Raw genomic sequence first — 48,315 nt, 5'->3', positions numbered from 1 at the left:
TCTGGCCACCGAAATTGCCCGAAACGTGGACGCCCGGCGTAATGCGGCCAATGTCGATGCTGCTCGTCACGCCAAGCCGGGCCAGCTGCTCACTCCCCAGGGCGGTGATCGAGATGCCGACATCCTGGAGACGCTGCTCACGATGCTGCGCCGTCACGACAATCTCGCCGTTGTCCATGCCGCCTTCAGAGGCTTTCGACTGCGGGGCGCGATTTTTCTCTGCTTGTGCAACAGCAGGCAAGAGCACGAATATGGTTACAATTGACGCAGCATCCCTTAGTATGCTCTTCAATTTCAGAGACATATTACCCCCCCGATTTTGTGACAAGCACCCGACTTTTCAAGATCTCCGCTGCCTTGTCTTCAATCCATCTTCTTCATATAATTTTACATGGACTGAAAATGGCTCCCTTTGGGTGCAGAAAATTGATCGCACTCTCAGAATTTATGTAGTTATCTCGTGAGATCGGGTCGGGAAGCTATGGGTGAGTCAAAATTCGGTCAAGTGAGCAAGTTGGACATCTTTGTTTCGCTGGTGGTGCAATCCGATCAGGGCCGCCGCCTTTCCGAACGGTTTGCAGATAAGCTGTGGCCGGGTTAGGCGGGGGTGATTTGTTCGACGCGCGGATCGTTGCAAAGCGCGCCGACAGGCGGCCCTTGCCGCTTCCTTCGAGCCTCAGTTGCCGGATGCGGTGTCGCTGGATGCGACTTCCTCCTGAAGCCACCTGCGGAAGCGAAGCACGCTGGGAGAATTCCAGCGATCTTCTCGCGCAAGGATCGTGTATGCGCCGAAACGGATCGGACGAAAGCTGCCATTGGCGGGGATGATTTCCACCAGCCGTCCCGCTTCAATATCGTCGCGCAGCAGCCAGCGGTTCGCCAATGCCACGCCATGGCCCTGGCGTGCTGCCGCCAGCGTAAGGTGAGCGTGCCAGAGGCGCGACCCCCCGATCCGATCCGGCACTCTGACGTCATGACTCAGCAGCCAGTGCCGCCATTCCAAGTCGCTTTCCTCATGCAGGAGCGGCAGGGAAAGGAAATCCTCGGCACTGTCGATCGGCTTCAAGTTTGCGGCGCACGCGGGGCTTGCCACGGGGAAAACCGTGGGACGAACGAATTCGAAGCGCCGTACGGACTTGGGCAGTGCCGCTTCTTCCCATTCGCGCAAATAGCGGATGTCCGTATCGACCAGATTTCCCCGGAAATCGGGGCTATGGTCGGAGGGGCGGAAGTCGACGTCTATGTCGCTATTCTTGCTGATGAAATCGCCCAGGTGATCGCTCAGCCACAGGGACGCGAAGCCCGGAATGCACTCGATGCTGAGTTAAGGTCGCCGCCCCTGCTCATCAACATGCTCGTCGCGCTGGCGATGGCTCCCAGGGCAGAGGAAATCTGCTCGTGATACGTGCTGCCCAGCTCGGTCAGCGAATAGCCCTTCGCATTTCTCGTCAAGAGTTGTGCGCCGACCCACGCATCCAGTGATCGTATGTGGCGGCTGACGACAGCATGGTCCACCGTCAGTTCTTTCGCGGCGCGGCGGATGCCATGTAGCCGGCCAACGGCTTCGAAGGCTCGCAGCGCCGCCAGTGGCGGGTAGTCTTTCGGGTTGGCCACCAAACCTCCTTAATCCACCAGAACGACCTTTCGATTTCACGGCCCACCCCGGTTATAATGGAGAAGTCACCAATGTGCCCGCGGCGTCTTTGCGCTGACCCCCTACCCAAACTCGGCTGAGAGAGGATCGGCGGCAAAGCGCCGGCCGGTCCGAACATCGTTGATGATATGGCTACGATGCAGCCAGCCGCTGACGGTCAGCGGGGCTTTATGTTGAAGACGGTCTCCGCGTTTGTCTGGAAAAACTGGCGCTTTTCCTCAAAACCGATCGGCAAATTGTCCTGGACGCGCACCTCGTCCGCCACATACTGATATGGGTAGTCCATCGCGTACATGACGCGATCCGTACCCATGACCTTCTGGCAGTAGAGGATCGTGTCGGTCCACGGCATGCCACTGGTCGTCAACCAGAAATTCTCCTTGAGTACCTGGAGCGGGGAGCGGTCCAGCTTGATCGTGCCCTTGCGACCGGCCGGCACCGAGGCCGTGTGCCAGAAGTCCATGCGGCGGATCCAGAAAGGCAGAGCCTCGCCAAGATGCCCCGCCACGACCCGCAGCCGGGGGAACCGATCGAACACGCCGGCAGTGATCAGTCGCGTCAGGTGCAGTCCGGTTTCGACGCCGAAGCCGAAGATCGCCGCTTCGAGCGCCCGGTCCAGAAAAGGCTGGATGAGCTGCTTCGAAGGCGTATTGGGATGGATGTACAGCGGCGCGTCCATCGCCTCGATCACCTCGAGGATCGGCCAGAAGTCGACCTCGTCCAGATAGCGGCCCTGAACGTGCGAATTCACGATCACACCCTTGAACCCGTGCTTCGTGACGGCGCGCTCGACCTCCCGCACGGACTCGTGGACGGCTTGCGGCGCGATGGCAGCCAAGCCGACGTAACGGTCCGGATGCGCGGCTACAGCCTCCCCCAACTGGTCATTGACATCGATCGCCATGGCCGCACCCTCGGCCGGCTCGAAGATCTGGACGCCGGGACATGTGATGCCGAGGATCTGCATATCGATGCCGGTAGCATCCATGTCGGCGATGCGGCGGTCGCCCAGATCCTGGATACGCTCCCGGAGCAGTCGCGCTCGCTCGCTGGGGCCACCGTAGAAACCCCAGAGGCTGTAAAAGCCCGGATCGTCGATCGACCGATCCTCCATGATCTCCATGAAGCGGTCCATCAGCTCGGGCGGACAGAATGCTTCCTCGGTCGCGATGCGGAGGTAGCCGCGATCGCCGCCGGTGCGGAGCGGATAGTCTGTGTTTGTCATGCTGATCCTTCCTTTGCTGCCGTTCGATCGGCCAATGGGTTTAGGTTAACCCGTAATGTGCGGGGCGAATGGCGTGGCTACCGTTGCTCGCGCGCCGATCGGGTGCGTCGGAAGGGTTCCGCCCGGTCCCCTCATTGCAATGTCGCCCCCGGCGCCCCGGTGATCAGGTACGCGCCCATTCTGTACGTATCAGAAGCATGTATATTGAGTAATCAACAATCTCAAGCTGAATTGAAATTGCGTTCGAACAGTCCTCCACGTGTGGAACTCAGCGGGCTCGCATCATGCGCTCGACCACCTCCCTGGGTGCGGGGACACCACGGATGCGCTGCGTCTCCGGATCGCGCGCCGCCCAGACCCGCTTCTCGTAGCCCGCAACGGCCAGCACGCTACCGTGCAGCAGATCATGACGGATCTCGAAGCTCGATCTGCCCCACCCCGCCACGAAGCTCCTGATCGTGACGGTGTCACCGAATGTTGAGGGCAAATGGAAAGAAGCGTTGGTCGCGATCATCGGATAGCCGATCATGTCGAAACGCTCGAGCATTTCATGCTTCGGATAACCAGCCGCGGCGAAGAGATGGATCGTCGACTCGTTGAACATGTCGAAATACCGTGGATAGTATACGATCCCGGCGGGATCGCACTGTCCCCACTCGATGATGAACGAACGCTCAGCGAAGAATCCGACCTTTTCCGAGTCGAACTCCTTCATCTCCTGCCCAATCATCGATTCTCTTCCTCTCCACCCCGTCGGCGACGCAGCCGTGCCCCGACTTCCCTGGCAGTCTAGTCATTTCCATTGATCCGTCAATAAATTATGGTGGCCGCATTTAGTGTCGACACATGCTGGGTCTCCAAGCCTCCGGGAGCCGCGCTGTCCTTGGCCCTTCATAATGCAAGCGTGAGGATTGACAGTGCCTGACCAGCAAGAATAATGCTAAATCAATGAAATTTTGCAACACACCGGGTTCGCGGATAGCCCCTATACTCCGGCCGATCGCTGCATGGAGGATAGCAGCTCTGGTCCACCTGCCCGATCAAAGAAGGGTCTCTTGAGCATGTCGTCGGACAGAATCATGCACCGTCGAGCGGGACTGGCGGCCCTGCTGATCGGCGCGCTTGTCGCTCCGGCCAGCGCGGAGCAGCCGCATGGTGCGCGGACACAGGCCGCAGCGCCGCCTCTCGCAGAGCGGCTTCCCCCCGCCAGCCAGATGTTCGTCTTCTGGCCCGACGATGTCCGCTCGGCAGGGTTTCGAAACATGGCGAAGCTCTACGTCGCCGCGCCCGTTGCACGCGGTCCGCGCATCACCCCCCTGCCCGCGTCCAAACTGACGCTGAAGGCCAGCTATCGCGAAAAGGGTCGGATTCGCACTATCGCAGACTATATGGCGGACAATCACACCGCCGGGCTGCTCGTGCTCCATAGAGGCAGGATCGTGCTTGAACGCTACGGCCTGGGCCTCGGAAAGGACAAGGTCTGGGTCTCGAACTCAGCCGCCAAGTCTTTCACCTCGACCCTGGTGGGTGCTGCGATCAAGGACGGCAAGATCGGCAGTGTGGACGATCCGGTCACGAAATATGTTCCGGAGCTGCGCGGCAGCGCCTGGGACGACGTGACCATCCGTCATGCTCTGACGATGAGCACGGGCATCGAATATAAGGAGATCTACGGCCAAGGCGGCGATGGTGGGCGGATCACCGGGCTCGCGGTACCGGACGGCAGGCCCGTGCCGGAAGGTGTCGACCTCCTCACCTTCCTCGCGAAATCGAAGCGCCTCGCCCCGGCGGGCACCACGTTCAACTACGCGTCGAGCGTCTCCCGGCTGCTCGGCGTCATCGTCGCCAACGCCACCGGCAAGCCGCTCAACGCGTATCTGTCTGAAAAGGTCTGGGTGCCGGCCGGCATGGAGCATGACGCAAGCTGGATCGTCGACGGCGCGGGCCGGATCATGAGCAGCGGCTTCCTCAACGCCACGCTGCGCGACTATGCGCGATTCGGCCGGTTCTTCATGCTCGGCGGAAAAGATGAAAACGGCAGATCCGTACTGCCCGATGGCTGGGTGGCAGAGGCCACATATCCGACGCAGGTCGCCGACGCGGACGGCACGGGTTACGGTTACCAGTGGTGGGTCACCGAACTGGTGGAGCTGATGGCCGGCTGGAACGATCTCTTCACGGATGCCGACGGGGATGGCCGTTACGACGATCCCGGTCTGGTGGCGTTCGAGGCCTGGCTGCCGATCGCGCAACAAGCATTGGTGGGCTCCGTCATCGGCGACTGGTGGCACCGGATCGACGACTACAAGCACATAAAGTACCGCACGAGCCTCCTTCTGCGGGTGATAGAGGGCAAGGATGCCGCCACGCCCGCGAAGTTCGACTTCCTGCAGGGACGGGATCGTGACGCGGTGTTGCGCTCGACGCTGACGACCACCTTGGCCAAGCTCCGCGCGGACTTCGGTCAAGGGCCCCTGCGCGGGCTTCGCCAGCCCGTCTACTACCGCTATTTCGACCCCTCGAAGAAGGAGTCAAGCCGGCCCACCGCGCCAGTTGACGGCTTTTTCGATCATGGTGACGTCGAGCTGCCCGCCGCGATGCGCGGACTCGCCCCGCTTTCGTGCGGGACAATGGCGGCGACGAGTGGGTAGCCTTCATGGAGCTGGCCAAGGATCGGCGCGAGATGCTGAGCGTCGTGGACGCTGGCGGCCAAAACCTCTTCATCGATCCGCAAGGACGCGGCAATTCTCACCTCACCGATCAGATCCAGCGGCACGTCGATCTCGACCTGAAGGTAATCCCGCTCGATCAAGACAGCGTGCGCGCCGCGACCGAGGCCACGCAAACGCTCAACGTGCCTTCCCTCCCGATTGAGGCCGTGTCCCGGCCGCGCTCTCCCGCCCCAACCGGGGAACGCTGAAGTGGCCGCATCTCCTGCCGGTGGCGCGGCGGGAGAGCGCGGTCGAGTGCGGTATTCGCTTGTGAGGGATGTGGATTTCCGCGCGAGCGCGCGGTGAGCGACCTTCTTGGGCGCGTGATCGGCAGGATGCGCGATCGTCTCTACTTGTCGAGAGCCGTTCGCGTCACCGCCGCCTACTTGATCGCGTAGTAGCGGAATAGCGAGTGGTCGGGCTCGTCGTCCGGAGTGATCCGCGGCCGGCGCTGTCCCACGCCCACGATCACGGTGCGGTTCAGCCACTCGTGCGGACCATCGGGCGCACGGAAATAAGGCGTGCAGCGGAAATAGCGTGGGAGGGGCGGCCGTCCAGGCCGCTCCAACGGACCGTGTACGTAGCCAAGATTGCGTATGTAGATGCGCGCGCCGTCATCCGCCTCAATCATGTAGTGGGCGTTGAGCTCCACGACGCCATCGCTGCGGATCATCGGCCAGTCGGCGCCGCTATAGTCGACCAGACGCCCGTTCAGTAGGGGACCAAACACGATCCCGCCCTCGCCCACCGACGTGTAGCCGCAGTCGGGACCGCCAGGATGGATGGGACCCGTCGTCCATCGTCGATCGAAGTTGACGCGGATGTCGAACGCATGCTCGTACTGCAGCGCCAGATCGGGACCATCTAACATTCTCGTCTCCTCAGCATCCTGGCGCAACTTCTGTCGTCTCAGGGCCGGATCTGCGACCGAGCGACGCATCCGCAGGTCGTTCCAGGCTCAAGCGATACCGATGCAAAGATATTTGATCTCCAAATAATCGTCGATGCCGTGACGGGATCCCTCCCGTCCGAGGCCAGAGGCCTTCACGCCGCCGAACGGCGCCACTTCGGTGGATATGAGGCCCGTGTTGATGCCGACTATGCCGCTCTCCAGCGCCTCCGCCACGCGCCACGCACGGCCCATGTCGCGCGCATAGAAGTAGGCGGCAAGGCCGAACTCGGTCGCATTGGCTTTGGCGATGGCGTCGGACTCGTCCTCGAACCGGATAATAGGTGCGACGGGGCCGAAAGTCTCCTCGTTCAGGACGAGCATGCCGGCCTTGACGCCCTCGATTATGGTCGGCTGGAAATAGCGACCGCCCAAGGGATGAGCCTTGCCGCCGGTGACGATGCGAGCGCCCTTGGCGACGGCGTCATCGACATGCTGCTGGGCCTTGGCGACAGCAGCCTCGTCGATCAGCGGGCCAATCGTGGTCGCCTGATCCAGTCCATTTCCAACGACCAGTCCGTTCACCGCCTTCGCAAGCGCCTCTACGAAACGGTCATGGATGCCCGCTTGCACATAGAGGCGGTTGGCGCATACGCATGTCTGTCCGGCGTTGCGGTACTTCGACGCGATCGCTCCCGCGACGGCGGCGTCCAGATCGGCATCGTCGAACACGATGAACGGCGCGTTCCCGCCGAGTTCCAGCGACAATTTCTTGATCGTCGGCGCGCTCTGTTCGTAGAGCTTGGCGCCGATCTCGGTAGATCCCGTGAACGTCAGCTTCCGAACCACCGGGCTCGCGGTCAGCGCTCCGCCAATCGCGGCCGCACCGCCGGTGACCACGTTGATCACGCCGGCGGGCACGCCTGCCTCCTCGGCCAAAACGGCGAGCGCGAGGGCGGTGAAGGGCGTCTGGCTCGCCGGCTTCAGCACCGTCGTGCAACCCGCCGCCAGTGCCGGCGCCAACTTGCGGGTGATCATCGCGGCCGGGAAGTTCCACGGCGTGATCGCCGCGACGACGCCGATCGGCTGCTTTAGCACGACGATGCGCTTGTCAGGCATATGTCCAGGCACGACTTCGCCATAGATCCGCTTCGCCTCCTCGGCGAACCACTCGATGAAGCTGGCGGCATAGGCAATCTCGCCCTTCGCCTCCGCGAGCGGTTTGCCCTGTTCGCGCGTGAGGATGCGCGCGAGCACGTCCTGGTGCGCCATGATGAGGTCGAACCATGCACGCAGAACCTGCGCCCGATCCTTGGCGGTGCGCGCTGCCCACGCCGGCATGGCCCGGTCGGCCGCGGCGATCGCCGCCTCGGTCTCCGCCGCGCCGAGCTTCGGCACACGGCCGACGATCTCGCCCGTCGCGGGGTCGTCGACGGCGATCCCGTCGCCTCCGGCCTCAATCCAAGTCCCGTCGATCAGGCAGGCCTCGCGGAGCAGATCATTTTCGCTGAAGCTTTTCATCACGTCCTCGGTTCAACGGTTGTTCGGTACGATCAGGCTGCGCCTGGGGTCTGACCCGGCACCCAGTTGCCGTGCAGACCCTGACGCAGGCGGAACGGCAGGGCGATCGAAGCGACCGGACCTTGCGACAGGTTGAGCGCATCGAGCAGCAGCAGGCGCGATCCGTTCTCCGCCATCCGGTTCTCGATGCAGATGAGATAACCGTCCCCCTCCTCGGTCGATCCCGGACGCGGGACGAAGGCGGGCTCCTGGAGGGACGAGGTCGGGCCGACCCAGAATGTGTCCGTCTCGCCCGTCTCCAGGTCGATCCGGCCAAGCGTGTTCATCATGAAGCCGGCCGCGCTCCGACCGCCCGGCAGATCGATCGGCTTCGACAAATCCTGCGCGAGTTGCCAGCCGTAGCGGTTCTTCAATCCCGCGAAGCGATCGTCGATGCGGGGGAACTCCCCCGTCAGCTCCGCCAGGGGAGTCATCTGGATGTCTTCGCTGTTGGAACGCAGATCAACGGTCCAGCGGGTCATCCGCGCCGCCGCGGCGACCGGGTCGAACGGCTCGCCGTCGGTGTCCGGAAAGAACGGGAACATATTGCCGCTCGCCATCGGCACGTCGAAATGCACCGTGGTGCCTTCATTGTGCGCGTTCATGACGTGGCTGGCGAAGCAGGTTGGCGCCGAGAACCAGCGGATGTCCTCGGCGCCACCGTTCCGTGGCAGGACGCCGAGGTGAACGGGGCGGCCGCGATCGAAGCCGAAATGCGGCAGGCCCGCCTCAAGCCGTTCCCAGGAGCCAACGATCGGCACGACGTGGAAAACAACATAATCCTCGGTGATGCCGAAGTCGTGCATCATGCAGTAATAGGGTATCTCGAACCAAACTTCGCGCGTGATCTCCCCTTCCGGGCTGATCACGTAGAATACCATGTCGCGTGTGCACAGCCCCTTCGCGGCGTAACCGAAGGCAAGCATCTCGCCGGTGCGCGCATCGATCTTCGGATGCGCGGTGAAGGTCTCCGACGTCATCCGGCCCCCGAAGGTGTATTTGGGGTCGATCGTGTCCAGCGTCTCCGGGTCCATCCACACCGGCGGACTGTCCTCCTTGAGCGCGAGCAGCTTGCCGGCATGGACGACCACATTGGTATTCGCCGTCCCGCGCACCTGGCCCTTCACACTCCCGTCGTCGGTCAGTGGATTGCGATAGGCGCCGAAAAGCGCGTGCCCGGCTTCGCGTTCCAGTCGGAACTTGTCGGTGCGCGCCCAGCGTTGCTGCAGGGAGACCTCGCCATCCTTGAAGCGGAACCGCGTGACCATGCCGTCGCCGTTGAACCAGATGTCGTTTCCGGCGAGTGGCGGGTACTGCGGATCGGGCGCGACGCGGTAGAAGCTGCCGTCGAGGTCCGCCGGAATGACACCCGCGACCACCGGGAGGTTGCGCACTTCGGCCTCGACGCCGGAAGGGGCGAAGAAGCCGGTGAAATTGGGCGTGTCCGGGAATTTCATACCGTGCCTCGTCGAGATGATGATGATATATTCGGCGGCACCGCAGGGCCGCCAAATGTGGCGACGCGATTCAGCGCGACATCATTGTTTAGTCAACGACATTACACTTCGAGGATCGCGGGTCAAGCGCTCTCGGATCGGCAGGCGACTTGCCGATCCGCCGCGCCAGGTCAGAGCCCGAAACCAGCCACCGCTCTCAGCGCGCGCTCGATGATATCGAGCCCTTCCCCAATTATCGCGTCCGAAGCGGTGAGCGGCACCAGGATCCGGATCGTCTCCCCCTTCGCTCCGCAAGACAGGACGATCAAGCTCTCCTCAAGCGCCGCCGCGCAGACCGCCTTGGCAGCGGTGCCGTCGGGCACGCCGTCTGTTCCCAGCACGTCGAAGCCGATCATCGCGCCAAGGCCACGGAGGTTCGCGACCGGCAGCCCGGCGTCGCGATATCCCTCGATGCGCTTCCGCAGTGCCGCTCCGATGATCTCCGCACGGGCGTTGAGCCCTTCCTCCTCGATTACGTCAAGCACGGCGAGCGCCGCCGCGCAGCTCACCGGCGACCCGCCATAGGTCCCGCCGAGTCCGCCCGGATCCAGCGCGTCCATGATCTCGGCGCGACCGATCACCCCCGCCAGCGGGAAACCGCCGGCGAGCGACTTGGCCACGCAGACGAGGTCGGGTTCGACGTGGCTGTGCTCGATGCCGAACATCCTGCCCGTACGGGCGAAACCCGACTGGACCTCGTCGGAGATGAGGAGGATACCGTGCTCGTCGCAGATCCGGCGCAGGGCCTGGAGCAGTTCGGTTGGAGCGACATGGAAGCCGCCCTCGCCCTGCGCGGCGTGCAAAGTGCCTACTGAAGAATCCTGCGTTTTTCTGAACGTCGAACGATTCTCAATTGGCCAATCATTGATTTAGCCCGTGCGCCGGACTACTCCTCGTGGATGGCCTTCGTGACGAGGCAGGCGTCAACGCCTTCCAGGCCGTCCTCATGGCCGTGGCCCGACCATTTGACGCCGCCAAACGGGGCATCCGCCCCGCCGATCTTGCTGGTGTTGATGCCCAGCATGCCGGTCTCAATCTCACGCGACAGCCGGCGCTGCCGATTGGCGTCGTCGGTCCACAGATAGGCGGCCAGCCCATAGGGTAGCCGATTGGCCTCCGCGACCATCTCGTCCTCCGACCCGTAGGCGTTGCAGATGGCTACAGGTCCGAAGGGCTCCGTGTTCATGATGTCGGCGTCCAGCGGAACATCCGTGATGACGGTCGGTTGGAAGAAGAAGCCCCGATTTCCGATCCGCTCCCCGCCGGCCCGAACCTGGGCGCCACGCGCCTTGGCGTCACCGATCAACTGGTCCATGGCGTCCAGCCGGCGCGCGTTCGCCATCGGACCCATCTGGCTGTCGGAATCGGCGCCGTTGCCGACCTTCAGTGCGGCGGCGCGACCGGCGAAGCCGTCGACGAACTCGTCGTAAATGGCGTCCTCGATAATGAAGCGCGTCGGTGCGACGCACACCTGGCCGGCGTTGCGGAACTTGTGGGCGACCACCGTGTCCAGCACCTTCTCCACCTTCGCGTCCTTGAACACGAGCACCGCGCCGTGGCCGCCGAGTTCCATGGTGGTCCGCTTGAAATCATCAGCCGCAAGCTTGAGGAGATGCTTTCCAACCTGAGTTGATCCGGTGAAGGAGAGCTTGCGCACAATAGGCGATGCCAGAAGATGGCGTGACACCTCGTCCGGGATGCCGAATACTGCCTGCGCAACGTCCTTTGGCAGTCCGGCTTCGAGCAGCGACTCCAGCACGAGGATTGCCGACGCCGGCGCCTCCTCCGCCGACTTGAGGATCACCGAGCAGCCCGCAGCAATAGGCGCGCCCAGCTTGCGCCCCGGATTGTTGATGGGAAAATTCCATGGGCTAAACGCGACTACGGGGCCAATGGGCTCCTTCGTCACGATCGAACGTGAGCCCGCTGGCCGCACGAGCGAACGCCCGTAAAGCCGGTGACACTCGCCCGCGTAAAACCGGAACAGGTTCACGTTCATCGCTACTTCGGTTCTGGCTTCGGCCAGAGTCTTGCCCTGCTCGGCCGTCGCGACCCGCGCGATGTCTTCGGCCCGCGCGGCCATGATCGAAGCGGCGCCCAGCAGAACCGCGGCGCGCTGCTCCGGCGTCGACTTCCGCCATGTCGCGAAGCCACGCGCCGCAGCGTCAAGTGCCCGGTCCAGGTCGGCGGCGTCCGCCAGGGGCAGTTCGCCCAGTCGCTCCAGCGTCGCGGGATTGATGACAGTGTGCGTGCGACGATGGCCGACGGGAATCCGCTCGCCGTCGATGATCATGCAAAGTTCAGGATAGGCCATTATCGTCCCTTGTTGCTGAAATGATGGACCGCCGCTCGCTCGCTCAATGCAGACCTGCTGGCCGTGCGACGTCAGCTACAGCCTGCGGCGTGCCGCGCATGAACAGGAACAGCATCGCGACGATGAGCGGGGGTATGGAAATCGTGGTCATGGTCATCGGGAGCGACCAGTTGTAGGTGAGCGCGGCGCCGCCCAGCAGGGGCGCGACAATGCCGCCGATCCGTCCGACCCCTCCGGCCCAGCCGATCCCGGTGCTCTTCATCTCGGGCGGATATATCTGGGCCATGAGCATGTTCAGTCCGGACTGTCCCCCGGCGGAGAAGAAGCTCCAGACAACCAGCACGAGCACGAAAAACGGGCTGTCGAATGGCACCTGTCCGATGGCGAAAATCGACACCGCCAGAGCACCGTAGAATAGCGGTATGAGGCGGCCCGCACCGAACCAGTCCATGAGGCGGCCGACGCTCAGCGTGCCCATGACGCCTCCGAAGAAGCCGATAGCAGCCACAACTGCGAAACGCTGCAGCGACACCCCCGCCATCTCGCGGAAAAAGGACGGCAGCCAAGCGTAGAGCAGGGCGATGTTGCCCATGCTGAAGAAGCAGCAGATCCAGATGATCGTGGTCGCACGTGCCCGGCCGCCCCGGAAGATTTCGAAGACGCCGGACCTCTCGCGGGGCAGCCGTTCCGGCAGCACGAACCGCTCGTCACCGCTCAGATCCAGTCTGGGATCGATGCGCCGCACCAACCGTTTCAGATCACTTCCCGCGCCTGTTCGACGAGGCTGGGCGACGGCGGAGTCAACCAGGAAAACAGCCATCAGCGGAGTGAGCAGGAGCGGAAGCGCTCCGCCCACCCAGAAGGCAGCCTGCCAACCGTAGACCGGAATCAGGAACGCCGCTCCGGCGCCGGCCGCGTTGCCAGCCGAGTAGCCCACCATCGCGACCCCAATCACTGTGCTCCGCAGCCGTCGAGGCGCGAACTCGGAAATGAGGGCAGCCCCCATCGGCACGGTACCGGCGAGAGAAATGCCGGCCAGGCCCCTGAGCACGGCGATCTGCATAATGTTGTGCGCCAGGGACGTCGCAAGCGTGATGAGGCCAAAGACGAGCAGCGACCAGACGAGAGCACGCTTCCTTCCGAAGCGATCAGCCAGCGGGCTGACAACGAAAGAGCCGACCGTGAGTCCGATTTGCTGCAGGAGGAAGACGATCGTCATGGCAGCGGGTTTCACACCTACACCCTCTGCGACGGCCGGAGCTATCTTCCCGAGCATGAAGATGTCGTATCCATCGACGAACATCGCCGCGACGACGAGGATAAGGACGGAAATCTGTGTCCGGCCGAAGGGCTGGTTGTCCAGCACCGCGGCGAGATTCACCTCCCGGCGCCCACTACCTTCCATGCCCTGCCCCCTTTCAAGCGGTCAATCAGCACGCCGCCACGAGCAGCGCCCGACAGTCGACAACGGCATCGCGCAGCAAGTGAGATCGGCCTTGCCTCTCCTTGCCAAATAGTTGATAGATCAATGATACGAGCAGTGCAACGACTTTTGCACTCGCCTAGTTTATAGCTGCCCTTCCAACTGTGGCCCAGAGCATATAGAGGACAGGTTCCCGCAACGCTCGCCAGTCCATCGGAGCGCCGGTTCGGAACGCTCCAGCACAGAAATCCATGATGAGTCATGAAGTATCTTGAGTTCCTGGCGTCCTGATCATATACCGCATCCTTCTGCCCTGAGGCTCCGGCGGCATCGACATTGCGGTTCCACTTCAGGTCGCATTTAGCGGGAAGGGCGCCTCTTGGAGGCGAATAGCCAAGGATGTGCCCACAGCATCCTGGCTGGAGAACTTAGGAGCGATACTATGGTGCAGCAGAGTGGTCATGGACGGCTGTTGGGCGGTGCGACAATGATCATCGCAGCTGCGGCATCCGTGGCGCTCCTGGCGGGGGCGGGCTTCGCGTGGGCGCAGCAGCCGATAGCAGCGGCGGCGCCTCAGGTCTCAGGCTCGATGGCCCCACAGCTCGTCGCCGGCGCCGCATCCTACAGCCAAAACTGTGCAAGCTGCCACGGCGAACAGTTGGTCGGCCCCGGTGCCCCTTAGCACATCGGCGCTCATCTTCGGGTGCAGGGACAGCCCGTTCCCGGCACCGCACCGCCTTGAACAGGCATGAACCCCCAGCCTCTTCACCGCGATGTTCGATCTGCTTGCACGAGTCCTTTCTGAACGCTATCGTTGATTCATCAATGTGTTTGAAGACTGGGCGCACGGACCGGGCCGTTGCAGGAAGCGGTCGCCAGCCGGCGGGCAGCTTCCCGAAAGCTGTGGGCACGTCGCAAAGGCCCAGCCAGTGTCATGCTTGATCGTTGAATCGGAAGGATATCGAATGGCCAGCTCGAAGTTGATTGTCACCGTGGCACCGACGGGTGGCATGGCTTCCAAAGCACAGAACCCCAATCTGCCAACGCAGCCGGCCGAGATCGCCGATTCGGTCTACAAGTCTTACAAGGAAGGCGCGACGATCGCGGCGCTCCACGCGCGGCGGCCGGACGATGGGGCCACCTGCAATGCAGACATCTACCGCGACATCAACGAACGGATTCGCGCCAAATGCGACATCATCATCAATAACTCGACGGGTGGCGGCTCCAGCGGCGACATGCTCGTCGCCCGCGAGGACGGCCTGTTCGAATCGAACTTCGAGGAACGGCTGAAAGGCTGCGAGGCGGGCGCCGAGATGGCGACCTTCGACGGAATGACGTTCGTGGACGTCCACGGCGGCAGGGAAATTCTCGTCGTCACGCCGCCATCGCGGTGCGAAACCCTCGTCAAGCGGATGGTGGAGCGTGGCATCAAGCCCGAATGGGAGGTGTTCGGTCCGAGCCACATTCTGCAGGATGTCACCCGCCTGATCCAGAAGGGGTATGACAAACCCCCTTATTACATCAACATGGTCCTGGGAGCGGACCACGGCTTCCAGGGCGCGATGCCCTATAGTCACGACATTCTTACGGTGATGGTGAGCATGCTGCCGCCGCAATCGATCTTCTGCGTGTCGGCGATCGGACCAGCGCAGCTTCCCGCAACCACTCAGGCGATGCTCCTGGGCGGACACGTCCGGGTCGGTCTGGAGGACAATAATTACTACAGCCGCGGTCGCCTAGCCCGCAACGAGGAGCTGGTAGCCCGCACGGTGAGGATCGCCAACGAACTCCAACGGGAGATAGCCTCCCCCGAAGAGGCGCGGGAGATACTCGGGTTAGCGAAGATATCGCAGTAAGCTGGGGGGGGTCGCTCCCCTTCCGAGCTGAGCGCATTTCAGTGAGGCTGGCGGCGACCCACGCGTCTCATGTGGACAATGGAAGAGGCGCGACGACGCGCAGGGATTGTCGAACATGATGACGACGGTCCGCCAGATGGCCGAACCAAGGGTGCGAGACCTGATCGCGTCAAGTCACACGCTTTAGAGGATAGATCATGGAGACCCAACCGTCAGCACCGCGCGACGCGGTGTTCGAACGCCGCAACCCCCTCACCGGCGAGGTGGCGACGACCGTCAAGGCCGCGAGTGTCGAGGACGCCCAAGCCGCCGTAGCAGCAGCGGCAGCGGCATTCCCCGCATGGTCGGCCCTGGGACCGAACGCCCGACGCGCAGCGCTGATGAAGGCGGCGATCGCGCTGGAGGCGCGGACCGACCAGTTCATCGACGCGATGATGGGCGAGATCGGCGCGACCGAAGGCTGGGCGCGCTTCAACCTGATGCTTTCCGCCAGCATGATCCGGGAGGCCGCCGCGCTCACCACGCAGGTCGCGGGCGAGGTGATCCCTTCCGACAGGCCGGGCTGCATCGCAATGGCGCTGCGCGAGCCGGTGGGCGTGCTGCTCGGCATCGCGCCGTGGAACGCGCCGATCATCCTTGGCGTGCGCGCCGTCGCGACGCCGCTGGCATGTGGCAACACGGTGGTGTTGAAGGCCAGCGAGCAGTGCCCGCGCACGCACGCGCTGATCGGCGAGGCGTTCAACGAGGCGTTGCCCGAGGGAGCGATTTCCATTGTCACCAACGCCCCTGCCGACGCCGCGGAAATCGTAGGCGCGCTGATCGATCATCCGGAGGTGAAGCGCATCAACTTCACCGGCTCGACCCCACGTTGGCAAAATCATCGCCAGGCGCGCGGCCGAGCATCTGAAGCCCGCATTGCTGGAGTTGGGCGGCAAGGCGCCGCTGATCGTTCTGGACGATGCCGACCTTGACGAGGCGGTGAAGGCTGCCGCGTTCGGCGCGTTCATGAACCAGGGCCAGATCTGCATGTCGACCGAGCGCATCATCGTCCTGGACGCCGTGGCCGACGAGTTCAACCGCCGATTCAAGGAAAAGGTGGAGAGCATGCCGGTCGGAGACCCGCGCGGGGGGAAGACCCCGCTTGGCGCCGTGGTGGACCAGAAGACGGTCGATTGGGTACGCGAGCTCGTCAACGACGCGATTGCGAACGGCGCAGAGCAGCTCGTCGGCGGCGAGGCGAACGGGGTGCTGATGCCGGCGCACGTCATCGACAGAGTGACGCCCGAAATGAGGCTGTTCCGAGAGGAGAGCTTCGGACCCGTGGTGGGAGTGATCCGCGCACGCGACGAGGCACATGCAGTCGAGCTCGCAAACGATACCGAATATGGGCTGTCGGCGGCGGTGTTCACGCGGGACACGGCGCGCGGACTTCGCGTCGCCAAGCTGATCAAGTCGGGCATCTGCCACATCAATGGACCTACCGTGCACGACGAGGCGCAGATGCCGTTCGGCGGGGTCAAGGCCTCGGGCTACGGCCACTTCGGCGGTCGCGCCGGCATCGACGCCTTCACCGAATTGCGGTGGATCACGATCGAAACCCAGCCCGGCCACTACCCGATCTGAAATGCCGCTCGCACATGTGCGCGAACGGCGAGCATGACCGATGCTGGGAAAACGATCGATCGTGGAACGAGGTGGCGGAAAGTTACGCCGGTAGGTTCGGCAACGAGGGCCGGCGCTTCTCCCTCGCTGCACCTCCCGGCTTTTAGCCGAAGATCATTTCATCGATTCCAACCGGAGCGCGATCTTGCCGAGAATGCGGTCCAGGGTAACTCGCTCGTTGTCAGTCAGATCACTCATCAACGCCTCGTGGAACGCGGTACGCTCACCGACCAGCGCCTCATACTTGCGGCGACCCGCCTTGGTCAGCGACAGGATCGGCATGCGGCGATCCTCAGGATTGTCGCGGCGCTCGACGAGGCTTCGTCCCTCGAGCTGACTGGCGGCCCGGCTTACTTCCGCGCGGTCGGCCCACGACATATCCGCGAGCTGTCGTATCGTCGCCCCGCCGGTAGTCGTCGCCAATCGGCTCAACACGCGCCATTCGGCATAGGTCAGATCGTTGGCCGCCGAGAGCTTGCGGACCGTGATGCGGTTCATCGCCTTGCCGACAAGCGAGAGACGATAAGTTGGGTAATCCATTCCCGGCAGCACCCAGCCTGACAGCTTGATCGGATCGGATACCCCGGATTCCGGCGACGGGTTCGTTCCGCGTACCTTAGCGGTATTGATTTTGGTCACGCTTCCACTTCCATGTTCGGCCTTGATCGACAAGGGCCTGTCGAGAGCATCCTAGTGGCAGACGTTTGACTTGTCATCAAAATCACGGCGTCGATATCATTGTCCTGCCTCGCGGCGGGGTAGGAAGGTTTCCCTGAGCGGATGTACACCGTTGATCTTCCCGCAGGATTCGGATGCGAATTCGACCCTGGAGAATGAGAAATACGGGCCAGACGGTGCGCACGACGATTGGCGACAAGGCGGCGCCGGTCACCATCATACGATGCCGGTCGAAGGGAGGGTTCACATCGCTGCCGCGCCGTGGGAACCCAGTCGCTGGAGAGGCGGCGAAGTTTCGAGGTTTGAAATTATGTGAGAAGATTGGATCGCCGTGCCGCCCACCCGATCAGTACGATAGCGACCGCTGCGGAGCTGGCCTGGAACTGGCTTTGGAGGTCCGGATCGATCGCCATCGTGATCAGAACAGCGGCGATCGCGCCAATCGTCGCGATGCTGCCCCACGGATGGAGCCACATGCTTAAGACGGGGCGCCGGGCTTCCCGTTCCATCTTCATGCGCAGGCGCAATTGCGCAGAGGCGATCAGCAGATACAGGACCAGCATGATCGCCCCGGACGCGTTGACCAGAAATGCGAAAGCCGTGTCGGGGGAGACGATGGCAACCGCCAGCGCGGCAAGGCTGAAGATCGTGCCGAATATGATTGCGCGACGCGGCACGCCAGGACCACTGACCACCCGAAGCGCCGCCGGTGCATCGCCGCGCAGAGCGAGGGAATGGAGGACCCGAGAGGTTACATACAGACCGGAATTGAGGCACGACAGTACGGCGATGAGCACGACCGCCTGCATGATCATGGCGCCCCCGGGAATCCCCATCCTGGCTATGGCGGCGGCAAAGGGCGATTGGCCGGGCAGGATCTCGTTCCAGGGAACCACAGCGACGATCAACGCGATCGAAACCACGTAAAACAGCAGGATTCGGATCGCGACCGTGAAGGTCATCCGGGCGATAACGCGTGGGCCTGCGTCCGATTCTGCCGCCGCAATGGTTGCGATCTCCGCCCCGACCAAGGCGAAGATCACGCTGGTGACCCCGGCGAGCGGAGCGAAAGGCCCTTTGGGGGAAAAGCCGCCATGCGCCGTCCAGTTGCCAAGGCCGGCATTGGTCCCGAACACACCAGTCACATAGGCAAGTCCGACAAGGATGAAGACGAGGATCGCCGCGATCTTCAGCCCCGACAGCCAGAATTCGAACTCGCCATAGGATCGTGCGGAAAGAAGATTGGTGCCCGCCAGCGCAATGGTGAGCAACGCCGCGATTTGCCAGATCGAGAGGCCAGGCCACCATTGCGCCAGGATCGTCGCGCCCGCGATCGCCTCGATCGCCACCACAACCACCCAGAAATACCAGTAGAGCCAACCGCTCATGAAACCAGCCCAGTCGCCCAGGCCAAGCCGCGCGAACTCGGGGAAGGATTGAACGCCCGGTTCCGCAGTGGCCATCTCGGCCAACATGCGCATGACCAGCATGACGATGCCGCCCGCGACTATATAGCTCACAATCGCGGCCGGGCCGATGCCAGCGATGGCGGTGCTGCTGCCCACGAAAAGGCCCGCCCCGATGATGCCGCCAATAGCGATCATCTCGACATGGCGGGGTCGCAGACTTCGGGAAAGGCGGCCGTTCTCGCCGTCGAGTGCTAAAGCTTCGGGCGTCGCTTCGGCTTTAGCGATTGTCGTCATTCGACCTCTTCCAAGATGTGCGCGATCGTTTCAACGATGTGGTCGATCTGTCCTTCGCTGATGATCAAGGGGGGTGAAAGCGCGATGATATCGGCGGTCACGCGGATGAGGACGCCTCTGTCGAAGGCGGCGTGGAATGCCTCCATCGCGCGCGCGCCCACTGCGTCCTTTCGCGGTGAAAGTTCGATGCCGGCCATAAGCCCAAGATTGCGAACGTCGATGACATGCCGCGCCTCTTGAAGGCGATGGATTGCCGCTTCCCAATAGGGAGCGAGTCTGGCCGCGCGTTCAAACAGGCGAGATTCGGCATAGGTTTCCAGAGAGGCGAGGCCGGCCGCGGCTGCAAGCGGATGGCCCGAATAGGTATAGCCGTGAAAGAATTCTATCCCGTCGGGCGCATTGTCGACAATGGTGTCATGGACGTCCCGGCTCGCGGCCACCGCCCCCATGGGCACGGCGCCGTTCGTCAAACCCTTCGCCATGGTAAGGATGTCGGGTGTCACACCGAAATATTCAGCGGCCGTCGCGGTGCCGAGACGACCAAAGGCCGTGATAACCTCGTCGAAAATCAGCAGGATACCATGACGGCGTGTGATCTCTCGCAGTCGTTCAAGATAGCCGCGAGGGGGGATCAATACACCCGTGGAGCCCGCGACGGGCTCCACGATGACCGCTGCGATCGTTTCCGCTCCATGCAGGGCGACGACGTCCTCCAGTTCGCTCGCGAGATCGACGTTCGATTCCGGGAGCCCCCTGGAGAAGCGCGGCACCACGCCATGGGTATGGCTGAGATGGTCGACTCCGGCGACCTGTGTGACGAAGGCACGGCGATTGCCGCCGATGCCACCGACCGACATACCGCCGAAATTGGTGCCATGATAGCCGCGTTGACGGCCGATCAGCCGTACACGCGATCCGTCGCCACGCGATCGGTGATAGGCGATCGCCATCTTGAGCGCGGTATCCGCGGATTCGCTTCCGGAACCGGTAAAGAAGATGCGGTCGAGTCCGGCGGGCATCAGCGCGGCAAGGCGGGTGGCGAGCGCGAAGGGAAGCGGATGGCCCAGCTGGAAAGTCGGTGCGAAATCCAGCTTCGCCGCTTGATCCTGGATGGCGCGGGTAACGCTGGGCGCATTATGGCCCGCGTTGACGCACCATAAGCCAGCGGTGCCGTCGAGCACGGTCCGTCCCTCCGACGTTTGATAGAACATGCCGTCCGCCGAAGAGAGCATTCGCGGACGTGCCTTGTAGGCCCGGTTGGCGGTGAAAGGCATCCAGAAGGCCGACATGTCCTCAGCGGAGGGTTCGACGACGGAGGGTTGTTGAGGGGAGTGTTGCATCGATTCTCGTGATTTGCGCCATGGCTGATGGCTGGCCGATGCTTCAATTTCTATTGAGCCCTGATAGGCGGGGGAGATGCATATTCGATGACAGGCGGTGTTCTTTGGGCACCAGGATACACTGGGGCATTCCTTGGCTCGAGAGCGGGCTCGACCGGAGTCAAAGCGGAAAATCGATTCGGACAGCGGAGCGGTCAACCAAGCCCAGCGAGATCTGTTCGCCAAACATCGCTAATTTGTCCACGCCGCCTAGCATAGAGCCGCCCTTACACTTAAGTGGAGCGACCAGAGTATATTGGGCTCTAAAAGGGTGCGAATCGAATGGACGGTTGGGAAGGGATAGAGGAATTCGTGGCCGTGGCCCGGACTGGCTCCTTCATCGCCGGAGCCGCTTCGCTCGGCGTGTCGCGCACGCATATGAGCCGCGCCCTCGCCCGGCTGGAGGATCGGCTGGGGGCCCAGCTGCTGCACCGCACCACCCGTAGGGTGCTCTTGTCTCCTACCGGGCAAACTTTCCTCGACCACTGCATTCGGCTGGTACAGGAAAGAGACGAGGCCGTTGCGCTCATCCGTGATCAGGGCGAGCCGCGCGGCGATCTGAGGATCACCTGCTGCGTTGCGCTGGGCGAGCGTTTCATCGCTCCGGTTGCGCGACAATTTGCCAAGCAGCACCGCCAGCTGACCGTTTATCTGGATGTGACGGACCGCACGATCGACCTGGTGGCCGAGGGTTATGACCTTGGCGTTCGCACGGGCAATCTTCCATCCTCCGACCTGATTGCTGCAAAGATTGCTTCGCGACGGTCCCGTACTTGTGCCGCCCCGGCCTATCTGGAACGCATGGGGACACCTGAGAAGATCGCTGACCTGAACGAGCACGATTGCCTGACAGGCATCACATTGCAGTGGCACTTTTCCGAAAAGGGCGATGAAATACTATACCGCCCGCGTCCCGTCTGGAGCTGCAACAATGGCTACGCCGTCCTGGAAGCAGCCCGGGACGGCATGGGCATCTGCCAATTGCCCAATTTCTATCTCAATGACGCAGTTCAATCGGGCCAGTTGGTGCCCATTCTCGAAGAGTTCGCTCCTCCCGAGGAGCCGATCTGGTCGGTCTATCCTGACAAACGTCACCTTTCTCCGAAGGTGCAACGTTTTGTCGCCGCCTTGAAAGGCACATTACCCAAAGCCATGGCACGTCCAGACTGACTATCTGATTTCCTGATCTGAAGGTTCGGCAATCGTCCCTTCAACATGGCCGGCAGAATTGTTCCTGGTAGATTGGCCGCCGCGCAATGCTCTCGATCGATTTTGGATCTGATCGATCCCTTTAGTATCGAGTTTCTTGGCTGTCAGATGATGACATCGGACTGGCAATCGCCCGACCAGCGATATGTTGCGGAGCATTTGCAGGCACAGGTCACCCCGAAGGGGAAAGTCTTGCAACAGGAGGAAAAGTGGCGGAGAGGGGAGGGATTCATCAAAATCTACGCAATATCTTGAAATTTCGTAATATTTATTACGCCTTTGGCAATCAATGCCCCCTAAGGATGCCCCCAATCTCAACGGTCATTGGTACCTCCTGCAAGGCAGTTGGCAATCCACGTTTCGACGTCGGATTCAAGCCATCCAACGGCCCGCTGGCTCAACTGATGCGGCCGTGGGAACTCTGAGTTCTGGATCTTGCGGTATATGGTCGCTCGGCTCAGCCCCGTCCTCGCCTTGACCGCAGGCAGCCGGAGGATCGCCATGGGGGCACCCCATCGAAAACGTACATCTCGCGTGTGGGCTGTTGTTCATCTGCTTGTATGATATGGGGGTTCTTAGCCATATGTTCCTCCAGGATCGATCGTGGTGAGGGTCGGGACGATGTTGGAGCATCCCCCGGCCCGCTTCGTTTATGGTATCTGCTAACGCATCCAGATCGGCCTGATGATGCGCGACAGATTGATCATGATGTAGCTCCGCATATGCTCCGGCCGAATGGATGCCAGCCTCAGATCTTCAGGAACCGCGATCAGTTCGTTACCCGCATGGGTAAAGAGCCATCGCGTGTCGGGAAATCGGACTCGTAAAAGAAATACATTTGTTGCCCCGGTTCGAGCCGGTAGCGCTGTGTGGAGAGTTCGAAGTTCACAAATTGCGGCTGACTGCTGCTGTTTTTAATGGTGTGTTTCAGTCGCGCCACTTGCATCTCCATCACACTGTCGCGTCCTATGTAATGTCAGCTTTCAGGGTCGTCTTGCCCAAAACCGGACCTTCTGCAAACCACCCATCGTTGACCATCGGCGGCGCTGGTACGCGAGCGGCCCGCACAATTGGCGACCCTCCCGGTTTGAGACGGGCAAGCTGCCGAGCAGCACGCGCCAACAGAGCAGTCGCTCCCAGGGCCAAATTCATCCGTCGTAACCAGCCATACATTCATGCACTCGAGCCGACCGTCCAAATGACCGGTATGGAGAATGCGCTGGGTAGCCCTGCGGTCGGAATGGGTGGATTCGAGACTGACCGACGGATGATGAGCTCAACGAGGACATCGATCTTAAAATCCGTAGCTTAACGTCATGCGAAAGTTGCGAGGCTCACCGTAGATATATCCACCAAACCAAGAATTGGTGTTGTAGTAGGTCTTGTCGAAAATGTTGTTGACGTTGGCCTGGAGCGAAACCCGATCGCTCAAATCATAAGCTGCCATCAGGTTCACGAGCCAATAGGCTTTCTGCCCCACCCGCTCGGTTTCGCCGGTCGCGGGATTTGCCGCCGTTTGGGGCGGGCGGCTTTCCCAGCGAGCCGAGCCGCCAACGCTGAAGCCGTCGAGCGCGCCGCTGAATTCATATTTCGTTGCCATACGGAATACCTTTCGCGGCTGATGCGCTTGGACATCAATGCCGTCAGCATCCTTCGCCTTGAAATGGCTCCACCCCATGCTCAGGTCCCATCCGGGCAGCAATTCGCCTTGGGTTTCGAGTTCATAGCCTTTTGAGACCGTGCCATCGGCAGGGCGAAAAGCGATATCTGTTGTGCCGGGCACGACGTAGGGAAGCCCTGTATCAGGGTCGATCTCAGTATCAGGAACCCCGAAATTATTTTGCTCGATGCGGAAGATAGCGGCCGACGCGCGCAGCTTACCGCCCATCAGGTCCGCCTTCAGGCCCGCTTCGTAATTATTGCCTTCCAGCGGATCCAGATAGCGCCCGTTGCGATCCCGCGCGGTCTGTGGATTGAAGATGCTGGTATAGCTTGCATAAGCGGATAGGCTATCGTTGAAATCGAATATCAGGCCCGCATAAGGCGTGAACACCTTCTTTTTCTTAATTTTGTACGCTTCGGGCGTATAGAGCGCCAGTTCCTCGTCCCGGATCCAGTTGCTCAGGCGTCCGCCGACGATCAGTTTGAGACTGTCCAGCAATTGGAATCGCGTCACGCCGTAAATCGCACTCTGCTTCGTCGTGCCGAAGTCGCTCATGCGATAGCGCTCACCCCAAACGGGTTCGGGATAGCTGCCGTCCCAGTCGTTGAAGTTGCCCACTGGCGCGACCGACGCGGGATCAGGATCGCGATTGGTCCAACCATTCTTCAGGTGATTATACATCGCGCCAACGACAAGTTCATGCTGGCGACCGAAGAGGCTGTAACTTCCCTTGAGCTGGAGATTGAGGTTCCATTGTTTAGGCTTGGCCAAATACCAATAGGGCCAGACATCCATGCCGAGGCCTGTGGCCTGATCCGGGTTCCCCCATAGCCAGATCAGCTTGGAATCCTCGTTCTGCGTGAAATAGGAGACGTCCCCCTTCAACTGCCAGCTTTCCCCCAGGTCCTGTTCGATCGTCAGAAAGGCGGACTTTTCGACCGTGTCCCATTCGTTCCACTTGGCGCCCGTCGTCCTTGATCGCGACCAGTTCGCGACCGAGCCGTCGGCATACCAATAAGGCAGCTGCGCCCACATCACGCCTTTGCGCTCATCCCGCTGATAGCTCGCGCCCGCACGAAGCCGCGTCCCCGGCCCCAGGTCGGCCCCGATCACGCCATAAAGCGTAAAGCCCTTGCTGCTCTCCAGATCGACAAAGGCATCCTGACGATAGACTTCGGCGGCAAAACGCGCTCGTATCGACCCGTCGCTTGTCAATGGCGTGCTGATGTCAGCGGTGGCAGAGAAATGATCCCAGGATCCGGCTTCGAGGGTCATCGTGCCGGTCAATTCGCGGGCGTTGGCCTGTCGGCGCACCATGTTGATTGATGCCGAAGGCTCACCCGCGCCCTGTAGCAGACCGACCGAGCCGCGAACGACTTCGACTCGATCGTAGATGACCGTGCTGCTTTCCTCCAGGCCGATATTGCCGGTAGCAAAGGGCAGGCCGTCGAGCTGGAAATTGGTGATGTCGAAGCCGCGAGCGGACAGGAGGTTGCGGCCACGATCCACCCGCTTCACGGACAAGCCGGTGGTATATTCAAGCACATCGGCGATTGTAGACGCAGCCTGATCGTCGATCTGCTCCCGGGTGATGATGGTGAGCGACTGCGGTGTCTCGCGCGGCGTCAGGTCAAGCCCGGTGGCAGCGTTGTTCCGGTCAATGCCGCTGCCATAGACGACGATGGTGTCGTCCTTCGCTTCGCTTCCCGCCTCCTGCTTCGAAGCGTCTTCGCCGTCCTGCGCGAAGGCGGGGGCGGAGAGGAAAGTCGCTGCCAAGAGTGCGAACCTGAAGGCCGGAAGGAAAGAACGAACCATTGATGATCCCCCAAATGTGCCTCGATCAAGACCGAGCCAGTCCCGTATCTCAAATTGCTAATGATATGCAATAGTAATTGTTATCATTCGCAATTGCTGGGGTTACGTTTCACATGACGCGCATGCGTCCCTTCAGCACCGGATCGGCGGGAAGGCTGAGGGGGAGTTCGGCTGGGTCACACTTTCTGGCCGGGCTGTGCGCCCGGCCACATCCAGTCGATCAGAAGCGATAGCTAACGGTGCCCATCACATTGCGGGGTGCGCCCATGAAGCAGTCGCCGCGCGCAAGGCAGGATGCGTAGAATTTATTGTTCAGCAGGTTCGTCGCATTGAGTGCGAAGCGCCAGCTCTGCCAGTTGATCTCCGCCAGGGCGTCGACGGTGGTGCGGGACGGGGTGACCACCGTATAGAGGGTCCCGGCCGGGATGGCGGGATTGAGGCCATAGGGGTCAAGGGCGCCGGTCGACTTGCTCTTGCCGCTATAGACGACGCCGGCGCCAAGACGCAGCTGCGCGCCGTCCGTCATGCCGAAGCTCTTGGTCGACCAGATCGACGCGATGTGGCGCGGCATATATTCAAGGCTGCTGTTCACCTCCGACTTCAGCTGGTTATAGCCGTAATTGACCAGCAATTCGAAGTCGCCGGGCAGGCGATGGCTCGCCTCGACCTCGATGCCCTTGGTGGTCAGTTCGCCGGACTGGGTCGTGACATTGTTCGGCAGGTAAAGGACGCGGTTCTTTTCCTTGATGTGGAAAGCCGTCACCGTGACAAGCGTCGCAGGGGTCGGCTGCCACTTCACGCCTGCTTCATATTGCGTGCCCGTCTGGGGCTGGAAGGGATCGCCGACGACGCCGCCCGGACCCGTCAGGCTTCCCGCGACCGGCAGAAAGCTTTCCGTATAGCTGAAGAAGGGCGAGAAGCCCGCGCCGATTTCCCCGATGATACCGGCGCGGAAGGTCGTGGCATTGTCCTTCTGCCCGGCGGAGTTGGTGACATGGTCGCGGCGCGCGCCCAGAACGACCGAGACGCGCTCAAAGAAGCGGATCTGGTCCTGGACATACACGCCCAGCTGCTTCTGCGAGACATTGGCGTAGGGCCCGGTCGGCTCGTAGGTCAGCAGCGCGTCATAGTCGATGTTGTAAAGATCGACGGTTTCGAAGCCGAAGATACCGCGCTTGCCGACCTTGTTCCAGCTATAGTCCAGGCCGATGAGCAGCTTGTGCTCGATATCGGTGCCGGTGTTGAAGTTGAACTGGAGGTTGTTGTCGGTCGAGAAGACGTTCATCCGCGCGTCGCTGGCATCGGCATAGAGACCGATGGTGCGGCCGTCGGTGCCGTACACCAAGAAGGGATCGCTTGGGTAAGTGTAGCTATCCGCATAGTGAGTCTTATACTCAAGGTCGCTGTCGATATAGCGGGCCTTGAGGCTGAGACGGATATTGTCCGAGAATCTGTGGGTGATGGAACCGCCGCCCTGGAGTAAACGGCCGGCGTAGCGATCCCAGCCGGGCTTACCGACGAAGGTGTAGGGATCGAGCCGCTCGGAGGGATTCGCGGGATTCGGACGGAAATTGCCGACGATCGGCAGGAACTGCGCGGTCGAGCCGGTGTCGTCCTCCTGATAGAGGCCGGTCAGGACGACATCCGTGTCAGGCGTCGGCTGCCAGCGGATCGAGGGCGCGAACAGCACGCGGTCGTCCGGAACATGGTCGACATAGGTGTCGGCGTCGCGCACCCGGCCAACGGCGCGGATCGCCAGATTGTCGGCCAGCGCGATATTGACATCGCCCATCGCCTCCTTGCGGTCGTAGCTGCCATATACCAGGCTCAATTGGCCGCCCGTCTTGAACTCAGGGGTCTTGGAAACAAGGTTGACGAGGCCGCCGATCGAGCCTTGGCCGAACAGCACCGACGCGGGGCCGCGCACGATCTCCACGCGGGAGAAGTTGTAGGGGTCCGCCGTGATGCTGGCATAATAGCTGAAGATGTCGCGCATGCCGTCGCGGAACTGGAGCGCATCGATACCGCGCACGCTGAAGCCGTCGACGCGCGTATCGCGCCCATAGGGGCTGGCGAGCACACCGGCGGCATATTTGACCGTGTCGCTGATGCTGATCGCACCCTGTGAGATATATTGCTCCGAAGTGATCACGGTGATCGGCTGCGGCATTTCGACCAGCGGCGTTTCGGTCTTAGTACCGGCATTGGCAGTGACGATGATCTGATCACTGACCTCGCCTGCCTTCTCCGCTGGCGCAGCGGCCTCATCATTTGCCAAAGCCGGCTGGATCGACAGAAGACCGGCAACACCGGCGACGGCAAATTTTTTCATCATTTCATCCCTTTCCCCTGGTCGGGCGCCCATAGCGATATTGAGATAGACTCTCAATAGCATTCTTCTTGCCTGCTTCGAGGGTCATTGCTAACGGTCTTTCCGGCCCAGTTGGATCGGGCGCCGGAGAATTCAGTGTCGCAAAGCTGGCGAAAATGGACGCGCATCTTGTTGGCCGGGCCGGGGGCGGTGCTGGTGGCGCTCGTCGTCATGGCCGGAATGCCGCTGTGGCTTCCGGGCGGGGCGGCCGGTGTCGACAATCTGGTGCTACCGCTGGTTTTTGTGCCGCTAATCTGGGCTGCGCTCTTCTTCCATGCCTGCCTTGATCGCAGGCTTTCGCGCGTAGCGGCTGTCGCTGCCGCTCTTTTCCTTTTGCACGCGGGACTGGTCGCGCACAAATTTCTGAACCAGCGTCCAGTCGCCAGGGAGCATCGCTCATGATCCACCTGAAAAAGGATGAGACGAAGCTGATGGTCGCCGTCCATGGCTGGTCGGGCATCGTGCTGGGGCTGCTGCTCTACGCGGTGATCTTCACCGGCATGGCGGCGGTGTTCGCGGAGGAGATCGGCATCTGGTCGGCTGGCCATGTCGAAACCAAGTCGGCCTTCGAGCGGCCGATGGACGGCAGCATCCGCCGCCTGGCCGCGCAAACGCCCGCCAAATATCATGAAGGTGTCGATCTTTTCGAGATCGGCGACCATAATCTCGGCGCCTTTTTCCACCGACACGAAACCGATCCTGACGGTACCTTGGTCAGCCGCGGCATCTATTACCAGCTCGATAAGAAGGGCGATATTACCAAGGCGCTGCACGGAACCGGCGAGGAGGTGTTCGGGCCACGCAACGACGATGCACTGAGCAGCTTTCTGGTCGATACCCATGTCCGCCTGCATGTTCCCAACCCTTGGGGCTTGCTGCTGACAGGTATAGTCGGATTGGTGATGCTGGTGGCCGCGATTTCCGGGCTGCTGATCCATCGCCATCTCTTCAAGGACATCTTCACTCTGCGCCGATCCGCCAGCCCGGTGTTGGTGGATCGCGACCGACACAGCGTGGCCGGGACGTGGAGCCTGCCCTTCGCCTTCATCCTGGCCTTTACGGGTAGCTTCTTCTCCTTTTTCGGCACGATCGGCGTTCCCATTGTCGCCATGGCGGCCTTTGGCGGTGATGTTCAAGCGCTTAACGACGCCGTCTTCGGCAATCCGGGCCGGCCAGACCCCCGGCCCGCAGTCATCGGCAATATGGACCGGGTCGCTACCGATGCCATTCGCCGGACGGGCGAGGTTCCGACCTTCATCACCATCGAGAATTTCGGCCGCGCCGACGCGAAGGTCACGAGCTTCCATCCCCCCAAGGCAGGTGACATCGAGCCTGTGACCCTGCTGTATGACGGGGCACAAGCGCAGTTCCTCCACACCAAGCCGTCGATCGGCACGCAGCCGTCGGCAGGCGGCACGCTGGCCGCGATCATGGCGCCCATGCATTTCGGCAATTTCGCAGGCATGCTGTCCAAAGCTGTGTGGTTCGCGCTGGGGTTCGCCATGTGCTATGTCACATTTACGGGGCTGCGGCTGTGGCTCGCGCGGCGACGGGAGGATATGCGATCGCTGGAATGGCTTGATCGCACCGTCATGGTCGTGGGTTTCGGCCTCCCCTTCGCTCTGGTGGTCTCGGCCGCCGCCTTCCTCATCGCAATGCCGCTGGGATCGGCGACCTATTGGACCCCTGCCGCCTTCCTGATCGCGTCCGGCGTGGCCATATTGGGCGGCGCGATTGCACAGTCGGTGGCTGTGCTGGGACAAATTCTGCAACTCGGCACCGGATTGGTCATGGCTGGCTTGGTCCCACTCCGCTGGATTTCCGGAGGGCCCGGCTGGGACCGCGCAATCGAGGCAGGTCAGCCGATCATCGCCGCACTCGACTTGGCTTTCCTTCTCGCCGGAATTTGGATGGTCTGGCGGGTGGCGGCTTTGCCTGCAAGGCGATTGCCGCTCCCAGCCCGTCCGGTGCCAGCCGAATGACTATGCTGTTGGTCTTGGTTGCGACCGCCATATCCGTGCTGATCCTTCTCACCTTGTGCCTTAGTGACCCCAAACGCAAACGCGCGGCCGGGATGCGGGAAACGGGTCAGACAGGACGGCTGCGGCAAGTGCTGACTGCCGCAGCCTGTCTTCCTGGCCTTCTATGCGCTCTGATAGGCGATGCGGCGGCTTTCCTCATCTGGCTCGGTGGCTGCGGTGTGATTGGCTGGTCGCTAGCAATTTGGTTCAGCCGCGGCGCGCAAGAGAGAAATTGATACCGACCGCGGTTGATATGCCTCCCCGAGGATGAAGTGTCACGGCACGGTTAAAGTTGATCATCCTTCGCTTTCGCTTCGATCTCTATCACGATTAATGTCTTGTTTCGGGAGTCGGCGAAGCCGATTTCCACGACAAAATTTGGCGCCGTGCTGAACGACCGCTGATCGGCTTGACCTGACAGGATTTCGGTCGGGCAGGTTTCTGGCAGCGAAAGTAAAGTGGCTGCCCTCCCACGCGTGGCCCGGCGGTGACGGCTGTCGCTTCTCCGCGCTCCGAAGGAGACGTTCCGTATCGTCCAACAAAGCCGACATGAGCTGTGGGGCTGAGAGCGATTATGATACGTCCGGCGGACGCGACGGTCTTCCACTTCCGGATCGCGTCGAGCCCAACAATCTCTGGGCGTGCATGAAGCTGTGCTGATCTGCTTGAAGACAGGCCCTCCGTCATCGACGAAAGCCCGACCTCGCAGAGCGGATATACACAAAACGCTTGAAGTTCGCGTCGCGTGGCAACCTGCATACTTCGCCACAGGTACTCTCGAAAGCGGCGCCAAAGTTACGCTTCAACCGTCCACCACAACATAAAATATTGGCGCGGCTGAGCCTCTAAAAGGGGGCGAGCCCTTAGAGATGGCGGCCATTCGCGATCGGCGGGGACTGGGTCGTTCGTCCTTACCTGGCTCCACCCGCCGCAATCGATCATCGGACCGATGCCTGCGGACCTGTCACCCCTCAAAACACGCTTTTCCCCCCGCCTCGCCCGCGCGCTTTTCATGTCGGTTTTGATGCACCGATCGAAGAGGCTTTGAGGCCGCGCAGGCTGGGCGCTTCAGGGCAGTTTCCAGCTCCCATGCACTGATGCATTTTGATGCATCTGGACGGGGTTGCTGCGCGCCTTGGGTGCATCGTGCTCTCGGCAGGGGAAATGGCCGCCTTTGGGCACGGCAAAGCCGCTTGCGCCCGCTGGGGAGCAAGCGCACCGCCATGGGCGGTGCGTCTCACCTCTCGACCAGAAGAGAGCTATGCGGGGAATGTCGCTTATGAGACCGTATCCACTACGCTGCGCACGGCGAAACCGTTCCTTCTATATATCCATGCCGGGATTCTGGCTGCTCGGTGAACTCGCGTTACTTTCCAGCAAAAGCCCGATGCGACCAAGAGTTGCGGCAAGTGTTTCGTCGTCGATCATGGCATGCATGCGCCGGGCCGGCAGCGATGCCAGCATGGCCTCCATCTCCCGCGCGGCGGTCTCGCAGTGATGGACAGCATCCGCCGGGACAGGCCCCTTGCCGACAATCCGGTCCACGACCCGCCGCGCTGCTGCCGGGAGGCAGAAGCGATAGGCATTGGTGATCTGGCGCACCTGCGGTCCAAAGCCCTCATTGCCGGTCGGCTCGGTTCGGCGGATCCATTCCAGGAAGCCATGCTCCCTCAATCGGGCCATCGCCTGGACGATCGCGGCCCGGGATCGGCGCAGCTGCCGCATCAGATAATCGATCGAGGGCTCGAGCCTGCCGGTCTTGTAATCGACGATGCGGTAAAGCTCGCGCAGCAGTTCCAGCGCGATATGACCAAGCGGCCCATTGCGCTTTCCTGCCTGCTTGCGCTGGCGATCATAGGCCTCCGCCGCCCTAATATGCGCCCATTTGTCCTTGGGGTTCACCGGCCGCCAGAAACGGCCCTCGCGCTCCCCGGCATGATAGCTGTTGCAGCGAACGGGCTGAAAGGTCCGCCGCGCCTTATGCTCGATGCCCGTGGCGATCTCGAAAAGGGAGCGCGCGCTCATGCGGCGCCTCCTTCAGCCCAACCGCCCCTTAGCGGCGTGGACCTTCCAGCAGCGCCATGGCCGGCGGCATGTCCTTCATCAGCAGGTCCGCCCATTCCTGCGCGATCTCGCGTCGTCGCGGCATATAGGTAGCCCGGTTGTAGCTCGCTTCGACACCCTCGGGAATGTGCGCCAGCATCAGGTCGATGATCGCCCTGTCTCCTGCCAGACCCTGCGCCTGTGCCCGTTCGTTCATGATGGTGGAGAAGGTCGAGCGCCAGCCATGAGGCACATGACGCCCATGGGAAACCAGTCGATTGTTGAGATAGCCAACCGCATTCTCGCTGATCGGCTTGTGTGCGTGGCGCTGACTGGGAAAGACAAGGCGGCTGTGGGGTGCAAAGGCCCGCGCAGCCTGCAGCACCTCCGTAGCCTGACGAGAGAGCGGCAGCATGAAATCGAAACGTGGGTCGATCTTGCGGTCGAGCTTCAGCTTCATCCGCGTGGCAGGGATCCGCCAGACCGGTTTGTCCGGATCCAGTCCTTCCAGCTCCGACCACATTGTCGTTCGCAGGACGCCCTGTCGCAAAGCAGTGAGCGCCAGCATGCGGGACGCGAGCTTGGTCATCGGATGGGCGGGTGCGGCCTCCACCTGCCGCAGCAGCGCGCGGGCTTCCTCCAGCGTGGCAAGCGCGGGTTGCCGACCCTTGATCAGCGGCTTCAGCGCCGCCCTGATGGATGCCGCCGGATCGGCATCGGCAAGGCCGGATGCAATGGCATAGGCATAAACGGCCGAGATCCTCTGCCGCACTCTTCTTGCCGTTTCGATGGAAGGCCGGTCCTCGATCGCCCGAATCACCTCCAGCACCATGGGCGAGGTAATGCCCTTGACCGGCAGGGTGCCGATCTTCGGGAATACATCCTGCTCCAGGCTCTTGATCACATCGGCCCCATGGCGCGGCACCCAGCCGCCCAGCTGCTGGCCGTGCCATTCGCGCGCCACCGTCTCGAAGGTCGTCTCCGCCTCCTCCAGCCGTATCGCAGCCAGCTGCTTCGCCTGCAGGGCAGGATCGATGCCGCTCCTGAGCAGGCGCGCGCCATTCTCCCGCGCTTCGCGGGCCGCGCTCAGGTTCATGTCGGGATAGCTGCCCAGCACCAGGCGCTTTTCCTTGCCGGCAAAGCGGTACTTCCAGCGCCAGGAGCGAAAGCCGGTCCTGGTAACGAACAGGTAGAGACCGTGGGCATCGGAGAGCTTGTAGTCCTTCTCCCCTGCTTTCGCCTTGCGGCATTGCAGGTCGGTCAGCATCCGGTGCCCCCGAATCATTCAAGCTTTCACGAGAACATATGAGATACAGGGAGATCGCAGGTGCACAAGAAATAACGCATTTCTGCGCCTTTTGAGACGATGTGGGATCCATCAGGAAAAGGTGTTGGCGGAGACGGAGGGATTCGAACCCTCGGTAGCCCCTTAAGGCTACGACGGTTTAGCAAACCGCTGGTTTCAGCCACTCACCCACGTCTCCGCACGAATTTGCCCACCGGATAAGATGAGCAGTGGCTAGATGTCGGCCTATAGCGACGGGTTTCATGCATGGCAACGGTCCGGCACGGAGAAAAATCACCCGGATTTCGAAAAACAGATTCGGACTGGCGCGGAATCGACTCGGGTCGCCGTTCGTTCATTGTCGTTTCAGCTTGTTCCCCGATAATCTGAAATGTGGTTGAAGAGCGGTTTCTCTGGGGAGTAGCGGGCATGATCGGGATTTTACAGCGGGTTTCGGGCCGCGCTGGAAGGGCGGGCGCTCTTGCGATCGCCCTTGGCGCTGTCATGCTGGCACCCGTGGCGCAGGCGCAGGTGCGCACGGTCGACCCCAATACCGCGATCGATTCCGATCTAGCGCCCGTGCCGCAGCCGGGCGGCACGCCGACCGACCCCGGGGTAGACACCAGTTCCCAGCCGGGAAACAGTGCGCCTGCGGGCGGCGGCACCTCCTATAATCCGCCTCCGGTAAGTTCCGGCTCCACCGCGACAGGCGCGCCGGTGACAACCAATTCCCCGCCGGCGGCCATATCCCCTGGCGATTCCTATCAGCAGGACGATCTGATCGGCGCGGCCGAAGGGGTGTTCGGCAAGGGCGCTGAAGGCCTGGCCGGGATCATCGAAAAGATCCTGAAGGATCAGGGCCGTCCCAATGCCTATATCGCCGGGCGAGAGGCGTCGGGCGCGTTCGTGGTCGGCCTGCGCTATGGATCCGGCACGCTCAATCACAAGGTGGAGGGCAAGCGGGAGGTATATTGGACCGGCCCATCCATCGGCTTCGACGTGGGCGGCAATGCGGCCAATACCTTTGTCCTCGTCTATAATCTCTACGATACGCAGGACCTTTATCACCGCTTCCCGGCGGCGGAAGGCACGGCCTATCTGGTGGGCGGCTTCACCGCCAGCTATCTGCGCTGGGGCAGCGTCGTTCTCATCCCGATCCGGCTGGGCGTGGGATACCGGCTGGGCATCAACGCCGGCTACATGAAGTTCACCGAAAAGCGCAACTGGCTGCCCTTCTGACGCATAGGGAGCATTGGGTTGGCGCAACGCGATTTCCGGGCGATCGCTGGTCGAGAAATCGCCGAACACAGGAACTCCTGAGCGGCGGCCTGATCCAAGAGGAGCGCCGCTCTACAAGCTGAGGCTGAGCTGGCCGCGCGCCTCGTCCGGCTCCACATGATCCAGATTGTGGACGCCCAGGCCCAACAGGCGCGCACCCATGCGCAGCGGCAGTTGGGCGCGGAGCAGCCCCCGGGCCGTCTGCACCAGCAGGTCAGGCGAGCGTAGGGGAGCAGCGAAGCTCTTCGACCGGGTGATGATGCGGAAATCGGCGAACTTGACCTTCAGCACCACCGTACGGCCATAGGCGCTGCTTCTTTCGATACGGCCCCAGAGATTCTCCGCAATCCGGTCGAGTTCCATGATCAGCGACTCCTCCGTGATGAGGTCGTCGAAGAAGGTATCCTCGACGCTCACGGATTTGCGTTCCTGCCGCTCATGAACCGGGCGGTCGTCCTCGCCCCGCGACGCGCGATAGTAGAACAGCGCCGCGCTGCCAAAATGCTGCTGGAGGAAGGACAGCTCACGCGCCCTCAGGTCCGCGCCGGTTTCGATGCCCAGCGCCTGCATCCGCTTCGCCGTCACCGGCCCCACGCCGTGGATACGCCGCACCGGCATCGTCGCGATGAAGGCCGCACCCTCTTCCGGCCGGACGATGCAGATGCCGTCAGGCTTGTTCTGGTCGGAGGCAAGCTTGGCGATCAGCTTGTTGTAAGAGACCCCGGCCGACGCGGTGAGCCGGGTTTCCTCCCGGATCAGGCGGCGGATTTCCTCTGCGATCAGCGTGGCGGAGGAAATGCCCGGCTTGTTCTGCGTGACGTCGAGATAGGCCTCGTCCAGCGACAGCGGCTGGATGATGTCGGTGAAGCGCGCAAAAATCTCCCGCACCTGGGCCGACACGGCGCGGTAGACATCGAAGCGGGGACGGACGAACAGCAGGTCGGGGCAGAGGCGCCGCGCCCGCGCGCCCGGCATCGCGGAGCGCACGCCATATTTGCGCGCTTCATAGCTGGCCGTCGCGACCACACCGCGAGGCCCGCCGCCGCCCACCGCCAGGGGCTTGCCGCGCAGGCTGGGATCGTCGCGCTGCTCGACCGACGCGTAAAAGGCATCCATGTCGATATGGATGATCTTGCGCGGCGGAGCTTCCATGGCCCGCGCTTATGCCACAGGCCGGAACGAAAAGGAAACGCAAGGCGGGCGTCAGCGTCGGAGCAGGCGAAGATTGTCGAGCAGCCATTCCAGATGGGCCCGGCTGATCCGGCTCCACACATTATAGGTGCAGCGCTGGCCGCCGACGCGCAGATAGGCGAGGGAATGCAGGCCCTGACCGCCCGGATTGGCGGCGGGATAGGGCTGCGCCCCTTCCTGACCATAGCCGGCAAAGGACGGGGTGGGCAGCCGCGCCAGCTCGCGCATATAGGGCCACTGATCGGTCAGCCTGCGCCGCTGCGTCCGCGGGTCCGCCCTGTCATCCGGCAACAGGCCGGTCCCGGCAAAACCATAAGCGCTGCGCAGGCCGGGAAGGTCGAAGGCGACGCCCCAGCCGCCGCCGAAGCGGGCGGCGCGCGGCGTCCCTTCCGGTTCTCCGGGCGCGGCGAGCGCGAGCGGAGCGCAGGATTTGCGGTTTTCCGCTTTGGCCCATTCGGCGCGGGCGCGCCTTTCCCCGATCCGCGTCCCGGTTTCCGCTCCGAAGGCCGGCATGGCGCTGAGCAGCAGCGCCGCCGCCAGCGCCAGCTTCATGTCTTGTCCTTGAGCGAGAGCAGCGCGGCGAAGGGGCTGGCCTGCTCCTCGCTCAGCACGCCCGCTTCGCGCAGGATGCTGTCCGCTTCCGGAGAGCGCGGATAAGGCGTCATCGCCAGCGCCACGGTCTCGGCCACTGCCTCGCCCATGTCGATGACAAGCCCGTCAAAACCGATGGTGTCGCAATCCCCGGCATCCAGTTCCAGCTCGTCACCCTCCGGCACATCCTCCCCTTCCCGGACGAAGCGAAGCAGGAAATCCGTGTCGACCTTCTCCGGCACTGCCGCGCCTGTCGCCACACAGGGCTGGGCAAGATCGGCCCGCACGCGTCCTTTGGCGAAGATGGCGCCATTTTCCTCATTCAGGGCATAATCCGCCTCCAGACGGTCAAGCGCCAGCAGGTTGAAGCGCTTCGCCAGCGCCTCGCGCTCGGCGGCATCGGCGGTGATGGTCACCGGTTGCGCATGGCGGGCAAGCTGGTCAATGCGGACGGGACGGGAAAATTCGGGGGCGGAGCTCATCCAAGGTCTCCCGCCATCAGCGCGTCGCGGCTGAGACAGCCGAGCCTCACCCAGCGCGCGCGCAGATGCGATTCGACATGCGCCAGCGCTTCTGTGGACGGCGCCTCGCCGCGATAAAGATTGCGGGCAATCGCCTCGCCCAGGTCGGCTTCGCCCGACAACGCCGCGCGATAAGCAGCCAACCGGCCACCCAGCGCGCTCACCATCCGGCCGATATGCTTGCCCACGACGACGTCGCCAATCCCTTCCTGCCGCAACTGGCCGTCCATATCGTCCACGAACAATTCGGTCAGCCAGACGCTCTCCTGCGCGGCGCCCAGCGCCTCCAGCCGCATCAGCGCCTGCGCGAGGATCGCGACGATCATGTCGAACCGGCCGTCCATCGTATCGGGAACCTGCCCCTTCACATACCAATGGGGCTGTCGTCCCTCTGCGACGACGGCGTTGTAGAGGGTGCGCATCGCGTCCCTGGGATCGCTCGACGCGAACAGACGCTGAAAGATGCTGGGCATGAGTTTGACTGTTTCCTGGCTTGACCGGTCGGCGGCCCCTTGCCGAGGCTCGCGCATTTCCATATTGATCGCCCGGCCGCCCGATGCAATGGCGGCTTTGTTTTTCGGCAAGGTCCGGGGCCAGCCCCGCAGGAGAAGTTCATGCGCCAGTTCAGCCGCCAATCCCGCAGCGGGCGGATTTTGCTTGGCGCAGGCCTTTGCGCGCTGCTGCTGGGCGCGTCGGGATGTTCCCGCATCCGCACCCATCAGGGCTATCAGGTCGACAAGCTGCTGGTGGATTCGATCCAGCCCGGCATCGACAATCGCGCCTCCGTGGAGGGCACTTTGGGCCGGCCAAGCTTCGTCGCGCAGTTCGGCGACCAGGACTGGTACTATGTGTCGCGCGACATGCGCGCGCTGGCCTTTTCCAACCCCAAGCCGGTGTCCCAGACGATCCTGCATGTCCGTTTCGACGGCGCGGGCAATGTCGTGGCGGTCGATCGCAAGGGACTGGAACAGGTCGCCAGGATTTCGCCTTCGGGCGACAAGACGCCGACTTTGGGCCGCCATCGCAGCCTGTTCGACGAGATTTTCGGCAATATCGGCGCGGTCGGCGCTGCCGGCATGGGCGGTGGTGGCGGCGGCAGCAATACCGGCGGCGGCGGCGGCCCGAACGGGAGCTGACGGAACAGCCGGCCAAGATGCTGTTCCCGCAGGCAGCAGCATGGCGCCCTGGCTTCAGTCCGTCTTCAATATGTCGGTCAGCCCCGCCGCCAGTGGTCGCAGGCGATATCCCAATGCTGCCATCCGGTCGACATTGAGGGCGGGGAAACCCCAGTCCTCCTCTGCTTCAGCTTCATAGGCGATCGGTACGCAGCAGCGCTCCGCCAGCATCCTCGCCAGTTCCGCAATGGTGGTGCGAACACCGCTGCCGACGTTGAAAGCCCCCGCATGCCCGCTGGCGAGCAGCAGCAGCATGGCCTGCGCCACATCCTCGACATGGACAAGGTCGGAACCGAAGGCGCCGCTGCCGTGCACGCGGATGGGGCGCCCACTCGTCGCCGCTCGTGCCATCGCAGCCAGGGCGCCGCTCTGCTGGCCAGGCCCGTAGACCGATGCCAGGCGCAGCGTCTGGAGCAGCACCTCCTCCCCACGGCAGCGTTCGTCCGCATAGATTTCCTGGGCAATCTTTGAACCCAGATAATAGCCCCTGCTGCGGGGAAAGAGTGACGTTTGCTCGTGCGGCGGCCGAGCGGTCGGCGCATAGGCATTGGCGCTGCTCGCCTGCATGATCCGCCCGACGCCAGCTCGAATCGCCGCATCGACCAGCTTGAGCGTGCCGAGCGCATTGATTCGCCAGCAACGCTCCGCTTCGGCCAGGTCATGATGAGCGGAGGGAATGTGCGCGGCCAGATGTACCAGCGCCGCGCAGCCGCCCAGCTCGACCGCCTCGACCGCCGACAGGTCAAGCAACGCCCATTCATCGTCCGGATCAACATCGGGCGGCGGGCGGCGAGAGAGGTGGCGAATGCGCCAGCCGGCCCGGCGCGCCGCCGGCGCGAAGGCGCGGCCGACAAAGCCCGAACCACCGGTCAGTGCTAGCAAGGGAGCGCCGCCGTTCATCGCACCGCGTCGATGCGCTCCTGCGGCACGAACATCTCGTCCAGATAACGCAGGATCACGCCCTCGCGCACCGGTGGCTGCACGACCGGCGTGCCGTAGAGCAGTTTCCGCACGCACATCTCCACCTCATTGAAGCCGGCCATGGCACGCAGCGGCGTCGTACCCGAAAAGCGGGCATTGATCTCGAAGACGCGAGGCGTGCCGTCGGCATCGGTGCGGAACTGGAAATTGGCGGGACCATGGGGTTGCAGCGCCCTGCCGAGCGCCCGCACCTGTTCGTTGAGCCTGGGATAGTCGCCCAGATAAGCGCGATAGCTGTTCCCGTCGCGCAGGTCGCGGCGCATGACGATCGACGCCTGCACCTCGCCATCGAAGACCAGCGTGCTGGCGGTATATTCGCTGTCGGCGTCGCCCACGCATTGCTGCACGACAAGACCGCTGCGCCCCTCCAGCGCCGACGCGAGCGCGGCCCGGTCGTGAACCAGCGACACGCCCACCGACCGCGCGCCGATGCGCGGCTTCACCACCAGCGGAAATCCGACGGCGGCGATCAGCGCCTCGACCGCTTCCCTGTCCTCCGCCGCGGCGGAAGCGGGGTGGGGCAGTCCAACACTTTCGAAGAAGCGCGCGGTTTCCAGCTTGTCGTCGGCGATGGCGACAACGCGCGGATCGCTGACCAGCACATGCGTCCCGAACAGCGCCTCCAGCCGATTCCTCTCCGCCGCGAAATAGGACAGCTCCACATCGGTGCCGACCAGCACCATGTCGGGCCGCTCCCGATCCAGCAGCTGGTGAATGCGATCGCCAAAGGCCGGATCGTCGGCAAAGGGCAGGCGATAGGCGCCATCGGCCCAATAAAGGCCAGCGGAAAGCGGATTGGGGTCAGCCGCGATGATCTGACACTCCAGCGCCGATTGCCGCAGCGACTTGATGATGCCCTGCCCCAGCACCGCGCCAGCTCCGGTCACCAGGATCTTCATGCGAAGAACCGGCAGAGCCGCTCCTGCGTGGCGGCGGACAGGGTGGTGGCGCGGATCGCGTGCATCTGGTCCTCCGGATCGAAATCGATATCGCGGCTTTCCATGGTCACAAAATCTCCCCTGACTTCGATCATCGCCCATTTGGGCGTCCGGTCCCCGTCATCACGCGGTTGGCCGAGCGAGGCGAGGGTGAAGATGGTGGCGGCTGCGCAATCATAGCGACGATGCCGGTGGACATGGCCGAACAGGCCGTAGCGGAAACCCCGCGCCGCAACCGTGTCGGCGGCCTCCTCTGCCTCCTGCGCGGATCGGATGTAGCGCCAGTCCCCATAGGCGAACGGATTGGCATGGGCGGCGAACAACGGCCCCAACGACCAGCTTTCCCGCCAATCGAAGGCCGTCATGCTGCCGGACGGGATATGGGCGGCCGTCCAGTCGACGCTTTCCCGCAGCCATTCGGGCAGGTCGGCGCGATAGCGTTCCGCCGCCGGCGATCCCTGGTACAGCATGTCGTGATTGCCGCTGATCAGGATCGCGCCGTCCCGCGCCGCCGCGCCCTGCACCAGTTCCAGCGTCTCCAGCGGCTGCACCCCATAGGTCAGGAGGTCGCCCAGGATCAGCATCCGGTCGAACCCCTCCCGCCGTGCGGCGGTGAGCGCCAGTTGCAGCGGGTCGCTGGCGGCATGGATATCGGTCAGCACGGCTATTCGCATGGCGATATCGGCCGGGCCAGAGGGGCAATGGCGATGCGTGGATGGCGGCCCGCGATCAGGTCGCGATAAAGGTCCAGATGCGCCGCCGCGCAATTTTCGATGGAAAAGCGGCTGGCGGCTTGCAGCGCGCCTTGCGACAGCGCGGCGTAGCGGACGTCATCGCTCAGCATATCCGCCATGGCCTGCGCCAGCGCGGCGGGATCGGAGGGCGGGACGAGCTGGCCGTTGACGCCGGGCAGGACCATTTCCCGATTGCCCGCCACCGCGGTCGCGACGATGGGCAGGCCGCTCATCGCGGCTTCGATCATCGCGATGGGAAAACCCTCCCAAAGCGAGCAGTTCACGAAAAGGTCTGCCTGCCGCATCAACATATCGACGTCGCTGCGCGCGCCCAGCAGTTCGACCGGCTCTCCCGCCGCCTGGGCCTGAAGCCCTTCCAATTCCGGCCCGGCACCCGCGATGCAGATACGCGCTGCGCGGCCCTGCGCCGCCAGTGCACCCACCAGCGGGCGGGCAGCGCGGAGCAGGGTCGGATAATCCTTTTGCGCCGATATCGTGCCCACGGCCAGGATGATCGGATCGCGCCCGGCGGCAACGCGCGGCTGCCCGGCATGGAAGCGGGGGCTGGCAGCATTCAGGATCATGCGGACAGGCTTTCGCGCATGGCTGCGGAGCAGCGTCTCGCACTGGTCGCTGATCGCGACATAGCTGTCGACGATGCGGTTGAAGAGGGTGAAGGCAGAGGGCGGAAAGGAAAGGCGGCTGTTATGGTGGGTCAATATCACGGGCACGCCCGGCATGGCGAGCGCGAGGGGGAAGAGCGCACGGGCGGTATGGGCGTGGATCACGTCCGGCCGGATCGCGCGCAGGGCGCGCCGCAGCGCCAGCGTACCTGCCACAATGTTGTTGCGATTGGCCAGCCCCAGCGAAAAGGCCGTGGCGCCGCCCTCGCGCAGCCGCGCCCGCATCGCTGCTTCGGTGGCGGGCGCATTGCCGACCTGTCCGGCATCGCTGAGGGACAGGATCGCCGCCTGATGGCCCGCCTGCGCAAAGGCCTCCGCCAGATTGCAGACCAGCATTTCGGCGCCGCCCGAGGTGAAGCTGGTGATGATCGAGCAGATGCGCATTTCAAGCCGCCAGATCGACCCCGGTCGCCGCCAGCAGCGCCAGGGCGCGCGGCGACAGATCGGCACGGCAACGCTCCAGCACCAGATCCGCCTGATCGGGGCTGAGCCATTCGCCGAAGGCGCCCGCCTTGCCGCTGCGCATGCGCAGGCTCTGGTCGTCGCTGCGGTCATAATCATGGCCGGGAATGCCGCCGTCGCGTTCCTTGTCGCGCATCCGGTCGAATTGCGCGGCGGCAACGGCGCGAGCCAGCATGTCCGGTTGCGGCTGCACGCCCAGAAAGGCGAGGATACCCGCAACCGTGGACATGGGTTCGGCGAGCATATGTTCGTAGCTGATCAGGTGATGCCGTCGTCCGGTCAGGCCCGCCGCCCAGCCGTTCAGATAGCCGGTGAGTGCCGCCATCCCATATTTGGGCTCGTCCAGGAAAGCCGCCATGTCGCCGGAAAAGCTCTTCTTGTGGCGGGTCGCATGGAAATAGGCGGACACGATCACGTCGCGGGGATCGCGGACAAGGAACAGGACCGGCCGGTCAAGGAACAGCCTCTCGCGATAGGGCAGATGGCTGACGAGAACCAACGGCAGGTCAGCCTGGCCCGTCCCGCCGATGAAGGCATCGATTCCCCGTACCGGATCACGGTCGAAATTGGGCAGGATGCGAAACGTGCTGGTCAGGTCTGGTTCGAACCCCAGCGCCGCGCTTTCCGCGAAATAGCAGGAGAGCAGATAGCGCAGCCATGTCCGCCCGCTCTTGGGATAGGACACCAGGAAGGCATCGGCCCGCGCCGCCGCCAGCCGCAATGGCGGCTCGTCCCGCAGCCGCCGCCGCATCGCCCGCGCAAAACCCTTCAGCGACATCATGTTCATGACCCTGCCCTCACCCGATGATGGTCGAGCACGCTGGTGATGACCGACTGCCAGCGGGCAAGCACCTGATCATGTCCGAAATCCGCCATCCGCTCCCGAGCCGCCTGCCCCAGCGCGGCGCGCCGGGCCGGGTCGTTGCAGAGCGCGACGATGCTTTCCCCTAATGCAGCGCCGTCGCCATTGGGGACCAGCAGGCCGCTCCGGTCATGCTCGATCATTTCGGCCGGACCCCATTGGCAATCGAAGGAAACGACCGGCAACCCTGCGCCCATGGCCTCGCCCACGACGATGCCCCAGCCCTCGAAGCGGGAGGAGAGGACAAAGAGGTCGGTCCGAGGCACCCAGTCGCCCGGCTTCTCCGTCACGCCGGGCAGGCTCACCCGATCGGCCAGGCCCAGATGGTCGCGCTGCCGCTCGAGCGTGGCGCGCTCCGGCCCCTCGCCCCAGATCACCAGCTTCCAGTCCGGAATGCGTTGCGCCACATGGGCAAAGGCGTCCAGCAGCAGATCGAAGCCCTTTTGCGGCACCAGTCGCCCCACCGCCCCGATGGTATGCCCGTCCGACCGGCGATCCGGCGCGGCACCGGCAGGCGGCACCGGATTGGGAATCACCCATCCCTCCACGTCCATGGCGTCCTTGAACCAGTCCATCGCCCCCTGCGTCATGGTGATGAGGCCGACGGAGCGCGGATAGGTCATCTGCCGCAACCGGCTCCAGACCGGCCCCACCGTCTGGAGCGCGGGATTGTTGCGTTCGGACACGATCACCGGGATATGCAGCGACCGCGCGGCCAGCAGGGAGAGGATGTTGGTGCGGGTCAGGAAGCTTACCACCAGTTCCGGCCGCACCGCCTTCAATGCCCGCCGCAGCAATCTCTGCCGCCGCAGCATCGCCAGCGCGCCGGTCGCGACGGCACGGCGGCGCGACTTCATGCCCAGCCTGAGGATTCGCACCTGCGGATGATAGGCGTAATAGGAGGGGGCGGACGCCTCCTCGAAGACGATCAGGGTGATGCTCCAGCCCTGCGCCGCGAAATGGTTGCAGAGCAGGCTGACGATATGTTCCGACCCGCCCGCGCCCAGGCCCGGAAGGACGAACGCAAGCATGGGTGGCCTGGATGCTCTTACCAGCATGGCGGCGGGGTTCCTGTATAATCACGCTTTTATGCCGTTCACTGTCCTAGCCGGGGGAGCCCAAGTCCATTGCGCGAAGGGGTTAGGAGGCAGCCCTTTGGATCAGTCCTGTCCCGCTCCGGCACGGCCGCGCGTCAATAATGGACGCGCAGTTCGAGACCTCCGCGGATGCGGTCGAATTCGTCCAGCGGAACGCTGCTGTCGCGTTTGGAGAAACGGGCCGTCGCAGCGATGGCGACTCGGCGGTTCAGGGCATATTCCAGCTCTCCGGTGACGCCGTAGAGCTTGTCGGTGTCGTCCACGCCGAAATATTTGCTGCGGCGGTAGAGGATTCCCAGCTGTCCTCTCAGATTGTGGCGGATTTCCTGGTTTATTCCCAGCCGGAAGCGCATGTCCTCACGCGATTGCACCCCGGTCCGATAGGTGGCGACATTGCCGACGAAGCCGTCGAGCGTGATGGCGGTGCGTGGGCGAGGGGCATAGGTGAGTCCGATCTGCACCGACATGCGGGTCTGCGATTCTATCCGCTTGTCCTTGGCATCCAGGCGATAGACGCCGACCGCCGCATCGCCGCGCAACGTGCCACCCGGATCGATGGCGATGCCGACCCGGGCGCCATAGGTTGACGCGTCGCGGTCGAACTGGCCCGGCGCGGGGGCACGGCGGAAATCGCGATGCGCAGCCACCCCCTCGACAAAAAGGCTCGTCAGCGCAGACACGCGCATCATCACCCGCGCAAGCCCACCAACCGCGTCCAGATCACGCTCCTCATCGATGGCCCGGGTATATCGCATGCGCGCTCCGGTGGCCCTGGCCAGAAATCCGATCCGCGAACCCTGGTGCAGATAGGACAGGTCGCCATCCACCAGGTTCAGTTCGCGCGGACCGATATTGGGCAGGGTATTGCCCTCCGGCTCGCCCCGATCCTCTATGAGATGCTGCCAGCTCGCGGCGACGTTCAGGCGGTCGGCGGCTGACGGGTTCCAGTTCAACCCGGCGGCTATGCGTCCACCGACCGCATCTTCCTTCTGATACTGGAAATATTTGCGGATATCCCCTTCCGCCCGGGCGGTCACCTCCAGTGCACTCCCCTTGCGCAGCAGGTCGATATAAGGGCGGACCTGAAGGCGGAAATCATCCTTCTCGCCAAAAGCCTGAGCGTAGATATTGCTGTCATATTCCAGCCGGGCGCTGCCGCCGATCCTTAAGGTCGCGCTCCCCAGCGTCAGCGGCGTCGGTTCGAACAGCCCGCCCGGCGTCCCCTGCTCCGGACCGGCGGGGTCCAGATCCTGCGCATGGGCGTCCGTCAGGGCCGTGATCAGCAACAGGGCCGCAACGCTCCCGGCGGCCCGCCCCAGAGCCGGGGAGGGCATCAAAACCACTTCTCATAAATGCGCACTGTGTCGCCCGGCTGGATCATGTCGCGCTCGCTCGCCCGGCCGACCATCTGTCGACCATCGACCATGCGGGTGATGGCGACGCTCCCCTGTTCGGCGCGAAAGGTGTAACCGCCCGCGACGGACACGGCCGCGAGCACCGACATTCCCGCACGATATTGATATTCGCCGGGGCTCTTCACCTCGCCCAGCACATAGAAAGGACGCAGCCTGACGGGCTGGACGCTGACGGTCGGGGCATTGAGCAACTGGCGCTGCGTCAATTGCTGGGCGATGCTGGCCTGCAATTCGGGCACGGTCTTGCCGCCCGCATCGACATCGCCCAGCACCGGAAGGGAAATCTGGCCGCGATCGTTGACCACATAGCTGCTGCCGCCCGGATCGGCCGCGCTGAGGCCGGGAATCGCCACGCGCACCTCATCGCCCGCGCCCAGCCGATAGGCGACGGTCGGTGCCGGCGGCAGGCTGGCAAGGCCTGACAGCCCGCTCGAGCAGGCGGCTGTCAGGGCAAAAAGGCCGAGGAAAAGGCCATGATGAAGCCGGTTGCGCATCTGCGTCCCCTCTCAAATGGATGTGGTGGAAGTTTAAGCCCTTTGGCTGATTCCGGGGCGGGCAATAACGGCTGGCGGACAGGCAAAAAGGGACAGGCCCCCGAACGCTTTGGGAGTGATACCAACGAGAATTCTGGAAACGCCATGCGCCTGCGGAGGGGCAACAGGCCCTGCGCTATGCCGCCAGCCTCCGATCCTGCCTCCAATGGCTGAGATCGCGCCCGATCAGCTCCTCCAGATCGGCAATGTCCCGCGCATAATAGTCGACCATCCGCTGGCGGAGCGCCGCGGGCAATGGCGGATAGGCGATCTGCCGCGCGAATACCCCACGCACCCGTTCGAACATCGCTTTGCCGCGCAACGGCCGCACAGCCTCCTTCAACGGCGCCAGCGCGGTCCGTACCGGCAGCGGCAGGAAACGCTCGCTGCTGTCGTTGCGCGGGTCGGAACCGACCTGCTTCGAATAATGACGGGGCGCTCCGATATGGTCGCTGACGATGGCGACGCTCGCCTCGGGCGCGGCCTTCACATCCTCGAACAGCAGTATCTTGATTTGCTCCGCGTCGAAATGGGCAAGCCAGCGGCGCAGATGCTGCGCGTAAAGCCCATCCTCCAGAAATCGGGGTTGGTCGTTCGGCCGCCCGTCCAGATAATATTCCGGCCCCTTTGTCACCGTACCGCGCCGGAACAGCATCTTGTAATCGGAATAGGCGCGGTCGACCGGATTGCGAAGCTGCACCACCAGCCGCGCCTCTGGCAGGGCAGCGGCAAGGCGGGCGGGCGCGTCCGGGTGGGCGAGATAGTCGGCGGACTTTTCCCCCAGGATCTGGTCGGGCCGCGCGCCATCGAAGAAACGGCGATAATGATCGAGCCCCTGCGCATGCTCCTGGCTGAAGAAATGCGGCTCCGGCGCGGGCAGGTAGATCGCCGGATTGTCCTGAAGCTGGTTGTGGATCCAGGTCGTCGCCCCCTTGACGGCGCCTATGATGACAAAATGCGGCAGGCGGCCGTTGGCCATCGTCTTTTCTCCCTTCGTCAACAGGACAGTTCCGCCATGGCGATCTCCAGGCAGTTCGCCAGGCGGTGCATGTCTTCCGTATCCAGCAGATGATCCACCGGAAAGGCTATGCTGCGGCGGCCGAGATCCTGCGCGATCGGAAGAGCGCCGTCGCGGCGGACGTTCCGACCCGCAAAGGCGACTTCGCGCGTCATATCGGCGCAGGAACCGCTGCCCACCGGCATGCCCATCTGCATCATCCGGCCAATGATCGGCGTGGTCCCCGCCTCCCCCAGCCGGTCGGCCGCAACGGTCACATAAAGCCGGTAGAAGGCGTGGCCGACCTCCGGCGGAATATCGGGCACCTCCACCGCCGGATTGGCGCGCAGCAGGCGCATCAGGGTTGCGGCATTGTCGCGCCGGGCGGCCAGCCAGCGGGGCAGCTTGGCGAGCTGCGCCCGCCCGATGGCGGCCTGCATCTCCGTCATCCGCCAATTGCTGCCGAAACTGTCGTGCAGGTAGCGGAAACCGCTCGTCGTGGCCGGCGTAAAGAATTTTTCGGGGTTCTTGCCATGGTCCTTATAGGCCCAGGCCCGTTTCCAGTGCGCTTCCTGCCGCAGCAGGAGCATGCCGCCCTCGCCGCCCGTGGACATGATCTTGTCGGTGCAGAAGGAAAAGGCGGCGGCATCCCCGAAGCTGCCCACCCGACGGCCATGAAGGGTCGCGCCATGCGCCTGCGCGCAATCCTCGATCAGCCACAGGCCGTGATCATCGGCCAGCGCGCGCAACGCCGCCATGTCGCAGGGCCAGCCGGCCAGGTGCACGCACAATATCGCCCGGCTGCGCGGCGACAGCATCCGGCGGGCGGAGTCAGGATCAATGGCGTTGCTGATCGGGTCGATGTCTGCAAAGACCGGCGTCGCGCCGACCGCGACGATGCAGGCCGCGCTGGCAAAGAAGCTGCGCGAGGGCAGGATCACCTCATCGCCCGCCCCGATGCCCAGCGCCCGCAATGCCAGTTCCAGCGCGACCGTCCCATTGCTGACCGCGACGCCGTGGGGCATGCCGCAAAACGCCGCGAATTCCGCTTCGAAGGCGCGGTTCTGCTCGCCATGGACCATGGCATTGACCCGCCCGCTTTCCAGAACCCGCGTCACCGCCGCGATCTCGTCCGGCTCATGCTGCGGCCAACGCAACGCGGCATGGTCAAGCGGGCTGAGGCGCAGCGGAACAGGGGACTGAATATGGGCTTGCGCAGGCACGGCTTGCATCTTGGTTTCCCCCAAAAAGGTCAGGCGACATCGCGCGGCAGCGGCGGGGTCAGGGCGGCCGGAATATCCGTCGGGCGCGGCGGCATCATCAGCAGCGTGTCGGAACTTTCCGCCGCCAGCCGCCGCAATATCTCCGCCCAGCGCGAGCTGGCGGAAGCAGCGACCATTTCGTGTGTCAGCCGGACAAGCTCATCCGCGTCACCCACCGCGATCAGCCGGGCGAGCTGGGCAAAGCCCTCCACCAGCATCTCCAGCGGAATCGGGGATGGCATGGCCTCGAAAATACCCGGAATCGCGCTTTCGATCTTGTCCTCGCTGCTGTCGAACAGTTCCTCGAACAGCTTTTCCCCTGGACGAAGCCCGATGAACTTGATCGGCACGTCGATTTCCGGCCGCAGTCCCGCCATGCGGATGACGCGGCGAGCGATCTCCACGATCTTGACCGGCTCGCCCATGTCGAGAACGAAGATGGTGCCGCGCTCCGAATCCGTCTCCAGTGCGCGGGCGCTGCTTTGCAGGATCAGCAGCACCGCCTCCTGCACCGTCATGAAGAAGCGCTCTATGTCCGGATGCGTGACGGTCAGCGGCTTGCCGCTGGCGATCTGCTGCTGGAACAGCGGGATCAATGAGCCACTGGATCCCAGGACATTGCCGAAACGCACCGT

The 48,315-nt window shown here is 63.2% G+C and carries 42 protein-coding genes, 1 tRNA gene and 2 pseudogenes (1 of these 45 only partly in view); 9 read left to right on the top strand and 36 right to left on the bottom strand.

Features of this window, described 5'->3' with window-relative positions; translation table 11 throughout:
• The 5 genes and pseudogenes from MRBLSP13_RS21530 to MRBLSP13_RS21510 all read right to left on the bottom strand — a co-directional run.
• Positions 1 to 304, bottom strand: a pseudogene (locus MRBLSP13_RS21530) (TonB-dependent receptor); the annotation flags it as partial.
• 372 nt (positions 305 to 676) lie between these two features.
• Entirely contained in the window at positions 677 to 1,273 is a 597-nt protein-coding gene (locus MRBLSP13_RS21525) for a LysR substrate-binding domain-containing protein (RefSeq protein WP_363756561.1), read from the bottom strand.
• An 8-nt stretch (positions 1,274 to 1,281) separates the two neighbouring features.
• A complete protein-coding gene (locus MRBLSP13_RS21520) occupies positions 1,282 to 1,614 on the bottom strand; it encodes a LysR family transcriptional regulator (RefSeq protein WP_363739570.1) in 333 nt (110 codons plus the stop codon).
• A gap of 197 nt (positions 1,615 to 1,811) precedes the next feature.
• Positions 1,812 to 2,879, bottom strand: a complete 1,068-nt coding sequence (locus MRBLSP13_RS21515) for an amidohydrolase family protein (RefSeq protein ID WP_363756555.1) — start codon at positions 2,877 to 2,879, stop codon at positions 1,812 to 1,814.
• A 268-nt stretch (positions 2,880 to 3,147) separates the two neighbouring features.
• Complete coding sequence (locus MRBLSP13_RS21510) at positions 3,148 to 3,594, bottom strand: acyl-CoA thioesterase (RefSeq protein ID WP_363756553.1); 447 nt, start codon at positions 3,592 to 3,594, stop codon at positions 3,148 to 3,150.
• Positions 3,595 to 3,940: 346 nt separating this feature from the next.
• Here MRBLSP13_RS21510 and MRBLSP13_RS21505 point away from each other — a divergent pair, with 346 nt between their 5' ends.
• The gene (locus MRBLSP13_RS21505; RefSeq protein WP_363739791.1) at positions 3,941 to 5,530 is read left to right on the top strand and encodes a serine hydrolase domain-containing protein; all 1,590 of its coding nucleotides are present in this window, start codon (positions 3,941 to 3,943) and stop codon (positions 5,528 to 5,530) included.
• Positions 5,531 to 5,535: 5 nt separating this feature from the next.
• Positions 5,536 to 5,799, top strand: coding sequence for a hypothetical protein (locus MRBLSP13_RS21500; protein WP_363739574.1), 264 nt, complete (start codon positions 5,536 to 5,538; stop codon positions 5,797 to 5,799).
• Positions 5,800 to 5,972: 173 nt separating this feature from the next.
• On the opposite strand, the gene MRBLSP13_RS21495 is transcribed toward MRBLSP13_RS21500, so the two are convergent.
• The 6 genes from MRBLSP13_RS21495 to MRBLSP13_RS21470 form a co-directional block, all read right to left on the bottom strand.
• Positions 5,973 to 6,461, bottom strand: a complete 489-nt coding sequence (locus MRBLSP13_RS21495; RefSeq protein WP_363739576.1) for a DUF3237 domain-containing protein — start codon at positions 6,459 to 6,461, stop codon at positions 5,973 to 5,975.
• Positions 6,462 to 6,548: 87 nt separating this feature from the next.
• The gene (locus MRBLSP13_RS21490; protein WP_363739577.1) at positions 6,549 to 8,000 is read right to left on the bottom strand and encodes an NAD-dependent succinate-semialdehyde dehydrogenase; all 1,452 of its coding nucleotides are present in this window, start codon (positions 7,998 to 8,000) and stop codon (positions 6,549 to 6,551) included.
• Between the two features lie 32 nt (positions 8,001 to 8,032).
• On the bottom strand, positions 8,033 to 9,496 hold the full coding sequence (locus MRBLSP13_RS21485) for a carotenoid oxygenase family protein (RefSeq protein WP_363739579.1): 1,464 nt from the start codon (positions 9,494 to 9,496) through the stop codon (positions 8,033 to 8,035).
• A gap of 170 nt (positions 9,497 to 9,666) precedes the next feature.
• Positions 9,667 to 10,338, bottom strand: coding sequence for an aminotransferase class III-fold pyridoxal phosphate-dependent enzyme (locus MRBLSP13_RS21480; protein ID WP_363739581.1), 672 nt, complete (start codon positions 10,336 to 10,338; stop codon positions 9,667 to 9,669).
• A gap of 83 nt (positions 10,339 to 10,421) precedes the next feature.
• A complete protein-coding gene (locus MRBLSP13_RS21475; protein WP_363739582.1) occupies positions 10,422 to 11,849 on the bottom strand; it encodes an NAD-dependent succinate-semialdehyde dehydrogenase in 1,428 nt (475 codons plus the stop codon).
• A 43-nt stretch (positions 11,850 to 11,892) separates the two neighbouring features.
• Positions 11,893 to 13,254 (bottom strand): MFS transporter, encoded by a 1,362-nt coding sequence (locus MRBLSP13_RS21470; protein ID WP_363739584.1) that lies wholly within the window; start codon positions 13,252 to 13,254, stop codon positions 11,893 to 11,895.
• Positions 13,255 to 14,237: 983 nt separating this feature from the next.
• Here MRBLSP13_RS21470 and MRBLSP13_RS21465 point away from each other — a divergent pair.
• Complete coding sequence (locus MRBLSP13_RS21465) at positions 14,238 to 15,131, top strand: 3-keto-5-aminohexanoate cleavage protein (protein ID WP_363739586.1); 894 nt, start codon at positions 14,238 to 14,240, stop codon at positions 15,129 to 15,131.
• 197 nt (positions 15,132 to 15,328) lie between these two features.
• Positions 15,329 to 16,754 (top strand): annotated as a pseudogene (locus MRBLSP13_RS21460) (aldehyde dehydrogenase).
• A gap of 153 nt (positions 16,755 to 16,907) precedes the next feature.
• Here the strand turns inward: MRBLSP13_RS21460 and MRBLSP13_RS21455 are convergent.
• The 3 genes from MRBLSP13_RS21455 to MRBLSP13_RS21445 form a co-directional block, all read right to left on the bottom strand.
• Positions 16,908 to 17,465 (bottom strand): MarR family winged helix-turn-helix transcriptional regulator, encoded by a 558-nt coding sequence (locus tag MRBLSP13_RS21455; RefSeq protein ID WP_363756551.1) that lies wholly within the window; start codon positions 17,463 to 17,465, stop codon positions 16,908 to 16,910.
• Between the two features lie 314 nt (positions 17,466 to 17,779).
• Positions 17,780 to 19,174, bottom strand: a complete 1,395-nt coding sequence (locus tag MRBLSP13_RS21450; protein ID WP_363739588.1) for an amino acid permease — start codon at positions 19,172 to 19,174, stop codon at positions 17,780 to 17,782.
• On the bottom strand, positions 19,171 to 20,514 hold the full coding sequence (locus MRBLSP13_RS21445; RefSeq protein ID WP_363739590.1) for an aspartate aminotransferase family protein: 1,344 nt from the start codon (positions 20,512 to 20,514) through the stop codon (positions 19,171 to 19,173). Before MRBLSP13_RS21445 ends, MRBLSP13_RS21450 begins: the two co-directional genes overlap by 4 nt.
• 321 nt (positions 20,515 to 20,835) lie before the next feature.
• Here MRBLSP13_RS21445 and MRBLSP13_RS21440 point away from each other — a divergent pair, with 321 nt between their 5' ends.
• Positions 20,836 to 21,723, top strand: coding sequence for a LysR family transcriptional regulator (locus tag MRBLSP13_RS21440; protein WP_363739592.1), 888 nt, complete (start codon positions 20,836 to 20,838; stop codon positions 21,721 to 21,723).
• Between the two features lie 353 nt (positions 21,724 to 22,076).
• Here MRBLSP13_RS21440 and MRBLSP13_RS21435 read toward each other — a convergent pair whose 3' ends face one another.
• The 4 genes from MRBLSP13_RS21435 to MRBLSP13_RS21420 all read right to left on the bottom strand — a co-directional run bounded on the left by MRBLSP13_RS21435 (position 22,077) and on the right by MRBLSP13_RS21420 (position 27,572).
• Positions 22,077 to 22,265, bottom strand: a complete 189-nt coding sequence (locus MRBLSP13_RS21435; protein WP_363756549.1) for a helix-turn-helix transcriptional regulator — start codon at positions 22,263 to 22,265, stop codon at positions 22,077 to 22,079.
• A gap of 266 nt (positions 22,266 to 22,531) precedes the next feature.
• Positions 22,532 to 22,714 (bottom strand): hypothetical protein, encoded by a 183-nt coding sequence (locus tag MRBLSP13_RS21430; protein WP_363739594.1) that lies wholly within the window; start codon positions 22,712 to 22,714, stop codon positions 22,532 to 22,534.
• Between the two features lie 342 nt (positions 22,715 to 23,056).
• Complete coding sequence (locus MRBLSP13_RS21425) at positions 23,057 to 25,240, bottom strand: TonB-dependent siderophore receptor (RefSeq protein WP_363756547.1); 2,184 nt, start codon at positions 25,238 to 25,240, stop codon at positions 23,057 to 23,059.
• Positions 25,241 to 25,460: 220 nt separating this feature from the next.
• On the bottom strand, positions 25,461 to 27,572 hold the full coding sequence (locus MRBLSP13_RS21420) for a TonB-dependent siderophore receptor (protein WP_414714737.1): 2,112 nt from the start codon (positions 27,570 to 27,572) through the stop codon (positions 25,461 to 25,463).
• A 168-nt stretch (positions 27,573 to 27,740) separates the two neighbouring features.
• Here MRBLSP13_RS21420 and MRBLSP13_RS21415 point away from each other — a divergent pair, with 168 nt between their 5' ends.
• A complete protein-coding gene (locus MRBLSP13_RS21415) occupies positions 27,741 to 28,013 on the top strand; it encodes a hypothetical protein (protein ID WP_363756545.1) in 273 nt (90 codons plus the stop codon).
• Positions 28,010 to 29,593 carry a PepSY-associated TM helix domain-containing protein gene (locus MRBLSP13_RS21410; protein ID WP_363756543.1) on the top strand — a complete coding sequence of 528 codons (1,584 nt, stop codon included), beginning with the start codon at positions 28,010 to 28,012 and terminating at the stop codon, positions 29,591 to 29,593. The genes MRBLSP13_RS21415 and MRBLSP13_RS21410 overlap by 4 nt, the downstream gene beginning before the upstream one ends.
• A 1,362-nt stretch (positions 29,594 to 30,955) precedes the next feature.
• On the opposite strand, the gene MRBLSP13_RS21405 is transcribed toward MRBLSP13_RS21410, so the two are convergent.
• From MRBLSP13_RS21405 to MRBLSP13_RS21395, 3 genes are all read right to left on the bottom strand, one after another.
• Positions 30,956 to 31,657 (bottom strand): replication protein A, encoded by a 702-nt coding sequence (locus tag MRBLSP13_RS21405; protein WP_363739602.1) that lies wholly within the window; start codon positions 31,655 to 31,657, stop codon positions 30,956 to 30,958.
• 28 nt (positions 31,658 to 31,685) lie between these two features.
• Complete coding sequence (locus MRBLSP13_RS21400; protein WP_363756541.1) at positions 31,686 to 32,942, bottom strand: tyrosine-type recombinase/integrase; 1,257 nt, start codon at positions 32,940 to 32,942, stop codon at positions 31,686 to 31,688.
• Positions 32,943 to 33,067: 125 nt separating this feature from the next.
• Positions 33,068 to 33,159, bottom strand: a tRNA-Ser gene (locus tag MRBLSP13_RS21395).
• 230 nt (positions 33,160 to 33,389) lie between these two features.
• Between MRBLSP13_RS21395 and MRBLSP13_RS21390 the strand changes: the two genes are divergently transcribed.
• Entirely contained in the window at positions 33,390 to 34,199 is an 810-nt protein-coding gene (locus tag MRBLSP13_RS21390; RefSeq protein ID WP_363739605.1) for a DUF1134 domain-containing protein, read from the top strand.
• Positions 34,200 to 34,310: 111 nt separating this feature from the next.
• Here the strand turns inward: MRBLSP13_RS21390 and dinB are convergent, their stop codons facing one another.
• The 4 genes from dinB to MRBLSP13_RS21370 are packed head-to-tail and all read right to left on the bottom strand — an operon-like array spanning position 34,311 to position 37,014.
• Positions 34,311 to 35,390: a DNA polymerase IV gene (gene dinB, locus MRBLSP13_RS21385; protein WP_363739607.1), complete on the bottom strand. Its 1,080-nt coding sequence runs from the start codon at positions 35,388 to 35,390 to the stop codon at positions 34,311 to 34,313.
• Positions 35,391 to 35,441: 51 nt separating this feature from the next.
• Entirely contained in the window at positions 35,442 to 35,981 is a 540-nt protein-coding gene (locus tag MRBLSP13_RS21380) for a hypothetical protein (RefSeq protein WP_363739608.1), read from the bottom strand.
• Positions 35,978 to 36,502, bottom strand: coding sequence for a YceD family protein (locus tag MRBLSP13_RS21375; RefSeq protein WP_363739610.1), 525 nt, complete (start codon positions 36,500 to 36,502; stop codon positions 35,978 to 35,980). Before MRBLSP13_RS21375 ends, MRBLSP13_RS21380 begins: the two co-directional genes overlap by 4 nt.
• Complete coding sequence (locus MRBLSP13_RS21370; RefSeq protein ID WP_363739612.1) at positions 36,499 to 37,014, bottom strand: ubiquinol-cytochrome C chaperone family protein; 516 nt, start codon at positions 37,012 to 37,014, stop codon at positions 36,499 to 36,501. Before MRBLSP13_RS21370 ends, MRBLSP13_RS21375 begins: the two co-directional genes overlap by 4 nt.
• Before the next feature lie 141 nt (positions 37,015 to 37,155).
• Here MRBLSP13_RS21370 and MRBLSP13_RS21365 point away from each other — a divergent pair, with 141 nt between their 5' ends.
• Complete coding sequence (locus MRBLSP13_RS21365) at positions 37,156 to 37,677, top strand: outer membrane protein assembly factor BamE (protein WP_363739614.1); 522 nt, start codon at positions 37,156 to 37,158, stop codon at positions 37,675 to 37,677.
• Between the two features lie 54 nt (positions 37,678 to 37,731).
• Here MRBLSP13_RS21365 and MRBLSP13_RS21360 read toward each other — a convergent pair whose 3' ends face one another.
• The 11 genes from MRBLSP13_RS21360 to MRBLSP13_RS21310 form a co-directional block, all read right to left on the bottom strand.
• Positions 37,732 to 38,598: an NAD-dependent epimerase/dehydratase family protein gene (locus MRBLSP13_RS21360; protein WP_363756539.1), complete on the bottom strand. Its 867-nt coding sequence runs from the start codon at positions 38,596 to 38,598 to the stop codon at positions 37,732 to 37,734.
• A 14-nt stretch (positions 38,599 to 38,612) separates the two neighbouring features.
• Positions 38,613 to 39,596, bottom strand: a complete 984-nt coding sequence (locus MRBLSP13_RS21355) for an ATP-grasp domain-containing protein (protein ID WP_363756537.1) — start codon at positions 39,594 to 39,596, stop codon at positions 38,613 to 38,615.
• Entirely contained in the window at positions 39,593 to 40,309 is a 717-nt protein-coding gene (locus MRBLSP13_RS21350) for a metallophosphoesterase family protein (RefSeq protein ID WP_363756535.1), read from the bottom strand. The genes MRBLSP13_RS21355 and MRBLSP13_RS21350 overlap by 4 nt, the downstream gene beginning before the upstream one ends.
• Positions 40,300 to 41,502, bottom strand: coding sequence for a glycosyltransferase family 4 protein (locus tag MRBLSP13_RS21345; protein ID WP_363756533.1), 1,203 nt, complete (start codon positions 41,500 to 41,502; stop codon positions 40,300 to 40,302). The genes MRBLSP13_RS21350 and MRBLSP13_RS21345 overlap by 10 nt, the downstream gene beginning before the upstream one ends.
• Positions 41,438 to 42,301 carry a sulfotransferase domain-containing protein gene (locus MRBLSP13_RS21340; RefSeq protein ID WP_363756531.1) on the bottom strand — a complete coding sequence of 288 codons (864 nt, stop codon included), beginning with the start codon at positions 42,299 to 42,301 and terminating at the stop codon, positions 41,438 to 41,440. Before MRBLSP13_RS21340 ends, MRBLSP13_RS21345 begins: the two co-directional genes overlap by 65 nt.
• Positions 42,298 to 43,407 carry a glycosyltransferase family 4 protein gene (locus tag MRBLSP13_RS21335; protein WP_363756529.1) on the bottom strand — a complete coding sequence of 370 codons (1,110 nt, stop codon included), beginning with the start codon at positions 43,405 to 43,407 and terminating at the stop codon, positions 42,298 to 42,300. The genes MRBLSP13_RS21340 and MRBLSP13_RS21335 overlap by 4 nt, the downstream gene beginning before the upstream one ends.
• Before the next feature lie 161 nt (positions 43,408 to 43,568).
• The gene (locus MRBLSP13_RS21330) at positions 43,569 to 44,807 is read right to left on the bottom strand and encodes an outer membrane beta-barrel protein (RefSeq protein ID WP_363739628.1); all 1,239 of its coding nucleotides are present in this window, start codon (positions 44,805 to 44,807) and stop codon (positions 43,569 to 43,571) included.
• Complete coding sequence (locus MRBLSP13_RS21325; RefSeq protein ID WP_133654428.1) at positions 44,807 to 45,382, bottom strand: polysaccharide biosynthesis/export family protein; 576 nt, start codon at positions 45,380 to 45,382, stop codon at positions 44,807 to 44,809. The genes MRBLSP13_RS21330 and MRBLSP13_RS21325 overlap by 1 nt, the downstream gene beginning before the upstream one ends.
• Positions 45,383 to 45,557: 175 nt before the next feature.
• Positions 45,558 to 46,400: a sulfotransferase family protein gene (locus tag MRBLSP13_RS21320; protein WP_363756527.1), complete on the bottom strand. Its 843-nt coding sequence runs from the start codon at positions 46,398 to 46,400 to the stop codon at positions 45,558 to 45,560.
• A 17-nt stretch (positions 46,401 to 46,417) separates the two neighbouring features.
• On the bottom strand, positions 46,418 to 47,650 hold the full coding sequence (locus MRBLSP13_RS21315; RefSeq protein WP_363756525.1) for a DegT/DnrJ/EryC1/StrS family aminotransferase: 1,233 nt from the start codon (positions 47,648 to 47,650) through the stop codon (positions 46,418 to 46,420).
• A 20-nt stretch (positions 47,651 to 47,670) separates the two neighbouring features.
• A protein-coding gene (locus tag MRBLSP13_RS21310; protein WP_363739634.1) for a polysaccharide biosynthesis protein crosses the window boundary here: on the bottom strand, positions 47,671 to 48,315 show its 3' end. The gene runs 1,494 nt beyond the window's last position; the window shows 645 of its 2,139 coding nt (coding positions 1,495–2,139); its start codon lies off the right edge, out of view — the gene reads right to left on this strand; it ends in the stop codon at positions 47,671 to 47,673.

It is taken from the genome of Sphingobium sp. LSP13-1-1.1, from assembly GCF_040676415.1.
GTDB lineage: Bacteria > Pseudomonadota > Alphaproteobacteria > Sphingomonadales > Sphingomonadaceae > Sphingobium.
The sequence above is the reverse complement of the archived record's forward strand: the minus strand, read 5'-3'. Positions and strand labels throughout refer to the sequence as shown.

Bases quoted from the DNA above. Each gene is read 5' to 3' on its own strand.
- MRBLSP13_RS21515 (WP_363756555.1), bottom strand. From the start codon at position 2,879: ATGACAAACACAGACTATCCGCTCCGCACCGGCGGCGATCGCGGCTAC.
- MRBLSP13_RS21510 (WP_363756553.1), bottom strand. From the start codon at position 3,594: ATGAAGGAGTTCGACTCGGAAAAGGTCGGATTCTTCGCTGAGCGTTCG.
- MRBLSP13_RS21505 (WP_363739791.1), top strand. From the start codon at position 3,941: ATGTCGTCGGACAGAATCATGCACCGTCGAGCGGGACTGGCGGCCCTG.
- MRBLSP13_RS21500 (WP_363739574.1), top strand. From the start codon at position 5,536: ATGGAGCTGGCCAAGGATCGGCGCGAGATGCTGAGCGTCGTGGACGCT.
- MRBLSP13_RS21495 (WP_363739576.1), bottom strand. From the start codon at position 6,461: ATGTTAGATGGTCCCGATCTGGCGCTGCAGTACGAGCATGCGTTCGAC.
- MRBLSP13_RS21490 (WP_363739577.1), bottom strand. From the start codon at position 8,000: ATGAAAAGCTTCAGCGAAAATGATCTGCTCCGCGAGGCCTGCCTGATC.
- MRBLSP13_RS21485 (WP_363739579.1), bottom strand. From the start codon at position 9,496: ATGAAATTCCCGGACACGCCCAATTTCACCGGCTTCTTCGCCCCTTCC.
- MRBLSP13_RS21475 (WP_363739582.1), bottom strand. From the start codon at position 11,849: ATGGCCTATCCTGAACTTTGCATGATCATCGACGGCGAGCGGATTCCC.
- MRBLSP13_RS21470 (WP_363739584.1), bottom strand. From the start codon at position 13,254: ATGGAAGGTAGTGGGCGCCGGGAGGTGAATCTCGCCGCGGTGCTGGAC.
- MRBLSP13_RS21465 (WP_363739586.1), top strand. From the start codon at position 14,238: ATGGCCAGCTCGAAGTTGATTGTCACCGTGGCACCGACGGGTGGCATG.
- MRBLSP13_RS21450 (WP_363739588.1), bottom strand. From the start codon at position 19,174: ATGACGACAATCGCTAAAGCCGAAGCGACGCCCGAAGCTTTAGCACTC.
- MRBLSP13_RS21445 (WP_363739590.1), bottom strand. From the start codon at position 20,514: ATGCAACACTCCCCTCAACAACCCTCCGTCGTCGAACCCTCCGCTGAG.
- MRBLSP13_RS21440 (WP_363739592.1), top strand. From the start codon at position 20,836: ATGGACGGTTGGGAAGGGATAGAGGAATTCGTGGCCGTGGCCCGGACT.
- MRBLSP13_RS21435 (WP_363756549.1), bottom strand. From the start codon at position 22,265: ATGGCGATCCTCCGGCTGCCTGCGGTCAAGGCGAGGACGGGGCTGAGC.
- MRBLSP13_RS21430 (WP_363739594.1), bottom strand. From the start codon at position 22,714: ATGGAGATGCAAGTGGCGCGACTGAAACACACCATTAAAAACAGCAGC.
- MRBLSP13_RS21425 (WP_363756547.1), bottom strand. From the start codon at position 25,240: ATGGTTCGTTCTTTCCTTCCGGCCTTCAGGTTCGCACTCTTGGCAGCG.
- MRBLSP13_RS21420 (WP_414714737.1), bottom strand. From the start codon at position 27,572: ATGAAAAAATTTGCCGTCGCCGGTGTTGCCGGTCTTCTGTCGATCCAG.
- MRBLSP13_RS21410 (WP_363756543.1), top strand. From the start codon at position 28,010: ATGATCCACCTGAAAAAGGATGAGACGAAGCTGATGGTCGCCGTCCAT.
- MRBLSP13_RS21405 (WP_363739602.1), bottom strand. From the start codon at position 31,657: ATGAGCGCGCGCTCCCTTTTCGAGATCGCCACGGGCATCGAGCATAAG.
- MRBLSP13_RS21400 (WP_363756541.1), bottom strand. From the start codon at position 32,942: ATGCTGACCGACCTGCAATGCCGCAAGGCGAAAGCAGGGGAGAAGGAC.
- MRBLSP13_RS21390 (WP_363739605.1), top strand. From the start codon at position 33,390: ATGATCGGGATTTTACAGCGGGTTTCGGGCCGCGCTGGAAGGGCGGGC.
- dinB (WP_363739607.1), bottom strand. From the start codon at position 35,390: ATGGAAGCTCCGCCGCGCAAGATCATCCATATCGACATGGATGCCTTT.
- MRBLSP13_RS21380 (WP_363739608.1), bottom strand. From the start codon at position 35,981: ATGAAGCTGGCGCTGGCGGCGGCGCTGCTGCTCAGCGCCATGCCGGCC.
- MRBLSP13_RS21375 (WP_363739610.1), bottom strand. From the start codon at position 36,502: ATGAGCTCCGCCCCCGAATTTTCCCGTCCCGTCCGCATTGACCAGCTT.
- MRBLSP13_RS21370 (WP_363739612.1), bottom strand. From the start codon at position 37,014: ATGCCCAGCATCTTTCAGCGTCTGTTCGCGTCGAGCGATCCCAGGGAC.
- MRBLSP13_RS21365 (WP_363739614.1), top strand. From the start codon at position 37,156: ATGCGCCAGTTCAGCCGCCAATCCCGCAGCGGGCGGATTTTGCTTGGC.
- MRBLSP13_RS21355 (WP_363756537.1), bottom strand. From the start codon at position 39,596: ATGAAGATCCTGGTGACCGGAGCTGGCGCGGTGCTGGGGCAGGGCATC.
- MRBLSP13_RS21350 (WP_363756535.1), bottom strand. From the start codon at position 40,309: ATGCGAATAGCCGTGCTGACCGATATCCATGCCGCCAGCGACCCGCTG.
- MRBLSP13_RS21340 (WP_363756531.1), bottom strand. From the start codon at position 42,301: ATGAACATGATGTCGCTGAAGGGTTTTGCGCGGGCGATGCGGCGGCGG.
- MRBLSP13_RS21335 (WP_363756529.1), bottom strand. From the start codon at position 43,407: ATGCTTGCGTTCGTCCTTCCGGGCCTGGGCGCGGGCGGGTCGGAACAT.
- MRBLSP13_RS21330 (WP_363739628.1), bottom strand. From the start codon at position 44,807: ATGCCCTCCCCGGCTCTGGGGCGGGCCGCCGGGAGCGTTGCGGCCCTG.
- MRBLSP13_RS21325 (WP_133654428.1), bottom strand. From the start codon at position 45,382: ATGCGCAACCGGCTTCATCATGGCCTTTTCCTCGGCCTTTTTGCCCTG.
- MRBLSP13_RS21320 (WP_363756527.1), bottom strand. From the start codon at position 46,400: ATGGCCAACGGCCGCCTGCCGCATTTTGTCATCATAGGCGCCGTCAAG.
- MRBLSP13_RS21315 (WP_363756525.1), bottom strand. From the start codon at position 47,650: ATGCAAGCCGTGCCTGCGCAAGCCCATATTCAGTCCCCTGTTCCGCTG.